Annotated in this window: 64 protein-coding genes, 1 tRNA gene and 1 pseudogene (2 of these 66 running past the window's edge); 17 read left to right on the forward strand and 49 right to left on the reverse strand. The window is 67.5% G+C overall.

What is annotated here, in order from left to right:
* From murJ to rplU, 8 genes are all read right to left on the reverse strand, one after another.
* Window positions 1-519: the 5' end (the start) of a murein biosynthesis integral membrane protein MurJ gene (gene murJ / locus HIR79_RS17890; protein WP_169959652.1), read on the reverse strand. Its footprint begins 1005 nt before the window's first position; the window shows 519 of its 1524 coding nt (coding positions 1-519); it begins with the start codon at window positions 517-519; its stop codon lies beyond the left edge, outside the window.
* A gap of 369 nt (window positions 520-888) precedes the next feature.
* Entirely contained in the window at window positions 889-1155 is a 267-nt protein-coding gene (rpsT, locus tag HIR79_RS17895; RefSeq protein WP_119022583.1) for a 30S ribosomal protein S20, read from the reverse strand.
* A 208-nt stretch (window positions 1156-1363) separates the two neighbouring features.
* Window positions 1364-2503, reverse strand: a complete 1140-nt coding sequence (gene proB, locus HIR79_RS17900) for a glutamate 5-kinase (RefSeq protein WP_169959381.1) — start codon at window positions 2501-2503, stop codon at window positions 1364-1366.
* A gap of 28 nt (window positions 2504-2531) precedes the next feature.
* A complete protein-coding gene (locus tag HIR79_RS17905) occupies window positions 2532-2825 on the reverse strand; it encodes a DUF5615 family PIN-like protein (RefSeq protein WP_249322204.1) in 294 nt (97 codons plus the stop codon).
* Window positions 2826-2869: 44 nt separating this feature from the next.
* Window positions 2870-3094 carry a DUF433 domain-containing protein gene (locus HIR79_RS17910; protein ID WP_169959383.1) on the reverse strand — a complete coding sequence of 75 codons (225 nt, stop codon included), beginning with the start codon at window positions 3092-3094 and terminating at the stop codon, window positions 2870-2872.
* A gap of 44 nt (window positions 3095-3138) precedes the next feature.
* Window positions 3139-4326, reverse strand: coding sequence for an Obg family GTPase CgtA (gene cgtA, locus HIR79_RS17915; RefSeq protein ID WP_169959384.1), 1188 nt, complete (start codon window positions 4324-4326; stop codon window positions 3139-3141).
* 100 nt (window positions 4327-4426) lie between these two features.
* The gene (gene rpmA / locus HIR79_RS17920; protein ID WP_110070533.1) at window positions 4427-4684 is read right to left on the reverse strand and encodes a 50S ribosomal protein L27; all 258 of its coding nucleotides are present in this window, start codon (window positions 4682-4684) and stop codon (window positions 4427-4429) included.
* 31 nt (window positions 4685-4715) lie between these two features.
* Window positions 4716-5027: a 50S ribosomal protein L21 gene (gene rplU, locus HIR79_RS17925; RefSeq protein WP_169959385.1), complete on the reverse strand. Its 312-nt coding sequence runs from the start codon at window positions 5025-5027 to the stop codon at window positions 4716-4718.
* Window positions 5028-5310: 283 nt separating this feature from the next.
* On the opposite strand from rplU, the gene ispB reads away from it, so the two are divergent.
* Together ispB and HIR79_RS17935 are read left to right on the forward strand one after the other, a co-directional pair.
* Window positions 5311-6306 (forward strand): octaprenyl diphosphate synthase, encoded by a 996-nt coding sequence (ispB, locus tag HIR79_RS17930; RefSeq protein WP_169959386.1) that lies wholly within the window; start codon window positions 5311-5313, stop codon window positions 6304-6306.
* 79 nt (window positions 6307-6385) lie between these two features.
* Window positions 6386-6462, forward strand: a tRNA-Pro gene (locus HIR79_RS17935).
* 149 nt (window positions 6463-6611) lie between these two features.
* On the opposite strand, the gene HIR79_RS17940 is transcribed toward HIR79_RS17935, so the two are convergent.
* From HIR79_RS17940 to HIR79_RS17955, 4 genes are all read right to left on the reverse strand, one after another.
* A complete protein-coding gene (locus HIR79_RS17940) occupies window positions 6612-7064 on the reverse strand; it encodes a universal stress protein (protein ID WP_169959387.1) in 453 nt (150 codons plus the stop codon).
* A 93-nt stretch (window positions 7065-7157) separates the two neighbouring features.
* Complete coding sequence (locus HIR79_RS17945; RefSeq protein ID WP_169959388.1) at window positions 7158-8672, reverse strand: SLC13 family permease; 1515 nt, start codon at window positions 8670-8672, stop codon at window positions 7158-7160.
* A gap of 39 nt (window positions 8673-8711) precedes the next feature.
* Entirely contained in the window at window positions 8712-10286 is a 1575-nt protein-coding gene (locus tag HIR79_RS17950; protein ID WP_249322205.1) for a phospholipase D family protein, read from the reverse strand.
* Window positions 10279-10518 carry a hypothetical protein gene (locus HIR79_RS17955; protein WP_110070530.1) on the reverse strand — a complete coding sequence of 80 codons (240 nt, stop codon included), beginning with the start codon at window positions 10516-10518 and terminating at the stop codon, window positions 10279-10281. Before HIR79_RS17955 ends, HIR79_RS17950 begins: the two co-directional genes overlap by 8 nt.
* Window positions 10519-10698: 180 nt before the next feature.
* Here HIR79_RS17955 and HIR79_RS17960 point away from each other — a divergent pair, with 180 nt between their 5' ends.
* The 3 genes and pseudogenes from HIR79_RS17960 to rapA all read left to right on the forward strand — a co-directional run bounded on the left by HIR79_RS17960 (window position 10699) and on the right by rapA (window position 16162).
* Window positions 10699-11499: a TlpA disulfide reductase family protein gene (locus HIR79_RS17960; RefSeq protein WP_169959389.1), complete on the forward strand. Its 801-nt coding sequence runs from the start codon at window positions 10699-10701 to the stop codon at window positions 11497-11499.
* Between the two features lie 208 nt (window positions 11500-11707).
* The gene (locus HIR79_RS17965) at window positions 11708-12748 is read left to right on the forward strand and encodes an IS110 family RNA-guided transposase (protein WP_169957516.1); all 1041 of its coding nucleotides are present in this window, start codon (window positions 11708-11710) and stop codon (window positions 12746-12748) included.
* Between the two features lie 463 nt (window positions 12749-13211).
* A pseudogene (gene rapA, locus HIR79_RS17970) lies at window positions 13212-16162 on the forward strand (RNA polymerase-associated protein RapA).
* Window positions 16163-16187: 25 nt separating this feature from the next.
* On the opposite strand, the gene HIR79_RS17975 reads toward rapA, so the two are convergent.
* The gene (locus HIR79_RS17975; RefSeq protein WP_119022589.1) at window positions 16188-17093 is read right to left on the reverse strand and encodes a TIGR01777 family oxidoreductase; all 906 of its coding nucleotides are present in this window, start codon (window positions 17091-17093) and stop codon (window positions 16188-16190) included.
* A gap of 116 nt (window positions 17094-17209) precedes the next feature.
* Between HIR79_RS17975 and HIR79_RS17980 the strand changes: the two genes are divergently transcribed.
* The 9 genes from HIR79_RS17980 to HIR79_RS18020 all read left to right on the forward strand — a co-directional run bounded on the left by HIR79_RS17980 (window position 17210) and on the right by HIR79_RS18020 (window position 25968).
* The gene (locus tag HIR79_RS17980; protein ID WP_169959390.1) at window positions 17210-18247 is read left to right on the forward strand and encodes an NAD(P)/FAD-dependent oxidoreductase; all 1038 of its coding nucleotides are present in this window, start codon (window positions 17210-17212) and stop codon (window positions 18245-18247) included.
* A gap of 76 nt (window positions 18248-18323) precedes the next feature.
* Window positions 18324-19244, forward strand: a complete 921-nt coding sequence (locus HIR79_RS17985; RefSeq protein ID WP_169959391.1) for a MerR family transcriptional regulator — start codon at window positions 18324-18326, stop codon at window positions 19242-19244.
* A 7-nt stretch (window positions 19245-19251) separates the two neighbouring features.
* Entirely contained in the window at window positions 19252-20667 is a 1416-nt protein-coding gene (gene phrB / locus HIR79_RS17990) for a deoxyribodipyrimidine photo-lyase (RefSeq protein WP_169959392.1), read from the forward strand.
* Window positions 20668-20699: 32 nt separating this feature from the next.
* Window positions 20700-21140, forward strand: a complete 441-nt coding sequence (locus HIR79_RS17995) for a nuclear transport factor 2 family protein (RefSeq protein ID WP_169959393.1) — start codon at window positions 20700-20702, stop codon at window positions 21138-21140.
* A 52-nt stretch (window positions 21141-21192) separates the two neighbouring features.
* Window positions 21193-21984, forward strand: a complete 792-nt coding sequence (locus HIR79_RS18000) for an SDR family NAD(P)-dependent oxidoreductase (RefSeq protein ID WP_169959394.1) — start codon at window positions 21193-21195, stop codon at window positions 21982-21984.
* Complete coding sequence (locus HIR79_RS18005; protein ID WP_169959395.1) at window positions 21981-23342, forward strand: NAD(P)/FAD-dependent oxidoreductase; 1362 nt, start codon at window positions 21981-21983, stop codon at window positions 23340-23342. Before HIR79_RS18000 ends, HIR79_RS18005 begins: the two co-directional genes overlap by 4 nt.
* Window positions 23339-24166, forward strand: coding sequence for a DUF1365 domain-containing protein (locus tag HIR79_RS18010; RefSeq protein ID WP_169959396.1), 828 nt, complete (start codon window positions 23339-23341; stop codon window positions 24164-24166). Before HIR79_RS18005 ends, HIR79_RS18010 begins: the two co-directional genes overlap by 4 nt.
* Window positions 24163-25434: an SAM-dependent methyltransferase gene (locus tag HIR79_RS18015; RefSeq protein WP_169959397.1), complete on the forward strand. Its 1272-nt coding sequence runs from the start codon at window positions 24163-24165 to the stop codon at window positions 25432-25434. Before HIR79_RS18010 ends, HIR79_RS18015 begins: the two co-directional genes overlap by 4 nt.
* A gap of 9 nt (window positions 25435-25443) precedes the next feature.
* The gene (locus HIR79_RS18020) at window positions 25444-25968 is read left to right on the forward strand and encodes a DUF2878 domain-containing protein (RefSeq protein WP_169959398.1); all 525 of its coding nucleotides are present in this window, start codon (window positions 25444-25446) and stop codon (window positions 25966-25968) included.
* On the opposite strand, the gene HIR79_RS18025 is transcribed toward HIR79_RS18020, so the two are convergent.
* Complete coding sequence (locus HIR79_RS18025; protein WP_169959399.1) at window positions 25927-27786, reverse strand: putative bifunctional diguanylate cyclase/phosphodiesterase; 1860 nt, start codon at window positions 27784-27786, stop codon at window positions 25927-25929. The two genes, HIR79_RS18020 and HIR79_RS18025, sit on opposite strands and share 42 nt — an antisense overlap.
* A gap of 221 nt (window positions 27787-28007) precedes the next feature.
* Between HIR79_RS18025 and fabA the strand changes: the two genes are divergently transcribed.
* The gene (gene fabA / locus HIR79_RS18030) at window positions 28008-28523 is read left to right on the forward strand and encodes a 3-hydroxyacyl-[acyl-carrier-protein] dehydratase FabA (RefSeq protein ID WP_169959400.1); all 516 of its coding nucleotides are present in this window, start codon (window positions 28008-28010) and stop codon (window positions 28521-28523) included.
* A gap of 14 nt (window positions 28524-28537) precedes the next feature.
* Window positions 28538-29755: a beta-ketoacyl-ACP synthase I gene (fabB, locus tag HIR79_RS18035; protein WP_169959401.1), complete on the forward strand. Its 1218-nt coding sequence runs from the start codon at window positions 28538-28540 to the stop codon at window positions 29753-29755.
* Window positions 29756-29879: 124 nt separating this feature from the next.
* Here the strand turns inward: fabB and HIR79_RS18040 are convergent, their stop codons facing one another.
* From HIR79_RS18040 to HIR79_RS18055, 4 genes are all read right to left on the reverse strand, one after another.
* Window positions 29880-30650 (reverse strand): lysophospholipid acyltransferase family protein, encoded by a 771-nt coding sequence (locus HIR79_RS18040; RefSeq protein ID WP_169959402.1) that lies wholly within the window; start codon window positions 30648-30650, stop codon window positions 29880-29882.
* Window positions 30647-31540 carry a sugar nucleotide-binding protein gene (locus HIR79_RS18045; RefSeq protein WP_169959403.1) on the reverse strand — a complete coding sequence of 298 codons (894 nt, stop codon included), beginning with the start codon at window positions 31538-31540 and terminating at the stop codon, window positions 30647-30649. The genes HIR79_RS18040 and HIR79_RS18045 overlap by 4 nt, the downstream gene beginning before the upstream one ends.
* 36 nt (window positions 31541-31576) lie before the next feature.
* Entirely contained in the window at window positions 31577-32242 is a 666-nt protein-coding gene (locus HIR79_RS18050) for a single-stranded DNA-binding protein (protein WP_169959404.1), read from the reverse strand.
* Window positions 32243-32327: 85 nt separating this feature from the next.
* Window positions 32328-33716 carry an MFS transporter gene (locus HIR79_RS18055; RefSeq protein ID WP_169959405.1) on the reverse strand — a complete coding sequence of 463 codons (1389 nt, stop codon included), beginning with the start codon at window positions 33714-33716 and terminating at the stop codon, window positions 32328-32330.
* A 161-nt stretch (window positions 33717-33877) separates the two neighbouring features.
* Between HIR79_RS18055 and uvrA the strand changes: the two genes are divergently transcribed.
* Window positions 33878-36739: an excinuclease ABC subunit UvrA gene (gene uvrA, locus HIR79_RS18060; protein WP_169959406.1), complete on the forward strand. Its 2862-nt coding sequence runs from the start codon at window positions 33878-33880 to the stop codon at window positions 36737-36739.
* Between the two features lie 230 nt (window positions 36740-36969).
* Here uvrA and rplQ read toward each other — a convergent pair whose 3' ends face one another.
* The 31 genes from rplQ to rpsG form a co-directional block, all read right to left on the reverse strand.
* Entirely contained in the window at window positions 36970-37362 is a 393-nt protein-coding gene (gene rplQ, locus HIR79_RS18065; protein ID WP_169959407.1) for a 50S ribosomal protein L17, read from the reverse strand.
* A gap of 39 nt (window positions 37363-37401) precedes the next feature.
* Window positions 37402-38400, reverse strand: a complete 999-nt coding sequence (locus HIR79_RS18070) for a DNA-directed RNA polymerase subunit alpha (protein ID WP_110070686.1) — start codon at window positions 38398-38400, stop codon at window positions 37402-37404.
* 79 nt (window positions 38401-38479) lie between these two features.
* Complete coding sequence (gene rpsD / locus HIR79_RS18075) at window positions 38480-39100, reverse strand: 30S ribosomal protein S4 (RefSeq protein WP_110070685.1); 621 nt, start codon at window positions 39098-39100, stop codon at window positions 38480-38482.
* 12 nt (window positions 39101-39112) lie between these two features.
* Window positions 39113-39499 (reverse strand): 30S ribosomal protein S11, encoded by a 387-nt coding sequence (rpsK, locus tag HIR79_RS18080; RefSeq protein ID WP_013331014.1) that lies wholly within the window; start codon window positions 39497-39499, stop codon window positions 39113-39115.
* 39 nt (window positions 39500-39538) lie between these two features.
* Window positions 39539-39895, reverse strand: a complete 357-nt coding sequence (gene rpsM / locus HIR79_RS18085; RefSeq protein WP_110070684.1) for a 30S ribosomal protein S13 — start codon at window positions 39893-39895, stop codon at window positions 39539-39541.
* Window positions 39896-40018: 123 nt separating this feature from the next.
* Window positions 40019-40132 carry a 50S ribosomal protein L36 gene (rpmJ, locus tag HIR79_RS18090; RefSeq protein ID WP_031384759.1) on the reverse strand — a complete coding sequence of 38 codons (114 nt, stop codon included), beginning with the start codon at window positions 40130-40132 and terminating at the stop codon, window positions 40019-40021.
* 77 nt (window positions 40133-40209) lie between these two features.
* Complete coding sequence (secY, locus tag HIR79_RS18095) at window positions 40210-41541, reverse strand: preprotein translocase subunit SecY (RefSeq protein ID WP_110070683.1); 1332 nt, start codon at window positions 41539-41541, stop codon at window positions 40210-40212.
* Window positions 41542-41976 (reverse strand): 50S ribosomal protein L15, encoded by a 435-nt coding sequence (gene rplO / locus HIR79_RS18100; RefSeq protein ID WP_110070682.1) that lies wholly within the window; start codon window positions 41974-41976, stop codon window positions 41542-41544. It lies immediately after the preceding gene.
* 3 nt (window positions 41977-41979) lie between these two features.
* Window positions 41980-42162 (reverse strand): 50S ribosomal protein L30, encoded by a 183-nt coding sequence (gene rpmD, locus HIR79_RS18105; protein ID WP_110070681.1) that lies wholly within the window; start codon window positions 42160-42162, stop codon window positions 41980-41982.
* A 5-nt stretch (window positions 42163-42167) separates the two neighbouring features.
* A complete protein-coding gene (gene rpsE, locus HIR79_RS18110; protein ID WP_110070680.1) occupies window positions 42168-42668 on the reverse strand; it encodes a 30S ribosomal protein S5 in 501 nt (166 codons plus the stop codon).
* 11 nt (window positions 42669-42679) lie between these two features.
* Complete coding sequence (rplR, locus tag HIR79_RS18115; RefSeq protein WP_023007536.1) at window positions 42680-43030, reverse strand: 50S ribosomal protein L18; 351 nt, start codon at window positions 43028-43030, stop codon at window positions 42680-42682.
* Between the two features lie 9 nt (window positions 43031-43039).
* Complete coding sequence (rplF, locus tag HIR79_RS18120) at window positions 43040-43570, reverse strand: 50S ribosomal protein L6 (RefSeq protein ID WP_110070679.1); 531 nt, start codon at window positions 43568-43570, stop codon at window positions 43040-43042.
* A gap of 9 nt (window positions 43571-43579) precedes the next feature.
* On the reverse strand, window positions 43580-43972 hold the full coding sequence (rpsH, locus tag HIR79_RS18125) for a 30S ribosomal protein S8 (RefSeq protein WP_110070678.1): 393 nt from the start codon (window positions 43970-43972) through the stop codon (window positions 43580-43582).
* Between the two features lie 32 nt (window positions 43973-44004).
* Window positions 44005-44310: a 30S ribosomal protein S14 gene (gene rpsN / locus HIR79_RS18130; protein WP_110070677.1), complete on the reverse strand. Its 306-nt coding sequence runs from the start codon at window positions 44308-44310 to the stop codon at window positions 44005-44007.
* Window positions 44311-44321: 11 nt separating this feature from the next.
* Entirely contained in the window at window positions 44322-44861 is a 540-nt protein-coding gene (rplE, locus tag HIR79_RS18135; protein ID WP_023007540.1) for a 50S ribosomal protein L5, read from the reverse strand.
* A gap of 18 nt (window positions 44862-44879) precedes the next feature.
* Complete coding sequence (gene rplX, locus HIR79_RS18140) at window positions 44880-45197, reverse strand: 50S ribosomal protein L24 (RefSeq protein ID WP_023007541.1); 318 nt, start codon at window positions 45195-45197, stop codon at window positions 44880-44882.
* A 14-nt stretch (window positions 45198-45211) separates the two neighbouring features.
* Entirely contained in the window at window positions 45212-45583 is a 372-nt protein-coding gene (rplN, locus tag HIR79_RS18145; protein WP_110070676.1) for a 50S ribosomal protein L14, read from the reverse strand.
* A 52-nt stretch (window positions 45584-45635) separates the two neighbouring features.
* Window positions 45636-45896 (reverse strand): 30S ribosomal protein S17, encoded by a 261-nt coding sequence (gene rpsQ, locus HIR79_RS18150; RefSeq protein WP_110070675.1) that lies wholly within the window; start codon window positions 45894-45896, stop codon window positions 45636-45638.
* A 1-nt stretch (window position 45897) separates the two neighbouring features.
* Window positions 45898-46089 carry a 50S ribosomal protein L29 gene (rpmC, locus tag HIR79_RS18155; protein WP_110070674.1) on the reverse strand — a complete coding sequence of 64 codons (192 nt, stop codon included), beginning with the start codon at window positions 46087-46089 and terminating at the stop codon, window positions 45898-45900.
* Complete coding sequence (rplP, locus tag HIR79_RS18160) at window positions 46089-46502, reverse strand: 50S ribosomal protein L16 (protein WP_110070673.1); 414 nt, start codon at window positions 46500-46502, stop codon at window positions 46089-46091. Before rplP ends, rpmC begins: the two co-directional genes overlap by 1 nt.
* Window positions 46503-46517: 15 nt before the next feature.
* The gene (gene rpsC / locus HIR79_RS18165; protein ID WP_110070672.1) at window positions 46518-47216 is read right to left on the reverse strand and encodes a 30S ribosomal protein S3; all 699 of its coding nucleotides are present in this window, start codon (window positions 47214-47216) and stop codon (window positions 46518-46520) included.
* Window positions 47217-47227: 11 nt separating this feature from the next.
* The gene (rplV, locus tag HIR79_RS18170) at window positions 47228-47560 is read right to left on the reverse strand and encodes a 50S ribosomal protein L22 (protein ID WP_010626471.1); all 333 of its coding nucleotides are present in this window, start codon (window positions 47558-47560) and stop codon (window positions 47228-47230) included.
* Window positions 47561-47578: 18 nt separating this feature from the next.
* Window positions 47579-47854, reverse strand: a complete 276-nt coding sequence (gene rpsS / locus HIR79_RS18175) for a 30S ribosomal protein S19 (RefSeq protein WP_009098993.1) — start codon at window positions 47852-47854, stop codon at window positions 47579-47581.
* Window positions 47855-47876: 22 nt separating this feature from the next.
* Window positions 47877-48704 (reverse strand): 50S ribosomal protein L2, encoded by an 828-nt coding sequence (gene rplB / locus HIR79_RS18180; protein ID WP_119022611.1) that lies wholly within the window; start codon window positions 48702-48704, stop codon window positions 47877-47879.
* 17 nt (window positions 48705-48721) lie between these two features.
* The gene (gene rplW, locus HIR79_RS18185; protein ID WP_110070670.1) at window positions 48722-49018 is read right to left on the reverse strand and encodes a 50S ribosomal protein L23; all 297 of its coding nucleotides are present in this window, start codon (window positions 49016-49018) and stop codon (window positions 48722-48724) included.
* Window positions 49015-49620 carry a 50S ribosomal protein L4 gene (rplD, locus tag HIR79_RS18190; RefSeq protein ID WP_169959408.1) on the reverse strand — a complete coding sequence of 202 codons (606 nt, stop codon included), beginning with the start codon at window positions 49618-49620 and terminating at the stop codon, window positions 49015-49017. The genes rplW and rplD overlap by 4 nt, the downstream gene beginning before the upstream one ends.
* Window positions 49621-49634: 14 nt before the next feature.
* Window positions 49635-50273, reverse strand: a complete 639-nt coding sequence (gene rplC / locus HIR79_RS18195; RefSeq protein WP_119022613.1) for a 50S ribosomal protein L3 — start codon at window positions 50271-50273, stop codon at window positions 49635-49637.
* Window positions 50274-50435: 162 nt separating this feature from the next.
* A complete protein-coding gene (rpsJ, locus tag HIR79_RS18200; protein WP_021819602.1) occupies window positions 50436-50747 on the reverse strand; it encodes a 30S ribosomal protein S10 in 312 nt (103 codons plus the stop codon).
* A gap of 161 nt (window positions 50748-50908) precedes the next feature.
* Window positions 50909-52102, reverse strand: coding sequence for an elongation factor Tu (tuf, locus tag HIR79_RS18205; protein WP_169959409.1), 1194 nt, complete (start codon window positions 52100-52102; stop codon window positions 50909-50911).
* 29 nt (window positions 52103-52131) lie between these two features.
* The gene (gene fusA, locus HIR79_RS18210) at window positions 52132-54252 is read right to left on the reverse strand and encodes an elongation factor G (protein ID WP_169959410.1); all 2121 of its coding nucleotides are present in this window, start codon (window positions 54250-54252) and stop codon (window positions 52132-52134) included.
* Window positions 54253-54350: 98 nt separating this feature from the next.
* Window positions 54351-54581, reverse strand: the end of a protein-coding gene (rpsG, locus tag HIR79_RS18215) for a 30S ribosomal protein S7 (RefSeq protein WP_110070665.1). The gene runs 240 nt beyond the window's last position; the window shows 231 of its 471 coding nt (coding positions 241-471); its start codon lies beyond the right edge, outside the window; it ends in the stop codon at window positions 54351-54353.

A 54581-nucleotide genomic window follows, 5' to 3' on the forward strand; every position in this document is an offset into this window, starting at 1 on the left:
CAGGGCCGCGCCGATCAGCGAGAGGTTGAGCAGCACCGGGGTGAAGGCCGGGATGGCGAAGCGGTTCCAGGTGTTGAGCACGCTGCCGGCAAAGGCCGTCAGCGAGATCAGCAGCAGGTAGGGAAAGGTGAGCCGCAGCATGTCGGCGGTGAGCGCGAGCTTGGCGGGGTCGCGGCCGAAGCCCGGGGCGAAGACCCACACCAGCCAGGGGGCGGCGACCATGAACAGCGCGGTGAGCAGCGCCAGCACCACGGTGAGGCTGCCGGAGACGGCATCGAGCAGTTCCTTCACTTCGCGCTTGCTGCCGCGGGTGGCGTACTCCGAGAGCACCGGCACGAAGGCCTGGTTGAAGGCCCCCTCGGCGAACAGCCGGCGCATGAAGTTGGGGATCTTGAAGGCGACGAAGAAGGCGTCGGCGCCGCTGCCGGCGCCGAACAGGGTGGCCACCACCACGTCGCGCACCAGGCCCATGACCCGGGAGAGCATGGTCATCACGCTGACCACCAGGCCCGAGCGCATCAGCCCGCCGGCCTTGGGGGCCACCACCTTGTCGTTCTCGCCCACCGGGGTGGGGGGCGTCTGCTCGCGATCCGTCACGTCTGCGTCCTCAACCAACCAGGCAGAAAAGGCTACTCGGGGCTGTCCCGTCGACAAGCCTGCGAGCGGGGCCGGCCCTCCGGAGGCGCCATGAACCCCTCCCTGGGGGCTACCTAGACCATCCCTGGTCCACGGACCTCCTCTTCGGCTTGCCCCCGGCGCCCCTCAGAGCCAGCAGCTGCAGCCGCTAACCGCTCTCCGTACGATATCCACAAAAAAACCGGCCGCAGCCGATCTTTCTGCTGGAGGCCCGCCCTCAGGGGCGAGTCACTCCGATGGCATCCGGTCTGCTCAGGCAGCCAGCGCCTTGACGCGAGCGTTCAGGCGGCTCTTCAGACGCGCGGCACGCTTCTTGGAGAGCACATCCTTGTCGGCGATGCGGTCGATGACACGCTGCGCCTGCTGGAACTCGGCCATGGCCACGGCGTGGTCGCCGCCGTTGATCGCCTTGATGACGCGCTTGATGTAGGTGCGCACCATGGAGCGCTGACCGGCTTTCAGTACACGACGGCCTTCGGCCTGACGGGCGCGCTTGCGAGCTTGCTTGCTGTTTGCCACTTGATGTCTCCTTGGAGATTCTTCGCCGCCCGTGTGATGACGGCATCGATAACGTATTGATCCGGCAGAAAAGTACGCGACTTTCCGCCGGCTTGGCCATCTGGCCGACCGCTTGACATCAGCGATCGTTCACGGGCCGTGTCTGAGAGGATGGCGTATCCTATCACAGCCCGCGCCGCGCTTGCCATAGCGCCGGTGACAAGCGCGGCTAGAGCACCACCAGGTTGTCGCGGTGGATCAGCTCCGGGGCCTCCATGAAACCGAGGATCGCCTCGATCTGGTGGCTCGGCTTGCCGAGCAGACGCGCGGCGTCATCGGCGCCGTAGTTGACCAGCCCCTTGGCGACACGCTCGCCGGCCTCGTCGAGGCAGAGCACCATGTCGCCGCGGCGGAACTGCCCCGCCACCGCCTTGACCCCTACCGCCAGCAGGCTGGAGCCGCTCTCGCGCAGCACCTTCACCGCACCGGCGTCCAGGGTCAGGGTGCCGCGCACCTGCAGCTGGCCGGCCAGCCAGCGCTTGCGCGCCGCGATGGGGGCCTGGTCCGGGCGCAGCAGGGTACCCAGGCGCTCGCCTGCCATCAGCCGGGTGAGCACCTCGGGCTGGCGGCCGCTGGCGATGGCGGTGAAGGCGCCGGAGCGCGCCGCCAGGTGCGCCGCGCGGATCTTGGTCACCATGCCGCCGCGGCCAAGCGCCCCGCCGCCGCCGGCCACCGCGGCCAGTGCCGGGTCGTCGGCGCGCCCCTCATGGACCATCCGCGCCTCGGGGTTGCTGCGCGGGTCGGCGTCGAACAGCCCCTCCTGGTCGGTGAGGATGATCAACGCATCGGCCTCCAGCAGGTTGGCCACCAGGGCGCCCAGGGTGTCGTTGTCGCCGAAGCGGATCTCGTCGGTGACCACGGTGTCGTTCTCGTTGATCACCGGCACCACCCGCAGATCGACCAGGGTGCGCAGCGCCGAGCGGGCGTTGAGGTAGCGCTTGCGGTTGGAGAGGTCGTCGTGGGTCAGCAGCACCTGGGCGGTGAGCAGGCCGTGGCGGGCGAAGTGGCCCTCGTAGCACTCGGTGAGGCCGTTCTGGCCTACCGCGGCCGCGGCCTGCAGCTCGTGCACCGCCGAGGGGCGCGCCTGCCAACCGAGGCGCACCATGCCGGCGGCCACCGCGCCGGAGGAGACCAGCACCACCTCGATGCCGCGACGATGCAGCGCGGCGATCTGGTCGACCCAGCCGCCGATGGCGGCCTCGTCGAGGCCGCGGCCGTCGTTGGTCAGCAGCGCGCTGCCGATCTTCACCACCACCCGCCGGGCGCCCGCCAGCGCCTCGCGGCCGGGATTCTGAACCCCTTCCGTCATGTTTGATCCTGAAGTTACGTGGGAAGAACTACTGCCGATCACTCAGCTCCACCAGAGACTCTCCCTTGGCCAGCAGCTCAAGGGCCGTCGGCAGAAGACGCTGCAGCACCTCACGCATACGGGCGTTGGTCGTATTCCCCATGGTCACCCAGATGACTTTAGGGGGCGGACCATAACGCTCCAGAAGGTCAGGAAAGTCCCGGTCCTTGGTCAGCACTATGGCACCGGCATCTCGTGCAGCCGCGAAGATATCCTCATCCGTCGCATCGCGGTAGCCAAGCCAGCGAGCCGAATAGGCCTCCACCCCGAGGGTGTCTGTCATCCAGGGCGCCAGATGAGGCGAAAGCTGAGCGTCGACCCAGAGGATCATGCCGCAAGAACAGGATGGTCGAGACGGCGCGCGGCAAACTGCAGAGACGCCAGGATATCCTCCTGCTCCAGATCCGGCAGCTCCTCAAGCACTTCCTGTGCGGTCAACCCTTGCGCCAGCAGGTCGAGCACGTCGACCACTCGAATACGCATGCCACGAATGCAGGGCCTGCCTCCGCACTGGGCAGGGTCAATCGTGATACGACTCAACAGGGCGTTCATCAGGCACCTCCCGTCTCCGACCCCTCTATCGCAAGTCTACTTCATCAGGGCGCGTATTCGACCTCGACGTCGTAATCGTCGTCATCGAAGTCGTCGTCGTCCTCATCGACCTTCTTGCGCCTGCGGCCCAGGCGCGCCTCGGTGCGGGCGACCGCCTCGTCCTCCATGCGAGCACGCATCTCGCGGGCCCGCTCGGCAGCCTCCTCGTCCTCGTTCTCGAGCTGGCGCTGCTCGGTGAGCCAGCGGTGGGCGGCCTGCACCAGGGCGTCGGTGCCATCGCCGGAGATCGCCGAGATGCGGAATACCGGCCCCTCCCAGCCCAGGCGGCGCACGATCTCGTCGGCCTTGGCCTCGCGCTCCTCCTCGGGAAGCAGGTCGAGCTTGTTGAGCACCAGCCAGCGCGGCAGCTCGGCCAGCGCCGGGGAGAACTCACCCAGCTCGTGGATGATCGCATCGGCGGCCTCCACCGGGTCGGACTCGTCGAAGGGCGCCACGTCCACCACGTGGAACAGCAGCCGGGTGCGGGTCAGGTGCTTGAGGAAGCGCAGACCCAGGCCGGCGCCTTCTGAGGCCCCCTCGATCAGCCCCGGCACATCGGCCATCACGAAGTGCTCGTGCATGCCGAGCTTCACCACACCCAGGTTGGGCACCAGGGTGGTGAAGGGGTAGTTGGCGACCTTGGGCTTGGCGGCGGAGACGGCGCGGATCAGCGTCGACTTGCCGGCGTTGGGCATGCCCAGCAGGCCCACGTCGGCCATCACCTTCATCTCCAGGCGCAGGTTGCGGCGCTCGCCCGAGGTGCCCGGCGTGGTCCGCCGCGGCGCGCGGTTGGTGGAGGACTTGAAGTGGATGTTGCCAAGCCCCCGGCGTCCGCCCTGGGCCACCAGCACCACCTGCCCGATCTCGGTGACGTCGGCGATCACCTCGAGGGTCTCCTCGTCGATCACCGTGGTGCCCACCGGCACCTTGATGTGCAGGTCCTCACCGGCGCGACCGCTCATCTGCCGGCCCATGCCGGGCTGACCGTTCTGGGCCTTGTAGAAGCGCTGGTAGCGGAAGTCGATCAGGGTGTTGAGGGCGTCATCACCGATCAGGTAGACGCTGCCGCCGTGGCCGCCATCGCCGCCGTCCGGGCCGCCCTTGGGCACATACTTCTCACGCCGGAAACTGAGGCAGCCATTGCCCCCATTGCCGGCCTCCACGATGATCGAGGCTTCGTCGACGAACTGCATCTGTCACTCTCCTGACGGCACCTGAGATCCCAACCGCCATAGTATATGTACAAGAAGGCCCCGCCTGGGCGGGGCCTTCCTGCTGCAAGCCTCAGGCGTCTCAGGCAGAGACGACGCTGACGAACTTGCGGTTCTTCGGACCCTTGGTCTCGAACTTGATCACACCGTCGTTCAGGGCGAACAGGGTGTGGTCGCGGCCGAGGCCCACGCCGACGCCGGCGTGGAACTTGGTGCCGCGCTGACGCACGATGATGTTGCCGGCGGTGACGGCCTGGCCACCGAACAGCTTGACGCCAAGGCGCTTGGATTCTGAATCGCGGCCGTTACGCGTGGAGCCGGCTGCCTTCTTATGTGCCATGGAAAAATCCTCCGTTCAGGGGATGGGCCGCTTACGCGGAGATCCCGGTGATCTTGACTTCAGTGAACCACTGGCGGTGGCCCTGACGCTTCATGTGGTGCTTGCGGCGACGGAACTTGATGATGGTGACCTTGTCGCCACGGCCGTGGGAGACGATCTCGGCAGAGACCTTGGCACCCTCGAGGAGCGGAGCGCCAATCTTGACGTCGTCGCCATCGGCAACCAGCAGCACCTCGTCGAAGTCGACGGACTCGCCGGTCGGGACTTCGATCTTCTCCAGCTTGAGGGTCTGGCCTTCCTGAACGCGGTACTGCTTGCCGCCGCTCTTGATAACTGCGTACATGCTTTTCTCTCCAGGACTCATCAGGGTTGGCTCTTGATCGACCTGCGGCGAGTGGCGCCTCTTCTGGCACCATCTGACAGGGAGCGGGATGAGTGGGCCGCGCATTATAACCGCGTGCCGATGGCGACACAACCCGCACCGCGCCTGCCGCTGGCGCCGGCCCGCCCGCCCCGCGGCGGCTCGCCTTGACGCCCATGAGGGGGCCCCATAGCATGGCCGGCAACCCAAGGCCAGAGGGGGCCGCCACGCCCCGGCCCCCATCAATTCCGTCGAAGCCGCCTCCATGACTGCCAATGTCTCCTCCCCCACCGCCGCTCCATCGCCGATCCACGCCGTCGTGGCCGAGGATTTCGCCGCGGTCAACCGCACCATCATGGATCAGCTCAACTCGCGGATTCCGCTGGTGGAGACCATCGGCCAGTACATCATCGAGAGCGGCGGCAAGCGGCTGCGCCCGCTGCTGGTGCTGCTGGCGGCCCGGGCGCTGGGCTACCAGGGCGAGCGCCATGTGACCCTGGCCACCCTGATCGAGTTCATGCACACCTCGACCCTGCTGCATGACGACGTGGTGGACGAGTCCCACATGCGTCGCGGCAAGGCCACCGCCAACGACGCCTGGGGCAACGCCCCCTCGGTGCTGGTCGGCGACTTCCTCTACTCGCGCTCCTTCCAGATGATGGTAGAGGTGGGCTCCATGCGGATCATGGACGTGCTCTCCTCCGCCACCTGCGTCATCGCCGAGGGCGAGGTGCAGCAGCTGACCAACGTGGGCAACCCGGACATCGACGAGGCGGCCTACTTCGAGACCATCCAGGGCAAGACCGCCATGCTCTTCGAGGCGGCCAGCCACAGCGGCGCCATCCTCGCCGAGGCGACCCCGGAGCAGGAGGCCGCCCTGCAGTACTATGGCCGCTACCTGGGCCTGGCCTTCCAGCTGATCGACGACCTGCTCGACTACCAGGGCGACGCCGAGGCGATGGGCAAGAACGTCGGCGACGACCTGGCCGAAGGCAAGCCGACCCTGCCGCTGATCCAGGCCATGGCCGCCGGCACCCCGGAGCAGGCCGCGGTGATCCGCCGCGCGATCCGCAAGGGCGGGCTGGACCATCTCGACGAGGTGCTGGCCATCGTGAACGCCACCGGCGCCCTCGACTACACCCGCACCCGGGCCGAGGAGATGGCCGACCTGGCCCTCGCCCAGCTCGAGAAGCTGCCCGCCTCGCCCTATCGCGACAGCATGGCCGACCTGGCCCGCCTGGCGGTGGAGCGCAAGGCGTGAACCGGCCCGCCGCGCGGGGCTTGCAAAGCGCCCCGCGGCGGGTATAATGCGACCCCGTTGAGGCATCAGCCCAACGCGTCGGAGCGTAGCTCAGCTTGGTAGAGCGCTGCCTTCGGGAGGCAGAGGTCGTAGGTTCGAATCCTGTCGCTCCGACCAACGAATTCAAGGCCTTGCGGTTACCCGCAAGGCCTTTTTCGTGTGCCTGACATGTCACCCTTTCTCTTGCCGCACCTCTCTTGTCACCCCTGCGCTTCTTCGTCCTTTCGCTTCTTCATCCTTTCGCTGGGTGCTGAGACGACGGCGCGTCAGGTCACGGTGATCACGCTGCAGCCGGCGGTGTGGCTGACCCGGTGGGAAACGCTGCCCACCACCATGCCCCTGAGATCGCTCATGCCGCGGCTGCCCATGACGATCGCATCGGCATTGACCTCCTCGGCGGCCTCGATGATGCGCTCGCCGGCCTTGCCCTGGCGCACCAGCGCCTTGACCTCGAGGCCGGCCAGATCCACCGCGGCCCTGGCCTTGTCGATCACCTTCTCACCGGCCTTGCGCACCCCCTCGGCCAGCTTCTCGCGCTCCACCTCGGACATGGGCTCGGTGCTGCCGCCCACCAGGATGCCGATGTTATCGGGAGCCGCCTCGGGAACATTGAGCAGGTGCAGGGTGGCGCCGCCGCTGCGCGCCAGCTCGGCGGCAACCCCCAGCGCCTTCTCCGCGTGCGCGGAACCATCGACGGGAACCACAAGGGTCTTGAACATGGCGTGACTGCCCTTTTCACAGTGTTGAAGAAGGAGGCATGCGCCCCACTTCCTACAGACTAGACCCTGCGGGCGTTTCGGCCATGTCCTGGATCAGGCCGCCCAGCCGAAGCCGAGGATCGGCATGGCCAGGGCAAAGACCACCAGAATGATCACCAGCAGCGCCGCGACGCTGATCAGGGCCCCGGCGCGCACCATCTCGGCCACGCTGAGCTTGCCGCTGGCGAATACCACGGCGTTGGGCGGCGTCGCCACCGGCAGCATGAAGGCGCAGCTGGCCGCCATGGCCACCGGCACCGAGAGCAGCAGCGGGCTGGCCCCCAGGCTGACGGTGAGCGAGGCGGTCAGCGGCAGGATGGCCGCCGCGGTGGCGGTGTTGCTGGTGACGTGGCTCATCAGCATCACCGCCAGTGCCACCATGGCCACCATGGTCCAGGTGGGCCAGCTGCCGAAGACGCCGAGCCCCTCGGCCACCACGGCGGCCAGGCCGCTCCCCTCGATGGCGGTGCCGAGGCTGAGCCCGCCGCCCACCATGATCAGCACGCCCCAGGGCAGGTGCTTGGCGCTCTCCCAGTCCATCAGGAACTGGCGCTGGCGCCAGCGCGCCGGCACCACAAACAGCAGCAGCGCCCCGATGATGGCGATCCCGGCATCGCTGAGCTCCACCCCGAGGGCGCGCTCCAGCAGCGGCCGGGTGATCCAGGCCAGGGCCACCAGAACAAAGATCGCCGCCACCCGCTGCTCGGGCCGGGTCATGCGCCCGAGATCCCGGGCCTGGTCGGCGAGCATCTCGGCCACCCCGGGCACCTCGCGGCGCTCCACCGGGTAGACCCAGCGGGTGAGCAGCCACCAGGCCAGCGCCAGCAGCAGCAGCGAAGGGGGCACGGCCACCGCCATCCACTGGGCGAAGCCGATCTCGATGCCGTAGCTCTCGCCCATGAAGCCGGCCAGCAGGGCGTTGGGCGGGGTGCCGATCAGGGTGCCCATGCCGCCGATGTTGGCGGCCAGGGCGATCCCCAGCAGCAGCGTCAGGGCCATATGGCGGCTGGCACCGGCGCCGCCCTGGCGCTCCAGCATGGCCAGCACGGATAGACCGATGGGCACCATCAGCGCGGCGGTGGCGGTGTTGCTGACCCACATGCTCAGCGCCGCGGTGGCGAGCATGAAGCCCGCCACCAGCCGGTCCGGGCGGCTGCCCGAGACCCGCAGCACCAGCATGGCGATGCGCCGATGCAGCCCCCAGCGTTGGATCGCCTCGGCCAGCAGGAAGCCGCCGAGGAAGAGGAAGATCAGCGGGTTGGCGTAGGGGGCGGCCACCGAGTGGATGGTGCCCACGCCGAGCAGCGGCAGCAGCGCCACCGGCAGCAGGGCGGTGACGGCGATGGGTACCGGCTCCAGCACCCACCACACCGCCATCCAGGCGGTCAGCGCCACCACCTGCCAGGCCGCCGCCGGCATGTCCGCCGGCGCCTCCATCCACAGCAGCAGTGCCGCCGCCAGGGGGCCGAGAAAGAGGCCGAGGGTGACCTGGAGTCGCTCGCGCCGGGCCTGGCGCCGCTCCGCGTCCTGGCTCGCCTCCTCGGCGTCTCGGGTCTGGGGGTCATTCATCGCGTCTCTCCTTGCTCGCGTCTCGACGGGCGGGGCGCGCTACAGCCAGCGCTCCAGCCGCAGCAGGCGGGTCAGCCAGGCGTTGGCGTGTCGCCAGGGGCCGCCGGGCTCCCGGGCGAGGCGGACCATCTCGTCGTCATGGCGTGTCTCCCATCCCAGCCGGCCGTCGTCGAGGGTCACCCGGTAGCTCAGCTCGGGGCTCGCCCCCTCCTCCACCAGTTCGCGAAACTCCCGGGCCAGGCCCTCACTCTCGGCCAGCACGCCCAGCTCGCTGTTCCACCATACCGAACGCGGGTCGGCGTTGGCCGAGCCCACGAAGACGGTCTCCTCGTCTATCGCCAGGGCCTTGATATGCAGCGCCGAGGCGGAGGTGCCCGGCATGCCCATGGTGGCCCCCTCGCCGTCGGCGTGCTCGGCGCGCAGCTCGAAGAGCGCCACGCCGCTCTCCAGCAGCGCGCGGCGATGGGGCATATAGGCCCCGTGGACCACCGGCACATCGGTGGCCTCCAGGGAGTTGGTGACCACCTCCACCGCGACGCCGGCCTCCGCCAGCTCCTGCAGCACCCGGCTGCCCTCGGCGGTGGGCACGAAGTAGGCCGAGACCAGGCTCAGGCGCGCCTCGGGGGCCACCCGCGCCCACAGCTGCCCCGCCATGGTCTCGTCCAGGGCCGGGCGGCCGCGCCAGGCCGGCTTGCCCGGCGGGTCCCACAGCGCCTCGGCCTGCCCCCAGTGCAGGACATCCACCAGGCGCTGGCGATCGCGTTCCTCGTGGCGCTCGCGCAGCGCCTGGAAGTAGTCGGAGTCGCTCTCCTCGGCGAGCCGGGCGGCGAGCTCCTCGCGCAGGGCCCGCCAGGCGTCGGCCTCGACGCGGTGGTAGCGCCCCACGGGCTGGGCCAGGCCATGGTTCCAGTAGAGATCGAAGCTAATCGACAGGGGGGCCACCACCTCGCCCACCGTCAGCAGGTCGAGGTCGGCGAAGTTGCGGGGCTCGCTGGCGTTGTAGTACTCGTCGCCCAGGTTGCGGCCGCCGGCGATGGCCAGGGCGTTGTCGGCGATCCATAGCTTGTTGTGCATGCGCCGGTGGTGGCGCGGCAGCACCGGGATGGTGGCCAGCACCCGGGTGGCCAGGTTGGCGCGCCCCACCGGAAGCGGGTGGTAGACGCGCACCTGCAGGTTGGGGTGGCTGTCCAGGGCGGCCAGGCGCTGGCCCTGCCCCACAGCGCCGATGTCGTCGATCAGCAGGCGCACCTCGACGCCGCGCTCGGCGGCGTCCAGCACCCGGGCCAGCAGCACCCGGGTGGTCAGGCCATCGCCCATCAGGTAGGTCTGGATGTCGAGGCGGCGCTCGGCCCGGGCGGTGAGCAGGCCACGCACCGCGAAGGCATCCTTGCCGTTGGCCAGCAGGGCCAGGCCGCTCTGGCCCGGGTGGGCCTCGGCCTGCTCGGCGGCCCAGCGGCCCAGGGGGGTCTCGGCGACCTCCCAGGGCGGCAGCGCCGTAGTGTGCACGCGCGGCTGCGGGGCGCCGGCGCAGCCCGCCAGCAGCAGCAGGAGCGCCAGCAGCGGGGCGAGCCGGAGCCGTGGCGGCCCGCCGGCGGGCCGCCACGCCTCAGGCATCGCCATCGTCGTCGGCCAGCCGTCGCGCCAGCGCCTTGCGCGCCTTGTTGCGGCGATAGAGCCGCACCAGGGCGATGCCGAGCGCGGTGGCGACCATGGCCGCCAGGGTCCAGCCCTGCCAGTAGCGGGCGGCGTCGCCCATCATCGTCTCCAGGGTGATGATCAGGATGAAGCCCAGCGCCTGGCTGGCGATGGCCAGGGCGCGCAGGGTGTCGAAGGCAGGCTTGGCCATGCAGGCTCCCATGACGAGGGTGGCGGACGGATGACAGCCCTGCCGCCCGGCAGTAGGCTTGGCAGGGTCAGGGTATCGACGCAGGCAGCGCCTTTTCGGGTGACCAAGTGTACCCGCTCGCGCGCCGGCCGCCGACCCTGCATCGCCACGACCCTGCCCCATTGTTCAGGAGCCCGCCCCATGGATGCCATCGCCCTCGGCCCCGTGCTGCTCTCGGTGCCGCGCCTCTACGCGCTGGGCGCCGCCCTGCTGCTGCTGGCGCTGAGCGCCTGGCTGCTGGGGCTGCCGCGGGGCGAACACGCCCGCTGGTTCAATGGCCTGGTGCTGGCCTGGCTGGTGGGGGCGCGTACCGGCCACGTGCTGCTCCACCTGGAGGCCTACGCCGCGGCCCCGCTGGATATCCTCAAGCTGTGGCAGCCGGGCTTCCACGGCCTGTGGGGGCTGGTGGCTGCGCTGCTGTGGACCGGCTGGGCCCTGCGCCACCATCTGCTGCGGCTAATCGGCGCCATGGCCCTGACCGTGGGGGCGGCGAGCCTGTGGCTGGTGATGGTGACGCTGGCCCCCCTGGGCAGCGGCCTGACCATCGACGCGCTGCCCGATATCGCCCTGGAGACCCTCGACGGCGAGACCGTCAATCTGCGCGACTTGCAGGGCGAGACGGTGGTGCTCAACCTGTGGGCCACCTGGTGCCCGCCCTGCCTGCGCGAGATGCCACTGCTGGCCGAGGCCGACGCCCGCGACGGCGTCACCGTGGTGGTGGCCAACCAGGGCGAGGAGCTGCTGCAGGTGATCCGCTACCTGGACGACCAGGGGCTCGAGTTCCGCTACCCGCTGCTCGATCCGCGCCAGGAGCTGATGGTGCTGCTGGAGGCGCCAGGACTGCCGACCACGCTGCTGTTCGACGCCTCCGGGCGCGCCGTGGAGCGCCACGTGGGCGAGCTCTCCCGGGCCCAGCTCGGCGCCTGGCTGGACCGCCACTGAGCCACGCCCCATCGGTATGGCCCGACGCGACAGACTCTGTTGCAGTTGCCTGCAGCGAGAGGCGCCGGGGGCAGGCCGGAGAGGGGGTCCTATGCCAGGGATGGCATCGGTAGCAATGGGATGGAGTCCTCCCCACCCTATATCGGCGTCATTGCGCCACACTGGTGGGCAGGAACACCAACCAGCCTGAGGGTGAGGAGAACTCGTCATGAACATTACCCGTGTCGGCGTCGATATCGCAAAGTCTGTTTTTCATGTCCACGGCGTCGATCGCCATGATCAGGTGCAGTGGCAAGGTAAGTACACCCGCGAAAAATGGCTGGATGAGGTCAGCAAGCGGGTGCCGGCGGGAGCCGAAATCGGCATGGAAGCCTGTGCCTCGTCTCACTACTGGGCGCGGGCCTTGCAGGAGCGAGGCTATCGCGTCAAGTTGATCGCCGCACAGTTCGTGACGCCCTACGTGAAGAGCAACAAGAATGACCGGGTCGACGCCGAAGCGATCTGTGAAGCCATGGGGCGGCCCAGCATGCGCTTCGTGGCCGTCAAGAGCGTCGCTCAGCAGGATACCCAGGCGGCACACCGCATTCGTGAAGAGCTGGTACGGCAGCGCACGGCCAAGGCCAATCAGATACGTGGGCTGGTGGGGGAGTATGGCCTGGTCGCTCCGGTGGGTATCGGTCAGTTGCGTGCCGCCCTGCCTCGCTGGCTGGAAGAGGCAGACAACGGGCTGACGGATGCCTTTCGTGTCCTGCTTGCCGGCCTTGCCGAGGATCTGCGACACCTGGATGAGCGCATCGCGACGGTCACGGCGAGCCTCGAGCGACAGGCCAAGGCAGACCCCGTGGCCAAGCGGCTGATGACGCTGCAGGGTATCGGTCCACTGACCGCCACCGCGCTGGCCGGCGCCCTCGGCGATGGCAAGAGCTTTCGGCGCGGGCGAGATTTTGCCGCCTCGCTCGGCTTGACGCCTCGACAACACAGCACCGGGGGGCGAGACCGCCTGCTGGGCATCAGCAAACGCGGCGACAGTTACCTGCGCAAGCTACTGGTGCATGGTGCGCGATCGGTGCTCCGGCATGTGGGTACCAAGGACGACGGCCTGAGCCAGTGGGTCAGGCACCTGGCCGAGCACAAACATGCCAATGTGGCGGTCGTCGCACTGGCCAACAAGACGGCACGTATCGCCTGGGCGGTAACCCGCCATGAGAGCGCCTATGATGCGTCGCTGGCGTCCCGGCTTTCGGCATGAAAAACCATTGGATTTAGCACGTTAATATAATATTGAGCACCGTCCACCACGATTGCTGAGCATGCTGCAGGATGGCGAACAGGTCGAACCGACGTCAGACAACCCCTTCTGGACGCTGAGCCTTTTGAGCTCGAGGTAGCGATTGGGAGCTGACGTGCGGATAGCCCATCAAGGTCCGATGTTCATGAGAGCATCATTACTGAGACCGGAAATACGTGTGCAGTCGTACCTACCGACCATCGTGCCTCGTGCTTGCAAACGGGGAGGACTCCATATACGTACAGGGATGTATTCACAGCGCCCCCTCGAGGGCCTGTCGCCGGAATAGCCTCGAGCAACGGCCCGAGACGAATCACCACGCTTAAGCCGCGCCGCCCTTTGCTGTAAGATACCGCGCCCTGTTCGGCCCGCCCCGTCACGGCGGCCATGAGCGCACCCACTCTTCAGCATCCTCCGAGGCATCATGAGCGACTTCTCCCCCGGCCAGCGCTGGATCAGCGACGGCGAGGCCGAACTCGGCCTGGGCACCATCCTGAGCTGCGATGCGCGCAGCGTCACCGTGCTGTTCGGCGCCAGCCAGGAAACCCGCACCTACAGCAGCCGCCAGGCTCCGCTGACCCGGGTGGTGTTCGGCAGCGGCGACCGCATCCGCGCCGCCGAGGGCTGGACCCTGACCGTGGACGACACCAAGGAGCTCGGCGGCCTGATCGTCTATATCGGCGAGGACGAGCGGGGCGAGCTCACCGAGCTGCCCGAGGCGCGGCTCGCCGACACCATGCAGTTCGACCAGGCCCGCGACCGCCTGCTCACCGGCCAGGTGGACCGTAACGACTGGTTCGAGCTGCGCTTCCGCACCCTGCACCACCACCACCGCATCGAGCAGAACCCGGCGCTGGGCCTGGCCGGGCCGCGCATCGACCTGATCCCGCACCAGCTCTACATCGCCGACGAGGTCTCCCGGCGCCATGCCCCTCGGGTGCTGCTGGCCGACGAGGTGGGGCTGGGCAAGACCATCGAGGCGGGGCTGATCCTGCACCGCCTGCTGCTCACCGGGCGTGCCGAGCGGGCGCTGATCCTGGTGCCGGCGAGCCTCTGCCACCAGTGGCTGGTGGAGCTGCTGCGCCGCTTCGCCCTCGAGGTGACCCTGCTCGACGAGCAGCAGAGCCAGGCCCACGGCGATGCCAACCCCTTCGAGGCCGGACAGATCATCCTGGCCAGCCAGGACTGGCTGTTCGCCAACCCCCACCGCCAGTCCCAGGCCCTGGCCTGCGCCTGGGACCTGCTGATCGTCGACGAGGCCCACCACCTGGACTGGAGCGAGGAGCAGATGGGCCCCCGGCTACGCCTGCGTGGCGCGCCTGGCCGGCGAGAGCGAGGGGGTGCTGCTGCTCACCGCCACCCCCGAGCAGATGGGCGTGGCGAGCCACTTCGCCCGCCTGCGCCTGCTCGACCCGGACCGCTACCATAGCCTGGAGCGCTTCCGCGAGGAGGAGGCCCACTACGTGGAGGTGGCCGAGGCGATCGATGCCCTGGAGCGCCTGCCCGGCGATGACGCGGACCGCGACCGGGTCGCCGCGGTGATCAACGAGGCCGACAGCCTGGCGCTGCTCGCCACCCTGGCCAACCCCGAGGCCAGCGAGGCCCAGCATGCGGCTGCCCGGGACCAGCTGCGCGACCAGCTGCTCGACCGCCACGGCACCGGCCGGGTGATGTTCCGCAACAGCCGCCGCCACGTGGGCGGCTTCCCGGAGCGGCGCCTGCACGTCACCGAGCTGGCCCCGCCCTCGGCCTACCGCCGAGTGCTGCGCAAGCTGGAGCGCGACGAGGACTACCTCGACGAGCTGCTGATCGAGACCGGCCTCGACCACCCCGAGGTGCTGATCTACCTGGACGCCATGTACCGGGCCCTGGCCGACGACCCGCTCAACGAGGAGCCCTGGTGGCAGATCGACCCGCGGGTCAACTGGCTGCTGGAGCGGCTGGCCGACGACGGCGAGGGGGGGCTCGCCGGCGACAAGGTGCTGGTGATCGCCCACGATCGGGAGACCGCCCAGGGCCTGGCCGAGGCGCTGCGCGTGCTGGGCGGCTACCACGCGCCGGTGTTCCACGAGGGGCTCTCCCTGGTGGAACGCGACCGCGCCGCGGCGGCCTTCGCCGACGAGGAGGAGGGCTGCCAGGTGCTGGTCTGCTCGGAGATCGGCTCCGAGGGGCGCAACTTCCAGTTCTGCCGCCACCTGGTGATGTTCGACCTGCCCATCCATCCGGACCAGCTGGAGCAGCGCATCGGCCGCCTGGACCGCATCGGCCAGCGTCACGCCATCGAGATCCACGTGCCGGTGTTCGAGGCCAGCCCCGGCGAGAAGCTGCTGCGCTGGTACCGCGACGGCATGGACGCCTTCAGCGCCCCCCACGGCATCGGCAGCGAGATCTTCGATGCCTTCGGCGACGCCCTGGCCGAGGCGCTGGTCGACGACGAGGGCATGGCGGAGGTGATCGAGGAGACCCGGGTGCTGTTCGAGAGCCGCCTGGCCGAGCGCGACGCCGGGCGCAACCGCCTGCTGGAGCTCAACGCCTGCCGCCCCGGCCGCGCCGAGGCGGTGGCGGCGGCGATCCGCGAGCTGGACGAGGACCGCGCCCTGCCCCGCTACCTGGACCTGGCCCTGGACATCTTCGGGGTGGACAGCCAGGAGCTGGGCGGCGGCATCCAGCACCTGCTGCCGAGCCCCCAGATGCTCGACGGCCTGCCCGGCCTGGCCAAGGGCGAGGAGGGCTTCTCGGCCACCTTCTCGCGGCTGCGTGCGCTCTCCCGGGACGACGTCCAGCGCCTCTCCTGGGAGCACCCGCTGCTGCGCGAGATGATGGGCCGGATCCTGGACGGCACCATGGGCAACACCGCGCTGGCGCTGCTCCGGCACCCGGCGCTGCCCCCCCGGGCGGATCATGGCCGAGCTGGTGTTCCGCACCCACTGCCCGGCCCCCAGGAAGCTGCACCTCAACCGCTTCCTGCCGCCCACCGCGGTGCGGGTGCTGCTCGACGAGTCGGGCGTCAACCTGACCGACAAGATCTCCTTCACCGGGCTCTCGAAGAACCTGCAGAAGGTCAAGAAGGCCATGGCGCGGGACCTGATCCGCAGCCGCCTGGAGGTGCTGCGCGAACTGCTCGACCGCGGCGAGGCCGAGGCGGAGCGCGAGCTGCCCTCCATCACCGAGGCGGCCCAGGGGCGCATGCGCGAGGCGCTGGATGGGGAGCTGGCCCGCCTGACGGCCCTGGCACGCCACAACCCGGCGGTGCGCGAGGACGAACTCACCGCGCTGCGCGCCGAACGCCAGGCGCTGGACGAGGCCATCGAGGGCACCCGCCTGCGCCTGGACTCGGTGCGGGTGATCGTCACGGTGGGCGAAGAAGCAAGGTAGGCGGGGCTGTTCCGCCGACAGGCCTTCAGCCCAGAATATCCGCCAGGGCGGCTTCCAGGGTCTCGAAGCGGAACTGGAAGCCCGCCTCCTGAAGGCGCTTCGGGCGCATGTCGGCGCCGGTGAGCAGCAGCCGCGACATCTCGCCGAAGGCGGTCTCCAGCACGATGGCCGGCACCGGGAAGATGGCCGGGCGCCTGAGCTGCTTGGCCAGGGTGCGGGTGAACTCGGCGTTGGTCACCGGGTGCGGGGCGCTGCCGTTGAAGGGGCCCTCGAGCTCGTCGTTGTCGAGCAGGAAGAGGATCGCCCGCACCAGGTCCTCGCGATGGATCCAGGGCATGAACTGCTGGCCCGTGCCGAAGCGCCCCCCCAGCCCGAACTTGAAGGGGGGCAGCATCTTCTGCAGGCTGCCGCCGCCGCTGTCGAGCACCAGGCCGATGCGCAGCAGCACCACCCGGGTGCCGAAGTCGGCCGCCTCGCGGGCGGTGTCTTCCCAGCGCTTGCAGAGCCGGTGGGCAAACTCGTCGTGGGGCGGCGTCTCTTCGCTGACCTCGCGCCCCTCCTGGTCGCCGTAGTAGCCCATGGCCGAGCCCGACACCATCACCCGAGGCGCTCCGCTGCCGCTGGCCTTGAGCTGCTCGCAGAGGATCACCAGGTCGCGGGTGATGTTGACCCGCGAGTCGATCAGCCGCTGCTTCTGGTCATCGCTCCAGCGCCTGGCGGCGATGGATTCGCCGGCCAGGTTGACGATGGCGTCCGGCGGGGTGTCCACGAAATCCAGCACCGAGCGGCGAATGTCCGCCCCCGCGGGCAGTCGCCCTTTCACCGCCGCCGGGTCCCGCGACACCACCAGTAGCCGGTGTCCCGCCTCGACCAGGCGCTGGCACAGCCGCTGCCCCACGAATCCGCTGCCGCCGGTGATCAGCACTCGCATCGCGCTCTCCTGTTACCTGTAATGACGTCTAATGGATGACGGGTATCTGCCATAGGTTATACAGCTGTTGTACACTTCTGCTAGTCTAGCTGAAAACCACCAAGAGTGACGCTGCCATGCGCTCTGATCCCCCTCCTGCTACCGCCATCATCGGGGCCGGCATCGCCGGCCTGGCCTGCGCCCGGGCGCTGGATGCCGCCGGCCTGCCGGTGACCCTGTTCGACAAGGCGCGCGGCGCCGGCGGGCGAATGTCCAGCCGTCGCCTGCCCGAGGCGGTGCTCGACCTGGGGGCCCAGTTCTTCAGCGTCCGCGACCCCGCCTTTCGCCGCGCCGTGGCGGCGTGGCGAAAGGCCGGCTGCATCGCCCCCTGGCCCACCTCGCTGTGGTCGGCCCAGGAGGGGCGCTGGGCGCGCCACGAGGATGACCTGGAGCGCCTGTGCGGTGCGCCGCGCATGAGCGCCGTGACCCGCCACCTGGCCGAGGGGCTGACGCTGCTGGCCGGGACCCGCATCGAGCGCCTCGAGGGCAGCGCCGGGGAGTGGCAGCTGGTGGACGAGCATGGCGCGCACCACGGCCCCTTCGCCCGGGTGGTGATCAGCACACCCTCCCCCCAGGCCCACCCCCTGGTGGCACCTCACGACGCCACCCTGGCCGAGGCCTGCGAGGGGGTGATCCAGCGCCCCTGCTGGGCCGCCTGGGCGCTGTTCGATGCCCCCCTGCCGGCGCTGCCCGGGGTCGATGCCGACTGGCAGGCGGTGCGCCTGGCCGACGCGCGGCTGCGCTTCGTCACCCGCAACCAGCTCAAGCCCGGGCGCCAGGCGCAGGGCGAGAGCCTGAGCCTGCTGGCCAACCTCGAGTGGAGCGAGGCGCGCCTGGAGGACAGCCCCGAGACCGTCGTCGAGGCGCTGCTCGAGGCCTTCCAGCAGGCGCTGCCCGAAGGCGTCCGGCTGCCTGCGCCCAGCGCGCTGGGCGCCCATCGCTGGCGCTACGCCCAACCCGACGTCTTCGCCACCGGCGAGGCCGTCAACCGCGACTACCGCCTCTCGGCCAGCGGCCTGGCGCTGTGCGGCGACGGCTGGCGCGGCCCGCGGGTCGAGGACGCCTGGCTCTCCGGCCACCATCTCGGCGAGGCCCTGGTGGCCGACGCCACCTGAACCGACCGTGACAGGAGTTCGCCATGTCATCCGCCCAGACACCCACTACCTCCAGGATCGGGAGGTCCTGCACGCCATGAACGACCACTCACAGCACGCCGGCGATACGCCCCTCTACCCGATCCGCGAGGTCTCCCGCATCACCGGCGTGAACTCGGTGACGCTGCGCGCCTGGGAGCGACGCTACGGGCTGATCAAGCCCCAGCGCACCCCCAAGGGGCACCGCCTCTACGCCCGGGAAGACATCGAGCGGGTGGAGCAGATCCTGCAGTGGCTCAACCGCGGCGTGCCGGTCAGCCAGGTGTGCGAGCTGCTCGACCGCCCCGAGGCCAGCGAGGCCCCGCCGGCCGACGCCAGCGACTGGCCGGGCCAGCGCGCGCAGCTGGTCACCGCGGTGGAGGCCCTGGACCTGGCGCGCCTGGAGACCCTCTACGCCCAGTCGCTCTCGCTCTATCCGGTGGCGGTGTGCCTCGCCGAGCTGTGGGCGCCCGTGGTGCAGGCGCTCGAGGAGCGCTGGGGCGAGCGGCTCGGCGATACCCTGCAGCGCCTCAGCCTGGAGGCCTTCCTGCGCACCCGCATCGGCACCCGCCTCTACCACGCCAACGGCCAGGCGCCGGGCCCGGTGCTGCTGATGGTGCCGCTGCCCGACGATCCCGGCACTTTGTGGCAGCTGCTGGCCGCCCTGGCGGCCAGCGATCGCGGCTATCGGGTGTCGCTGCTGGACACGCCGCTGCCCTTCGGCGAGCTGCCCCTGGCGGTGGAGGCGCTGGGCGCCGCCGGCGTGCTGATGACCGGCAGCCACGCCGGACGCAGCGACCTGGTGCGCCGCCAGCTGCCGCGCCTGGCCGAGCAGCTCGAGGTCCCGCTGACGCTGTGCGGCCCGGTGGCCCGCATCCGCGAGGCCGACCTGACGGAGAGCGGCGTCGCGGTGCTGGGCGACGACCTGGGCCTGGCGATGGCGCGGCTCGGCGACTTGATGCCCCCACTGTCGAGGTAGGTCCGCCATGCCCCTCGCCCTGATGTGGTTTCGCAGCGACCTGCGCGTGCAGGACAACCGCGCCCTGGCCGCGGCCGCCGCCCGCGGCCCGGTGGTCGCCGTCTTCCTGCGCAGCCTGCCCCACTGGCGGCGCCACGGCCACGGCGCCAACCCGCTCGACTTCCGCGCCCGGGGCGTGGCCGCCCTCGGGGAGGCCCTCGCGGGGCTCAACATCCCGCTGCTGCACCGCGACATCGAGGACTTCGCCGAGTCACCGGCGGCGCTGATGGCCATCGCCCGGGAGACCGGCGCCAGCGCCCTGCACTTCAACCACGAATACCCGCTGGACGAGCAGCGCCGCGACGCCGCCGTGCTTGCCGCCTTCCGTGATGCCGGGCTCGAGGCCCATGGCCACCACGACAGCGTGGCCTTCGCCCCGGGGGAGCTGCTCACCGGCAAGGGCGACTACTACGGCGTCTTCACCCCCTTCGCGAAGAGCTGGCATCGCCAGCTGACGGCGGAGCGCCTGGCGCTGGCCGACACCCCCGCCCCCCAGGCGGAGACCGGCATCGCCTGCGACCCGCTCCCCGCGCTGCCCGAGCTCGAGGATGCGCCCATCGACGGCCGCCAGTGGCCCGCCGGCGAAGGCCCCGCCGCCGACCGCCTGGAGCGCTTCCTGCGCTTCCGTGGCCGCTACTACGCGAAGCAGCGCGACTTTCCGGCGATCCGCGGCACCAGCGAGCTCTCCCCCTACCTGGCGCTGGGCATGATCTCCCACCGCCAGTGCCTGCAGGCGGTGCTGGCCGAGAACGACGGCAGCCTCGCCGAGGGCGATGCCGGCCTGGTGGCCTGGGTCAACGAACTGGTGTGGCGCGAGTTCTACCGCCACGTGGCGGTGGGCTTCCCCCAGGTGTGCCGCCACCGCCCCTTCCAGGCTCATACCGAGGCGCTGGCCTGGCGCGACGACGACGAGGGCTTTGCCGCCTGGTGCGAGGGGCGCACCGGCTACCCCATCGTCGATGCCGCCATGCGCCAGCTCGTCGCCACCGGCTGGATGCACAACCGCCTGCGCATGATCACCGCCATGTTCCTCTCGAAGCACCTGCTGATCGACTGGCGCCGCGGCGAGGCCTTCTTCCTGCGCCACCTGGTGGACGGCGAGTTCTGCGCCAACAACGGCGGCTGGCAGTGGGCCGCCTCCACCGGCACCGACGCCGCCCCCTACTTTCGCATCTTCAACCCCACCACCCAGTCCCAGCGGTTCGACCCCGAGGGCACCTTCCTGGCCGAGTGGCTGCCGGCGCTGGCCGGGCTGCCGGCGAAGGCCCGTCACGCACCGCCCCGTGACCTGCTCAGCGGCGTCGACTACCCCGCCCCCATCGTCGACCACAAGGCGGCACGGGCACGGGCCCTCGACGCCTTCAAGGCGCTGAAGGCCGACTGACACCGCGGTAACGACCGATTCAGGAGTCACCCATGGCAGCGACAGCAGACCAGCGGCTGGAGGCCTTCTGCGCCTTCTTCAATAAGCTAGACAAGAGCTGTACAAAAGATCTCTACGAGTTCTATACTCCCGATGTGCTCTTTATCGACCCGCTTCACCGGATAGAGGGCGCAAGGGCTCTGGAACGCTACTTCGCGACCCTGTACGAGAACGTGACAGCGTGCCGCTTCGACTTTCATGAGCGACAGCGTTCGGGCGATCAGGCCTTCGCCACCTGGACCATGCACCTGACCCATCCGCGGCTCGATGGGGGGCGCGAGATACGGGTATCGGGCTGTTCGCACCTGACCTTCGCTGCGGATGGCCGGGTGGCCCGGCACCAGGACTACTTCGACGCCGGCGCCATGCTCTACGAGCGCCTGCCGCTGCTCGGCGGCGCCATCCGCCTGGTGAAACGACGACTCGACGGCTGACGGAACCCCCGGCGGCCACCCCGGCAGCAGGACGCCGATCACTGGAGGTTGCATGTCCCTATCCGGCACCCAACGCATCTGGCTCACCGGCGCCACCTCCGGCATCGGCCGCGCCCTCGCCGAGCGCCTGCTGGCCGATGGCCACCGGGTCGCGCTCAGCGCCCGGGGCGAGGCCGACCTCGAGGCGCTGGCCGCCGGGCGCGACAACGCCCTGCTGCTGCCCCTGGACGTGAGCGACCGCGCCGCGGTGGCCCGCGCCGGCGAGCGGATCGCCGAGGCGTTCGGCGGCCTCGACCTGGCGCTGCTCAATGCCGGCACCTGCGAATACCTGGAGGCCGGCCGTTTCGACGTCGACCTGGTGGAGCGGGTCTTCGCGCCGAACTTCCACGGCGCCGTCTACTGCATCGGTGCGGCCCTGCCGCTCTTGCGCCGGGCCCGCGCCGAGGGAGGCCGGCCGCTGCTCGCTGCCACCTCCAGCGCCGCGGCCTATCTGCCGCTGCCCCGCGCCGAGGCCTACGGCGCCTCCAAGGCGGCGCTCAGCCACTTCCTCGAGGCCCTGCGCCTGGACCTCCACGGCGAGGGCATCGGCGTCAGCCTGATCCACCCCGGCTTCGTGAAGACCCCGCTCACCGATCGCAACGACTTCGCGATGCCGCTGCGCATCGAGGCCGACCAGGCCGCCGAAGCGATCCTCGACGGGCTCGCGCGGCGCCGCCTGGACATCCACTTCCCGCGCCGCTTCACCCTGCTGGTGAAGCTGATGGGCATCCTGCCCCCGGCGCTGCGCCACCGCCTGGGCCTGCGCCTGGTGCGCACGGCCACCACCACGGAGACCGCTCCATGACCGCCTTCCATCGCCACCCCGGGGCGCCGGAGCCCTCCCGCCGCATCGCCGTGATCGGCAGCGGCATCGGCGGCATGGCCGCCGCCTGGTACCTCTCCGGCCGCCACCAGGTGACCCTCTTCGAGGCCGCCGACCGCCTGGGCGGCCACACCGCCTCGGTGGATGTCGAGCTGGACGGCAGGCACTACGCGATCGATACCGGCTTCATCGTCTTCAACGACTGGACCTACCCCCACTTCCGGCGCCTGCTGGCGCAACTCGGGGTGCCCTCCCAGCCCACCGAGATGAGCTTCTCGGTGCACGAGACGGCACGGGACTTCGAGTACAACGGCCACACCCTGGCGAGCCTCTTCGCCCAGCGTCGCAACCTGCTGCGCCCGAGCTTCTACCGACTGCTGCGCGACATCCTGCGCTTCAACCGCGAGGCGACCCGGGCGCTGGAAACCGGCACCCTGGACCCGGCCATGACCCTCGGCGAGTGGCTCGAGGCCAACGGCTACAATGACGCCTTCCAGCGCCGCTACCTGCTGCCCATGGGAGCCGCCATCTGGTCGGCGAGCCTGCAGGACCTGCGCGACTTCCCGCTGCAGTTCTTCGTGCGCTTCTTCCGCCACCACGGCCTGTTGTCGGTCAACGACCGCCCCCAGTGGTACACCCTGGTGGGTGGCTCACGGAGCTATATCCCGGCGCTCACCGCCCCCTACGCCGACCGCATCCGGCTCTCGACCCCGGTGCAGGGCATCCGCCGCCTGGCCGACGGGGTCGAGCTGCGCACCGCTGCCGGCACCGAGCGCTTCGACGAGGTGGTGCTGGCCTGCCACGCCGACCAGGCGCTGGCCCTGCTGGAGGACCCGACCCCCGCCGAGCGCGAGGTCCTCGCTGCGCTGCCCTACCAGGACAACGAGGTGGTGCTGCATACCGATACGCACCTGCTGCCCCGCCGGCGGCGCGCCTGGGCGAGCTGGAACTACCGCCTCGACGGGCGCGGCGTCGACGAGCGCATCTCGGTGACCTACGACATGAACATCCTCCAGCGCCTGACGGCGCCCCACACCTTCTGCGTCACCCTCAACGATGGTGACGCCATCGACCCGGACAAGGTGCTGGGACGCTTCACCTACGCCCACCCCCAGTTCACCCTGGCCGGCGAGGCGGCCAAGGCCCGCCACGCCGAGATCTCGGGCCCCGCCTTCCGCACCCACTACTGCGGCGCCTACTGGCGCAACGGCTTCCACGAGGACGGCGTCTGGAGCGCGCTGCGGGTGGCCCGTGGCCTGGGCTGCGACGAGGAGGGGCCGAGCCTGGTGGCAGGCGTGCCCGCGGCGGCGCCCGCCTCCCTCGAGGGCAGCGCGGCATGAGCCACGCGCCCCGCTCGCGAATCTATCGCGGCAGCCTGCGCCACCGGCGCTTCCTGCCGCGCCACCACGCCTTCACCTACCAGGTGTGGATGGCCTGGCTGGACCTGGACGAGCTTCCCGGGCTCTTCGACGGGGTGCCCGGCTTCAGCGCCCGGCGCCCGGCCCTGGCACGCTTCCGGCGCGAGGACTATCTCAAGGACTATCTCAAGGACGATCTCAAGGACGACCTCAAGGGCGAGCTCACCCCCCATGACCGGCCGCTGAAGCAAGCGGTACGCGAGGAGCTGAAGCGCCAGCTGGGCTTCGCCCCCGATGGCCGCATCTGCCTGCTGACCCAGCTGCGCACCTTCGGCGTCGGCTTCAACCCGATCTCGCTCTACTACGCCTTCGATGCCGAAGGCGAGCTGCGCGCCGTGCTCGGCGAGGTGACCAACGTGCCCTGGGGCGAGCGCATGCGCTACGCCTGCGCGGTGGAGCCGGCTCGCCGCGTCCACCAGGCGACCTTCGACAAGGCGATGCACGTCTCGCCCTTCAACCCCATGGACATGGTCTACCGCTGGCGCTTCAACACTCCGGAAGAGCGCCTGCTGATGCACATGGAGACCTGGCAGGGCGAGGCGTGCCACTTCGACGCCACCCTGACCCTGGAGGCCCGGCCGGCGACCCGGGTCGTGCTGCTCGCCACCCTGGCACGCCAGCCCTGGATCAGTCTCAAGACCCTAGCCGGTATCCACTTCGAGGCCCTGCGCCTGTGGCTCAAGCGCGTGCCGATCCACGACCACCCCGGCCCAGACCCGAGTTCCCGCAAGGAGAGGTCCACGTGAACACCCTGCGCTCTGCAAGCACCACCCGCCCCCTCGTGGAGGAGGCCGACCGCCTGACCCGCTGGCTGCGCCCCCGGCTGCTCGACCAGCTCGACCGCCTGGAGGGCGGCCAGGTGACCCTGATCGAGGGGCACCGCCGCCACCAGCTGGGCCAAGGTGGCCCCCTGAAGGTCACCCTGGTGGTGCGCGACAGCCGCGCCTGGAAGCGCCTGGCGCTGGGCGGCACCGTGGGCGCCGCCGAGGCCTATATGGACGGGGACTGGGATACCGATGACCTGGTGGCCCTGGTGCAGCTGCTCGCCGCCAACCTGGAACGGGTCAACGGCGAGATGGAGAACGGCACCGCCCGCCTGGGCCGCTGGCTGCTCTCCGCGCTCTATCGCCTGCAGCGCAACAGCCTCAAGGGCTCGCGGCGCAATATCGCCGCCCACTACGACATCGGCAACGAACTCTTCGCCACCTTCCTGGACGCACGCCACCTGATGTACTCCAGCGCCGTGTTCCCCTACCCGGAGGCGAGCCTGGAGGAAGCCTCGACCTTCAAGCTGGACCTGATGCTGGACCGCCTCGACGTGCGGCCCGAGCACCACCTGCTGGAGATCGGCACCGGCTGGGGGGGACTGGCCATCCACGCGGCGCGCACCCGCGGCTGCCGGGTCACCACCACCACCATCTCCGAGGAGCAGTACGCCCATACCGCGCGGCGCATCGAGGAGGAGGGACTCGGGGATCGCATCACCCTGCTCAAGCAGGACTATCGGGAGCTCGAGGGGCGTTTCGATCGGCTGATCTCGGTGGAGATGATCGAGGCGGTGGGGCACCAGTACCTGGACACCTACCTGGCCACCCTGGACCGCCTGCTGGCCGACGATGGCCTGGCCATGCTGCAGGCCATCACCATCCGCGACCAGCGCTTCGAGGCGGCCAAGCGCGAGATGGACTTCATCAAGCGCTACATCTTCCCGGGCGGCTTCCTGCCCTCCCACCGCGCCATCCTCGACGGCCTGGCCCGGCGCACCTCGATGAACGTGCTGTCCCTGGACGAGATCGGCACCCACTACGCGCGCACCCTGCGCGAATGGCGCCACCGCTTCGAGGCCAACCTCGAGCGGGTGCGCAAGCTGGGCTATGACGAGCGCTTCATCCGCATGTGGCGCTACTACCTCTGCTACTGCGAGGGCGGTTTCCTGGAGCGCAGCATCGGCACCTGCCACCTGCTGCTGGCCAAGCCTGGCGCACGCCCCGCTCCGCTGACCGGCAGCCACTGAGGCATGGCCATGGTCTCGACCCTGCGCCAGCCCGCCACCCGGCGCAGCCTGCTCAACCTGGCGGCCTTCGAGCTGGGCTGGCTGGCCTGCGTGCTGGGGGGCTCCTGGGTCGCGGTGCCGGCCGCCGCCCTCCTCCTGGGCCTTCACCTGGCCTGGCAGGCGCGGCCCGGCGAGTGGCGCTGGCTGGCCGGCTTCGCGGCGCTGGGGCTGGCGGTGGACGGCGGGCTCACGCTGGCCGGCGGCTTCGAGTTCGGCGACCAGCCGCTCGCCTTCGGGGTGCTGCCGCTCTGGCTGTGGCTGCTGTGGCCGCTCTTCGCCACCCTGCTCCACCACTCCCTGGCCTGGCTGTGGCAGCGCCCCTGGCTCGCCGTGCTGGGCGGCGCCATCAGCGGCCCCTTCTCCTACTACGCCGGCGCCCGCCTCGCCGATGTGACCCTCGCCCCCTGGCTGCTGCCCGCCCAGGCGCTGGTGTGGGGCCTGCTCTGCCTGTGGTTAACCGTTCGCCTCGGCCACGGCGAGCGCTCCCGCGCCTGACCCCTGCGGCTGACGGCGCGCCTCGAGGGCGGCGGCCGGCTCCGGCCGCGCATAGAGGAAGCCCTGAACCAGATCGCAGCCCGCGGCCCGCAGGAAGTCACGCTGCGCCTCGGTCTCGACCCCCTCGGCGATCACCTCCAGGTCAAGCCCCCGGGCCATGGCCAGCACCGCGGTGACGATGGCGGCATCGGCGCGGTCGCCGGGCAGGGCGTGAACGAAGGCGCGGTCGAGCTTGAGCTTGTCCAGCGGCAATTTCTTGAGATAGCCCAGCGACGAGTAGCCGGTGCCGAAGTCGTCGATGGCGACGGGGTGCCCCAGCGCGCGCAGCGCCTCCAGGCGCGGGGCGATGTCCCCGGCGCGCTCGTCGAGCAGCACCGACTCGGTGATCTCCAGCCCCAGCAGCCGCGCCGGCACCCCGTGGCGGGCCAGCCCCGTGCTGAGCGCCGACTCCAGCTCGCCCTGGAACATCTGCAGCGCGGAGACGTTGATCCACACCGGCAGCTCGGGCATCCCCAGCCGTCGCCAGCGCGCCTGGCAGGCCAGCGCCTCGTCGATCACCCAGTTGCCCAGCGAGGCCATCAGGCCGTGGCGCTCGGCCAGGGGGATGAAGTCGGCCGGCGAGATCAGCCCGTCCCGGGGGTGGCGCCAGCGCAGCAGGGCCTCCCAGCCCACCAGGCTGCCGTCGTCCAGGCGGTGCTGCCCCTGGTAGTGCAGCTCCAGCTGGGCGCCGACGGCCAGGGCGTGGCGCAGGTCGTTGACCAGCCCCAGCTGCGGGCTCTCCTGCACGTCCAGGGCGGGGCGGAAGCGCTGGCTGTGATTGCGCCCATGGCGCTTGGCGGAGTAGAGCGCCGACTCCAGGCGCTGGAAGAGGGTATCGGACTCGCGGCCATCCTCGGGGGCGCGGCAGCTGCCGATGGTGAGCCCCAGGCGCAGCGAGTGCCCCTGCAGCTCGAAGGGCTCGCCGAGGTGAGCGTGGAGGCCGGCGACCCACTTGTCGTGGTCGTCGAAGGTGGTGGTGCGGATCACCATGAACTCGTCGCCGCCCAGGCGCCCCACCACGCCGCCGGCCACGTGGTGGGCCAGGCGCTGGCCGAAGCGCGCCAGCAGCCGGTCGCCCTGCTCCACGCCGAGGGCGTCGTTGATCGCCTTGAAGCCGTCGATGTCGACCAGCGCGATGTCGAGGCTCTCCCCGGCGCGCAGGTGGCGCAGCCGCGAGGCCATCAGGTCATGGAGGCGCCGCCGATTCGGCAGGCCGGTGAGGGGATCCTCGAAGCCGATCCGGCGCAGGTCGCGCTCACGCGCCTTGTGCATCGAGATGTCGGTGAACAGGCAGACATGGTGGCTGAGCCGCCCGCTGGCATCGCTGATGGCCCGCACGCGCAGCCACTCGGGGTACTCGTCACCGTGCTTGCGCCGGTTCCACATCTCCCCCTCCCAGCGCCCGGTGGCCTGCAGGGTCTGCCAGTAGCGCTCGAAGAAGGCAGTGTCGTGGCGCGGGGCCGCCAGCGAGGTGGCATTGCGGCCGCGCACCTCCTCGAAGCTGAAGCCGGTGATGCGGGTGAAGGCGGGGTTGACGGCGAGGATCCGGTTGGCGGCGTCGGTGATGATGACGCCATCCTCGGTCAGCGCCAGCGCCTCCTGGCCCAGCCGGGCGTGCTGGTGCTCGCGGCGCACCTGCCGCCAGGCATCCGCCAGGCCGACCGCCACCAGCGTCAGGGCCACGCCGCGCAGGAGCAGATCGGGCAGCCAGAGGGTCGCCGTGAGGCCGACCAGGCCCACCCACAGCAGCGGGCGGTTGAGGGAGAAGGGTGGCCACATGGGTTGGCTCGGCTCGTGCGTGAATGGAGAGGCGCTCGTCAGCCTATCGGCAGAACGGACGTTTACTGTACCCCTTCGGGGCACCCGGCCATTCCACGCTGACGTCGGAGATGGGCACTCGGCGTGCATTCCCCCTGCGCGGACAGTAGACTTAACGCCAGTCGCCTGGCGGCGGCCTGTCGCCTGCCGCGCACAATAACTTCGACCTTCGGAATGACCCAGTGACCAAGCAACACTCCTTTGATCGCGAAGAACTGCTGGCCTGCTCCCGCGGCGAGCTCTTCGGCCCGGGCAATGCCCAGCTGCCGGCCCCCAACATGCTGATGCTCGACCGCATCACCCGCATCTACGAGGATGGCGGCGACTTCGGCAAGGGCGAGCTGATCGCCGAGCTCGATATCCACCCCGACCTGTGGTTCTTCGACTGCCACTTCCCCGGCGACCCGGTGATGCCCGGCTGCCTGGGGCTGGATGCCATGTGGCAGCTGGTCGGCTTCTACCTGGGCTGGCTGGGCCACCCGGGCCGCGGCCGCGCCCTGGGCTGCGGCGAGGTGAAGTTCACCGGCCAGATCCTGCCGGATGCCAGGAAGGTCACCTACAAGATCGACATCAAGCGCATCATCACCCGGCGCCTGATCCTGGGCATCGCCGACGGCACCGTGTCGGTCGATGGCCGCGATATCTACCAGGCCACCGACCTGCGCGTGGGCCTGTTCACCTCCACCGCGAACTTCTGAATCAGGAGGCTTCCATGCGACGAGTGGTAGTCACCGGCCTGGGTATCGTGTCCTGTCTGGGCAATGACCGTCAGGCCGTTCTCGAGGCGCTCAAGGAAGGGCGTTCCGGCATCCGTTTCAAGGAGGAGTACGCCGAGCGCGGCTTCCGCAGCCAGGTGGCGGGGGTGGTCGATATCGACCTGGACGCCCTGATCGACCGCAAGCTGCGCCGCTTCATGGGCGACGCCGCGGCCTACGCCTATGTCTCCATGGCCCAGGCCATCGAGGACTCTGGCCTGACCCCGGAGATGGTCTCCAGCGAGCGCACCGGCCTGATCGCCGGCTCCGGCGGTGCCTCCAGCGCCAACCAGGTCGAGGCCGCCGACATCATGCGCGAGAAGGGCCTGCGCCGGGTGGGGCCCTACCGGGTCACCCGCACCATGGGCAGCACCGTCTCCGCCTGCCTCGCCACGCCGTTCAAGATCAAGGGCATCAACTACTCGATCTCCTCCGCCTGCGCCACCTCCGCCCACTGCATCGGCAACGCCATGGAGCAGATCCAGATGGGCAAGCAGGACGTGGTCTTCGCCGGCGGCGGCGAGGAGGAGCACTGGACCCTCTCCTGCCTGTTCGACGCCATGGGGGCGCTCTCCACCCAGTACAACGAGACCCCCGAGAAGGCCTCCCGCCCCTATGACCAGGCCCGCGACGGCTTCGTCATCGCCGGCGGCGGCGGCATGCTGGTGCTCGAGGAGCTGGAGCACGCCCGCGCCCGCGGCGCGAAGATCTACGCGGAAGTGGTCGGCTACGGCGCCACCTCCGACGGCCACGACATGGTCGCCCCCTCCGGCGACGGCGCCGTGCGCTGCATGCGCCAGGCCATGGCCACGGTGGACGGGCCGATCGACTACATCAACACCCACGGCACCTCCACGCCGGTGGGCGACGTGGCCGAGCTCAAGGCGATCCGCGAGGTGTTCGGCGACACGACGCCGGCCATGAGCTCCACCAAGTCGCTGACCGGCCACTCCTTGGGCGCCACCGGCGTGCAGGAGGCGGTCTACTCGCTGCTGATGATGGAGAACGACTTCATCGCCGCCTCGGCCAACGTCGAGACCCTCGACGAGCAGGCCGACGGCTTCGACATCGTGACCCAGCGCCGCGACGGCGTGAAGATCGAGCGGGTGCTCTCCAACAGCTTCGGCTTCGGCGGCACCAACGCCTGCCTGGTGCTGGAGAAGCTCAAGGACTGAGCTCAAGGACCGAGCGCAAAAGCGTGCTCGACTGAAACGAGAACGGCGCCCCGCGGGGCGCCGTTCTCGTTATGGCCGGCGGGTGGCGGCAGCGGGGCCTGCCGGGCGATCGGGCCGCACAGGATCAGCGCCTGGCGGATGCCTCGAGCGGAGCCGCCTCGCCCCCCGTGGCGACCGGGCGCGGCACTTCGGAGATCTCGGCCAGCCGGGCCTCGATCCACGCCTCCACCTCGACCAGCACCTCCTCCGGCGTGCGGCCATCCGTCTCGATGGGCGGCCCCACCACCAGCGACAGCCGCCCGGGATTCTTCACCCAGTGGCGCCCCGGCCAGCGCTCGCCGGCGTTGTGGGCCACCGGCACCACCGGCACCCCGGCGCGGCAGGCGATCACCGTCCCGCTCTTGTTGTAGCGCTTGCGGTGCCCCGGAGCCACCCGGGTCCCCTCCGGGAAGATCAGCACCGAGAGCCCCTCGTCCAGGCGCTGCTTGCCCTGGGTGAGTACCTGCTTCATGGCCCGGGCGGGACGGGAGCGATCCAGGGCGATGGGGTGCAGCAGGCGCAGCCCCCAGCCGAACAGCGGGATGCGCAGCAGCTCCTGCTTGAGCACGGTGCACACCGGCGGCTTGAGGATCTGCAGGTAGATGGTCTCCCACTCGCACTGGTGGTTGGCCAGGATCACGCAGGGCCCCGCGGGCAGCCGCTCGCGCCCACGGATCTCGTAGCGCACCCCGCACGCCCAGCGAAACCAGGCGGTGATCAGGTGGTTGTAGACGTTGAGCAGGCGGTAGCGGCTGCCGAGCGGCAGCAGCGGCGCCAGCGGCAGGAAGAGCACCCCGCACACCAGCATGATCAGGAAGTAGCCGACGTAGAAGAGCAGGCTGCGCAGGACATTCATGGGGACGACGGTTCCTCCGGCGGCTCGGGGTCGCGACGGTTGGCCTCGCACCAGGCATCGAGCATCCGCCCCACCTCCAGCCGCCAGGGTTTCTGGTGGACGCCGAATACCTCCAGCACCCGCCGGCAGTTGAGCACCCGGCGCAGCGGATGGTCATGGTGGTGGTGCATGGCCTTCACCTCGCCCAGGGCGACCCGCTCGCCGAGCCCCTCGAGACGGGTGGCGAGCTGGGTGCGCACCATGGAGACGAAGGTGTAGACGCTGACCGGCTCGGTGCCGGCCAGGTGGTAGCTGCCCCAAGCCTCGGCGCCGCAGTGCTGCTGCTGGAGCATGCCGATCAGCGACATGGCCACGGCGTCCGCCGAGGTGGGGCAGCAGGTGACGTCGGCCTCGCCGCGCACCTCGCGCCCGTCCACCAGGGTATCGATCAGCTCTCCCAGCCAGGCATGGCCGCCCTCGAGGGCGAACAGGGGCCCCAGCCGCACGATCAGGTGGCGCGGACACTCGGCGCGGATGCGATCGCCGGTGGTCACCAGGCGGCGCAGGCTCTCGTCCCGGGGCCGCGGGATGACGTGCTCGTCGATGGGCTCGGCGAAGCCATCCTCGTAGAGCTGGTCGGAGACGCACCACACCAGCGCCACCCCGGCCTCCCGGCACACCTCCATGCACCGCTCCACCGCCTCGGCGTGGGCGGTGACCTCCGCCGGCGCGGCGCGGATGGGGCGCGACAGCGGGGGGATGACCAGCGCATCCGGCGCCACCTCGGCGAGCCGCTCGGCATCGATCACGCTGCCGGCGTCGATGACCAGCTCGGTATCGGTGCGCCGGTTGGCCTCGCGAGCCAGGGACAGGCTCAGGCAGTGGCCGGCATCCAGTATCAGCAGCTTCACTCGTGCTCCTCCCTGCGCCCGACGGGTCGTTCCACCTTAGAACGGAATCTCGTCATCGAAGTCGTCGAAGCTGCCCGGATCCGGCGCCCCGTAGTTGCCCTGCTGGTTGCCCTGCTGGTTGCCCTGCTGCTGCCCCTGCTGGGGCGGCGCGGGGCGCTGCTGGGGCTGGGCCGGACGCTGGGGAGCACCGCCACCCTGGGGCTGGCCGCCGCCGAAGTTGCCGGCCGGCTGCGGCGCGCCGCCGTAGCCCCCCTGCTGGGGCTGGCCACCGAAGCCGCCGCCCTGCTGGGGCGCACCACCACCGTACTGGCCACCCTGATAGCCGCCCTGCGGGGCCTGGCCACCGCCCTGGAAATCACCGCCGCCACGAGAGTCGAGCATCTGCATGTCGTTGACCACGATCTCGGTGCTGTAGCGATCCTGGCCGTCCTGACCCTGCCACTTGCGGGTCTGCAGGCGGCCCTCGACGTAGACCTTGCTGCCCTTCTTGAGGTACTGCTGGGCGATCTCGGCCAGCTTGTTGAACAGCACCAGGCTGTGCCACTCGGTGCGCTCCTGGCGCTGGCCGCTCTGCTTGTCCATCCAGGTATCGGTGGTGGCCAGCCGCAGGTTGGCCACCGGGGCCCCGGAGGGCATGAAGCGAACCTCGGGATCCTGTCCCAGGTTGCCGATCAGAATGACCTTGTTGACGCCACGGGCCATGTTGGACTCCTTGCTGTCATGAATGCATGTGTCTGCAGGCAGGCCTGCAGGATGGCGCATCGCGCGCCCGCTTGCGAGCCGCGTTTCAGGCGCGCTCCTTGCCAGTATCGATCACCTTCGCCAGGGCCTCCTCGTCGAGGCGCCGGCGATCCACCTTGAGGTAGGCCAGCCGCTCCTCGGGCACCACCAGCACGTCCTCCACGCCGGCCACCTCGGCGAAGCGAGCCGCCAGGGCCTCGAGGGCCGCGCCCTGGTGCTCGTCATCCAGCGCCACCACCTCGCTGGCCAGGTGGGGCGGCGGGGTCATGCCCGCCATCAGCGCCAGCCACACCAGCACCAGCAGCCCGGCGCCGACGAACACCGCGGAGAGCCCCCACTGCTGGGCCAGGAAGCCGCCCAGCACGCCCCCCAGGAAGGCGCCGAGGAACTGGCTGGTGGAGTAGATCCCCATGGCGGTGCCCTTGGCCCCCGCCGGCGCCAGCTTGCTGAGCATCGACGGCAGGGTCGCCTCGAGCAGGTTGAAGGCCACGAAGAAGAGCCACAGCCAGGCCAGCAGCCCCCACAGGCTGCCGCCCAGGCCGGCCAGCCCGCCGAGGCTCAGGGCAATGGCGGCGATGGCGGTCAGGCACATCGCCTTCATCTGGCGACGCTTCTCGGCCAGGATCACCAGCGGCACCATGCCGAGGAAGGCCAGCAGCATCACGCCCAGGTAGGTGAGGCCATGACGCTCCACCGCGATCCCGGCCTCCACCAGCCGGAAGGGCACGGCGACGAAGATCGCCATCAGGATCAGGTGCAGGGCGAAGATCGAGAGATCCAGGCGCAGCAGGTCGGCGCGCCCCAGGGTCCTGCCGAGCTGGGCCCGTTCGATCCCCACGTCGCGATGCTGCAGGCGGCGCGGCGCCGGGGGCACCAGCTTCCACAGCACCACCAGGCCCAGGGTGGCCAGCGCCGCGGTGAACCAGAATACCGCCGAGAGCCCGAAGGCGGCGGCCAGCCAGGGGCCCAGCACCATGGCCACGGCGAAGGCGACGCCGATGGAGAGCCCGATGGTGGCCATGGCCGCGGTGCGCACCTGCTCGCGGGTCTGGTCGGCGAGCAGCGCCATGATGGCGGCGGCCACCGCCCCGCTGCCCTGCAGGCAGCGCCCGAGGATCACCCCGCCGATGGTGTCGGCCTGGGCCGCCACCACGCTGCCGACCATGAACAGCACGAGGCCGAAGGCGATCACCGGCTTGCGGCCGAGGCGGTCCGAGAGGGCGCCGAAGGGGATCTGCAGCAGCGCCTGGGTGAGCCCGTAGACGCCCAGCGCCAGGCCCACCAGCAGCGGCGTGGCGCCGGTGAGCTCGTCGGCGTAGAGGGCCAGCACCGGCAGCACCATGAACAGGCCCAGCATGCGGGTGGCATAGAGGCCGGCCAGGCCGGTGATGGCGCGCCGCTCGCTGGCAAGCAGCAGCCCGGAAACCTTTCGCATAGGGAGGATGACGTTCCATGCTCGGGCGCGAGGCGCCCTTGAGTGAATCGCATATTCTAGCGGCTCGCCACCACTCAGGGAAAGCCGCGGTCCGGCGCCGCTTTGCCGACGGCGCGGGCGGGCCCGTATAATCGTCCTTTTGCCGTGCGCCCGAGGTGGGAATGGACAGGATTCTGGTCAGGGGTGCCCGCACCCACAACCTGAAGGATATCGACGTCGAGCTGCCCCGCGACAGGCTGATCGTGGTCACCGGGCTCTCCGGCTCGGGCAAGTCGTCGCTGGCCTTCGACACCCTCTACGCCGAGGGCCAGCGCCGCTACGTGGAGTCGCTCTCCACCTATGCGCGCCAGTTCCTGTCGATGATGGAGAAGCCCGACGTCGACCATATCGAGGGGCTCTCGCCGGCGATCTCCATCGAGCAGAAGTCCACCTCCCACAACCCGCGCTCCACCGTGGGCACCATCACCGAGATCTACGACTACCTGCGCCTGCTGTTCGCCCGGGCCGGCACCCCGCGCTGCCCGGAGCACGGCGAGGACCTGGAGGCCCAGACGGTCTCGCAGATGGTCGACCAGGTCCTGGCGCTGCCCGAGGGCAGCAAGCTGATGCTGCTGGCGCCGGTGGTCAAGGGGCGCAAGGGGGAGCACCTGCAGCTGCTGGCCGAGCTGCGCGCCCAGGGCTTCGTGCGCGCCATGGTGGATGGCCAGGTGCTGGAACTCGACGACATCGCGCCGCTGGACAAGAACAAGAAGCACGACATCAGCGTGGTGGTGGACCGCATCAAGGTCCGCGAGGGGCTCCAGCAGCGTCTGGCGGAATCCTTCGAGACGGCGCTGGGCCTCTCCGACGGCATCGCCATGGTCCATTTCATGGACGGCGAGCATGACGACATCGCCTTCTCGGCGCGCTTCGCCTGCCCCGTCTGCGGCTACTCCATCGCCGAGCTCGAGCCGCGCATGTTCTCCTTCAACAACCCCGCCGGCGCCTGCTCGAGCTGCGACGGCCTCGGCGTGCAGCAGGTCTTCGATCCCGAGAAGCTGATCAGCCACCCGGAACTCTCCCTGGCGGAGGGGGTGATCAAGGGCTGGGATCGCCGCAGCGTCTTCTACTTCAACCAGCTGCAGTCGGTGGCAGAGCACTACCGCTTCACCCTCGAGACCCCCTGGCAGGAGCTCGCCCGCCACGAACGCGAGGTGATCCTGCACGGCAGCGGCCACGACGAGATCGCCTTTCACTACGTCAATGACCGCGGCCGCAAGGTCACCCGCCAGCACCCCTTCGAGGGCATCCTCCCCAACCTGCAGCGCCGCTACCGCGAGACCGAGTCCAACATGGTCCGCGAGGAGCTGGCCCGCTACATCACCGTGCAGCCCTGCCCCGCCTGCCACGGCTCGCGGCTGCGCAAGGAGTCGCGGCACGTCTTCATCGACGAGCGCAGCCTGCCGGAGATGGTGCACCTGCCTATCGGCGAAGCCTGGGCCTACTTCAAGACCCTGGCGCTGCCGGGCCGGCGCGGCGAGATCGCCGAGAAGATCATCAACGAGATCCACGCCCGGCTGGAGTTCCTGGTCAACGTGGGGCTGGACTACCTGACCCTGGAGCGCAGCGCCGACACCCTCTCCGGCGGCGAGGCCCAGCGCATTCGCCTGGCCAGCCAGATCGGCGCCGGCCTGGTAGGCGTCATGTACATCCTCGACGAGCCCTCCATCGGCCTGCACCAGCGCGACAACGACCGCCTGCTCAAGACCCTGGAGCACCTGCGCGACCTGGGCAACACCGTGATCGTGGTGGAGCACGACGAGGACGCCATCCGCGCCGCCGACCATGTGCTGGACATCGGCCCCGGCGCCGGCGTCCACGGCGGGCGCATCGTCGCCCAGGGCACGCCGGCGGCGGTGATGGCCAATCCCGACTCCCTCACCGGGCAGTATCTGGCCGGCACCCGCCGCATCGAGGTCCCGCCGTGGCGGATTCCCGGCAACCCGGAAAAGGTGCTGCGCCTGGTGGGCGCCACCGGCAACAACCTCCAGGACGTGACCCTGGAGCTGCCCCTGGGGCTCTTCATCTGCGTCACCGGCGTTTCCGGCTCCGGCAAGTCGACGCTGATCAACTCGACGCTGATGCCGATCGCCGCCCGGGAGCTCAACCACGCCACCAGCCTCACCCCGGCCGCCCATGAGCGCATCGAGGGCCTCGACCAGCTCGACAAGGTGATCGACATCGACCAGAGCCCCATCGGGCGGACCCCGCGCTCCAACCCGGCCACCTACACGGGGATCTTCACGCCGATCCGCGAGCTCTTCGCCGGGACCCAGGAGGCGCGCTCGCGCGGCTACAAGCCCGGCCGCTTCTCCTTCAACGTCAAGGGCGGGCGCTGCGAGGCGTGCCAGGGCGAGGGCATGATCAAGGTGGAGATGCACTTTTTGCCCGACATCTACGTGCCCTGCGACGTCTGCAAGGGCAAGCGCTACAACCGCGAGACCCTGGAGATCCAGTACAAGGGCAAGTGCATCGACGAGGTGCTGGCGATGACCGTGGAGGAGGCGCTGGCCTTCTTCAGTCCGGTCCCCGCCATCGCCCGGCGCCTGCAGACCCTGCTCGACGTGGGGCTCTCCTACGTGCGCCTGGGGCAGAGCGCCACCACCCTCTCCGGCGGCGAGGCCCAGCGGGTCAAGCTGGCCAGGGAGCTGGCCAAGCGTGACACCGGCAAGACCCTCTACATCCTCGACGAACCCACCACCGGGCTGCACTTCGAGGACATCCGCCAGCTGCTCACCGTACTGCACCGCCTGCGCGACCACGGCAACACCATCGTGGTGATCGAGCACAACCTGGACGTGATCAAGACCGCCGACTGGCTCGTCGACCTGGGCCCCGAGGGGGGCTCCGGCGGCGGGCGCATCATCGCCGAGGGCACCCCGGAGCAGGTGGCGAAGATGGAGGCCTCCCATACCGGGCGCTTCCTCAGGCCGCTGCTGGAGCGAGCCGAGCACAGCAAGAAAAAGGCTGAAAGCGTCACCTGATGCCCCAGAGGGCAGCGGCGCTGGGGGCAGGCCTGGAGGGGGTCCTACGCCAGGGATGGCGTCGGTAGCACCCAGGGAGGGGTTCACAGCGCCCCCGCTCAGGCCTGTCGCCGGAAAAGCCGCGGATTCAGCCCACTCACCGGAACTCCTCTCAGCATGCCCAAGATGAAAAAAACCGGCCCCTCGAGAGGGGCCGGTTTGGCGTGCCTTGGCGGAAGGCCGGTCGAGGATCACTCCTCGGTGGCAGCTTCCTCGGCCTCGACGACCGGACGGTCGACGAGCTCGACGTAGGCCATGGGCGCGTTGTCGCCGGTACGGAAACCGCACTTGAGGATACGGACGTAACCGCCCGGACGCTCGACGTAACGCGGGCCCAGCTCGTTGAACAGCTTGCCCACCGCTTCCTTCGAGCGGGTGCGGGCGAAAGCCAGACGACGATTGGCGACGCTGTCCTGCTTGGCCAGGGTGATGAGCGGCTCGATGACGCGACGCAGCTCCTTGGCCTTGGGCAGGGTTGTCTTGATGACCTCATGCTCGATCAGCGACACGCTCATGTTCTTGAACATGGCCTGGCGATGCGAGCTGGTCCGATTCAGATGACGACCACTCTTACGATGACGCATGGTTGTGATTCCTTACCAAACTGGGACTCGGGTCGGCGCTCACGCGGAGGCCTTGTCGTCCTTCAGGCTAGCCGGCGGCCAGTTTTCCAGCCGCATGCCCAGGGAAAGACCGCGCGCTGCCAGAACGTCCTTGATCTCGTTCAGGGACTTCTTGCCGAGGTTCGGCGTCTTCAGCAGCTCCACCTCGGTGCGCTGGATCAGATCGCCGATGTAATAGATGTTCTCGGCCTTCAGGCAGTTGGCGCTGCGAACGGTCAACTCGAGATCGTCTACGGGGCGCAGCAGGATCGGATCGATGTGATCCTCCTCCTCCTCCACTTCCTGTTCCTTGTCGGCTTCCAGATCGACGAACGCGGCCAGCTGATCCTGCAGGATGGTCGCGCTGCGACGGATCGCCTCTTCGGGATCCAGGGTGCCGTCGGTCTCCAGGCTGATGATCAGCTTGTCGAGGTCGGTGCGCTGTTCGACACGCGCGGCCTCGACGCTGTAGGAGACCCGACGCACGGGGCTGAAGGTCGCATCCAGCTGCAGGCGGCCGATGGCACGAGACTCGTCGTCTGCCCCGATGCGAGCGTCCGCCGGCTCATAGCCGCGGCCGCGTGCCACCTTGAGCTGCATCTTCAGCTCGGCGCCCTCGTTGACGTGGGCGATGACGTGCTCGGGGTTGACGATCTCGACGTCGTGGTCGAGGGCAATGTCACCCGCGGTAACGACGGCCGGGCCCTGCTTGTTCAGCGAGAGCACCGCCTCATCGCGGCTGTGCATCTTGATCGCCACGTCCTTGAGGTTCAGGAGGATCTCGATGACATCTTCCTGGACCCCTTCGATCGCGCTGTACTCGTGATCGACACCGCCGATCTCGACTTCCACCACGGCGCAGCCGGGCATGGACGAGAGCAGGATACGACGCAGTGCGTTGCCCAGGGTGTGGCCGAAGCCACGCTCGAAGGGCTCGAGCACGATCTTCGCGTGATGTGCGCTGATCTCTTCGACCTTGATGTCGCGCGGGCGAAGAAACTCGGTCACTGAACGCTGCATATGTACACCTTTCAGGCTGCCAAACGGATACTCGGTACTCTGAGCCGGCCCCCGCGAGGGGGCCGGGCGCTAGCAGCGCTTACTTGGAGTACAGCTCGACGATCAGGGCCTCGTTGATGTCGGCCGTCAGGTCGCCACGCTCGGGCAGCGCCTTGAACGTGCCTTCCATCTTCTTGGCATCGACCTCGATCCAGGTCACATCACCGCGGTTGGCGGCCAGTGACAGGGCACTCTGGATGCGCGCCTGGTTCTTCGCCTTCTCGCGAACGGAGACCACGTCACCCGGCTTGACCTGGTAGGAAGCCACGTTGACGGTGCGGCCGTTCACGGCGATGGCCTTGTGGCTGACCAGCTGCCGAGCTTCGGAGCGGGTAGAGCCATAGCCCATGCGGTAGACGACGTTGTCCAGTCGGGATTCGAGGAGCTGCAGCAACACTTCGCCGGTCGCGCCCTTGAGACGGGCCGCTTCCTTGTAGTAGTTGCGGAACTGCTTCTCGAGTACGCCATACATTCGGCGCACTTTCTGCTTCTCGCGAAGCTGCAAGCCGTATTCGGAAATACGCTGACGACGCTGGCCGTGCACACCCGGAATCTGCTCGGATTTGCACTTCTTCTCGAAGGGAGTCACACCGCTCTTCAGGAAGAGGTCGGTGCCTTCACGACGAGACAGTTTGCACTTCGGTCCAATATAACGAGCCATGAATCTGTCTCCTTAAACGCGGCGTTTCTTCGGCGGACGGCAGCCATTGTGGGGAATGGGCGTCGCGTCGGTGATGCTCTGCACGCGGAAGCCGGCGGCATTGAGTGCGCGCACGGCGGATTCACGGCCAGGACCGGGGCCCTTGACCAGCACGTCGACGTTTTTCACACCATACTCGGCTGCAGCGGTCGCTGCACGCTCGCTTGCTACTTGAGCAGCGAACGGGGTGCTCTTGCGAGAACCACGAAAACCCGAACCACCGGCAGTTGCCCAGGAAAGAGCATTGCCCTGGCGGTCTGTGATCGTAATGATCGTGTTGTTAAAAGAGGCGTGGATATGCGCAACGGCATCCACTACCTGCTTTTTAACCTTCTTGCGATTGCTACGCGGGTTAGCCATGTTGATGTATCTTCCTGTCTTTACGCCAGAACGTGCGTGTTATTTGCGGATCGGCTTGCGCGGGCCCTTACGGGTACGCGCATTGGTCTTGGTACGCTGACCACGCAGCGGAAGACCACGACGATGACGCAGACCACGGTAGCAACCCAGGTCCATGAGACGCTTGATATTCAGCGTCACATCACGACGAAGGTCACCTTCTACGGTGTACTTGCCGACCTCGGAGCGCAGGGTATCCAGCTCTTCGCTGGACAGATCCTGGATCTTGGTGGTCGGCGCGATGCCGGACGCGGCACAGATGTCCTGTGCACGAGTGCGGCCAATCCCGAAGATATAGGTCAGCGAGATCGCCGCATGCTTGTTGTCCGGGATATTGACGCCTGCAATACGGGCCATCAGCTTACTCCGAAATTTGAGCGGCTTGCTCGTTGGGTCTACTACAAAAGGCGCAACAGCATACCCCTTTCCCCGCGAGAGGGCAAGAGGCATGCCGGCACCCGGTTCAGTACAGCGTCAGGTTCAGCCCTGGCGCTGCTTGTGCCGCGGCTCGGTGCAGATGACGCGCACGGCGCCATTGCGACGAATGATCTTGCAGTTGCGGCACATTTTCTTTACGGAAGCACGAACTTTCATCGTTCCATCTCCAAGGTTGGCTCGCACCGCGAGCCGATCGCTCGCCCCGCGGTGCGCCAATTCACGTGCGGCGCGCCTCAGCGCATGATGCCGCCGCTACCGTAGCCTTTCAGGTTGGACTTCTTCATCACCGACTCGTACTGGTGCGACATGAGGTGCGACTGCACCTGGGCCATGAAGTCCATGATGACCACCACGATGATCAGCAGCGCGGTACCGCCGAAGAAGAACGGCACGTTCCACGCCACGATCAGGAACTGGGGCATCAGGGAAACCGCAGTGATGTACAAGGCGCCGAACAGGGTCAGACGGGTCATGACCTTGTCGACGTAGCGAGCGGTCTGCTCGCCCGGACGAATCCCCGGCAGGAAGGCACCCGACTTCTTGAGGTTGTCGGCGACGTCCTTGGGATTGAAGACCAGCGCTGTGTAAAAGAAGCAGAAGAATACCACCGCCGCGGCGAAAAGCAAGATGTGCAGGGGCTGCCCCGGCCCGAGGGCCTGGGAAGCACGCTGCAGCCACTCGAGGCCGTCGCCGGCACCCACCCACTGACCCAGCGAGGCCGGGAACAGCAGGATGCTGGAGGCGAAGATCGGCGGAATGACGCCCGCCATGTTCACCTTCAGCGGCAGGTAGCTGCTCTGGCCGGCGTACATCTTGTTGCCGACCTGACGACGCGGGTAGTTCACGGTGATGCGACGCTGGCCGCGCTCGATGAACACCACGAAGGCCACGGTGGCGACACCCAGCACGGAGAGTGCCAGCAGCGGCAGCACGTTCCAGGCGCCCTCGTTGCGAGCCAGCTCGAAGGCCTGGCCCACGGCACCCGGAAGGCCCGCGACGATGCCGGCGAAGATCAGCAGCGAGATGCCGTTGCCGATCCCCTTCTCGGTGATCTGCTCGCCGAGCCACATCAGGAACACCGCACCACACACGAAGGTGACGATGGCGGTGAAATAGAAGCTGAAGTCGGCCGTGTAGGCGATACCCTGGCTGGCCAGGCCCACCGACATGCCGGTGCCCTGGACCAGGGCGAGCAGCACGGTACCGTAGCGGGTGTACTGGCTTATCTTGCGACGACCGGCCTCGCCTTCCTTCTTGAGCTGCTCAAGATGGGGCGAGACCGCGGTCAGCAGCTGCATGATGATCGACGCCGAGATGTAGGGCATGATGCCCAGCGCCATGATGCTCATGCGCTCCAGGGCGCCACCCGAGAACATGTTGAACATGCCCAGGATGGTGCCCTGCTGCTCCCTGAACAAGGCAGCAAGCTGGTCAGGATTCATACCGGGCACGGGGATGTGGGCACCGATCCGGTACACCACGATGGCGAGGAGCACGAAGCGCAGACGCGCCCACAGTTCACCCAGACCGCTGCCCATCGCCGGCACTTTTCCTGACTTGGCCATTTAGTCCTCTACCTTGCCACCGGCGGCTTCGATCGCAGCACGGGCACCCTTGGTGACCTTGATGCCGCGGACGGTAACCGCCTTGTTCAGTTCGCCGGAGAGGATCACCTTCGCGTGCAGCGTGGCGTCCTTCAGCACGTTGGCCTGCTTCAGGGTCTCCAGGGTGACCTCGTCACCGGCGACCTTGGCGAGCTCGCCCAGGCGCACTTCTTCGGAGACCAGCGACTTCATGGAGGTGAAGCCGAACTTCGGCAGACGACGCTGCAGCGGCATCTGACCGCCCTCGAAGCCGGGCTTGACGCTGCCGCCGCTGCGCGACTTCTGGCCCTTGTGGCCGCGGCCGCCGGTCTTGCCCAGACCGGAGCCGATACCACGGCCGACGCGCTTCTCGGCGTGCTTGGAGCCCGGTGCCGGGCTCAGGCTATTGAGTTTCATGGATTACTCTCCCTCAACGCGCACAAGGTAGTTAACCTTGTGGATCATGCCGCGTACGGCAGGGGTGTCTTCCAGTTCAACCGTGTGACCGATGCGGCGCAGCCCCAGGCCCTTCATGGTGGCCTTGTGCTTGGGCAGGATGCCGATGGTACTGCGGGTCTGGGTAACCTTGAGTGTTGCTGCCATGGTATTTACCCCGTGATCGCTTCGACAGACAGACCGCGCTTGGCGGCGATGTCTTCCGGCGCTTGCATGGCAGTCAGGCCCTTGACGGTAGCCCGCACCACGTTCACCGGATTGGTGGAACCGTAGCACTTGGCCAGGACGTCGTGGACGCCTGCCAGCTCGAGCACGGAGCGCATGGCGCCGCCGGCGATGATGCCGGTACCCTCGGAAGCCGGCTGCATGTACACCTTGGAGGCGCCGTGACGGGCCTTGACCGGGTACTGCAGGGTAGTGCCTGCGAGGTTGACCTTGACCATGTTGCGGCGAGCCTGGTCCATCGCCTTCTGGATCGCGACCGGCACTTCACGCGCCTTGCCGCGACCGAAGCCGACACGGCCCTTGCCGTCGCCCACGACGGTCAGGGCGGTGAAACCGAAGATACGGCCACCCTTGACCACCTTGGCGACACGGTTGACCTGGACCAGTTTCTCCTGGAGGTCGCCGCTTTGCTGTTCGTTCTTCGCCATCGTAAAACCCTTTAGAATTCCAGGCCGCCTTCACGAGCGGCGTCGGCCAGAGCCTTCACGCGGCCATGGTACTTGAAGCCGGCACGATCGAAGGCCACCTGGGTGATGCCTGCTTCCTTAGCGCGCTCGGCAATCAGGGCGCCCACCTTGGCGGCGGCGTCAGCATTGCCGGTTGCACCCTCACGCAGGGCCTTGTCCAGCGTGGAAGCGCTGGCCAGGACCTTGCCACCATCCGGCGAGATAATCTGCGCGTAGATGTGACGGGGGGTACGGTTGACGCACAGGCGATACACGCCCAGCTCGCGGATCTTGGCGCGAGCGCGGCGGGCACGACGGAGACGAGATTCTTTCTTCGCGTTCATAACCCTGCCTTACTTCTTCTTGGCTTCTTTGCGACGCACCTGCTCGTCGGCGTACCGGACACCCTTGCCCTTGTAGGGCTCAGGCGGACGGAAGGCGCGGATTTCCGCTGCAGCGTGGCCGAGCTTCTGCTTGTCCGCGCTCTTCAGCACGATCTGGGTGTTCTTGGGCGTTTCCGCCGTGACACCCTCAGGCAGCGTGTAATCGACCGGGTGCGAGAAGCCCAGTGACAGATTGAGCGTCTGGCCCTTGGCCTGGGCACGATAACCGACGCCGATGATTTCGAGGGTCTTGGTGAAGCCTTCGCTCACGCCGGTGACCAGGTTCTGAACCAGGGCACGGGTGGTGCCGGCCATGGCCCAGCTCTTGGCGGACTCGCTCGGCGTGAAGGTCAGCTGACCCTCTTCCTGACCGATCACCACATCGGGGTGAATGGTCAGTGACAGTGTGCCCTGGCCGCCCTTGGCGGTCAGCTGGTTACCGTCGAGCTTGATCTCGACGCCAGCGGGCACTTTTACCGGATATTTGGCTACGCGGGACATTCCAAACTCCTAGAATACGGTGCAGATGACTTCGCCACCGACACCGGCCTTGCGAGCCGCGCGATCGGTCATCACACCCTGAGAGGTAGTGACAATCGCGATTCCCAGGCCATCGGCGACCTTCGGCAGCTCGCCCTTGCCCTTGTACTGACGCAGGGACGGCTTGGACACGCGCTGCAGATGCTCGATGACCGGCTTGCCCTCGAAGTACTTGAGGGTAACGGTCAGTTCGGGCTTGGCGCTCTCGGTCACCGCGAAGTCGGTGATGTAACCCTCGTCCTTCAGCACGCGGGCCACCTCGATCTTCAGCTTGGAGGACGGCATGGTGACCGTCTCCTTGGTGGCCATCTGCGCATTGCGGATACGGGTAAACATATCCGCCAGAGTGTCTTGCATGCTCATTTACATTGCGCTCCTGATATCTCTACGTGGCGTTACCAGCTGGACTTCTTCAGTCCGGGTACGTCGCCACGCATGGCGGCTTCACGCAGCTTGTTGCGGCCGAGGCCGAACTTGTTGTAGTAGCCGTGCGGACGGCCAGTGATGCGGCAGCGGTTGCGCTGACGCACCGGGCTGGAGTCACGCGGCAGCTGCTGCAGCTTCAGCGTTGCCTCGAAGCGCTCTTCATCGGAAGCGTTGACATCCTGGATGATCGCCTTCAGCGCGGCGCGCTTGGCGGCGAATTTCGCCACCAGCTGGGTGCGCTTGAGCTCACGCTCAATCATGCTCTTCTTTGCCATGGTCCCACCCCTTATTTCTTGAACGGGAAGTTCAGCGCGCTCAGCAGCGCACGACCTTCTTCATCGGTGTTGGCGGTGGTGGTGATGGTGACATCCAGACCACGGATCCGATCGATCTTATCATACTCGATCTCCGGGAAGATGATCTGCTCACGCACCCCCATGGAGTAGTTGCCACGACCGTCGAAGGACTTCGGGTTGAGACCACGGAAGTCACGAACGCGGGGGATCGCGATATTCACCAGGCGATCGAGGAAGTCCCACATGCGCTCGGAGCGCAGGGTTACCTTGATCCCGATCGGCCAGCCTTCACGCACCTTGAAGCCCGCGATGGACTTGCGCGCCTTGGTCACCATCGGCTTCTGACCGGAGAGCTTCTCCAGGTCACCGATGGCATTCTCGATCAGCTTCTTGTCGCTGGTCGCTTCGCCGATGCCCATGTTCAGAGTCACCTTGGTGATCCGTGGCACCTGCATCACGTTGGCGTAGCTGAACTGCTCTTTGAGTTGAGCCACCACCTCGTTCTGATAACGTTCTTTCAAGTTCGCCATTTTGCTACCCGACTCGCGTTAGGCGTCGATCTGCGTCTGCGTCGACTTGTAGATACGTACCTTGGTACCGTCTTCCTGAACCTGGAAGCCGACGCGATCCGCCTTACCGGTCTCCTGGTTGAAGATGGCTACGTTGGACGCGTGAATCGGAGCCTCGCGCTCGACGATACCGCCCTGATTGCCCGCCATGGGGTTGGGCTTGGTGTGACGCTTGATCATGTTCACACCGGACACGACAAAGCGGTCGTCCTTGAGGACGCGCTTGACGGTGCCACGCTTGCCCTTGTCCTTGCCGGCGATGACGATCACTTCATCGTCACGTTTGATTTTTTGCATATCCGCCTCGCTCCTTACAGCACTTCAGGCGCCAAGGAAATGATCTTCATGAACTTCTCAGTACGAAGTTCACGGGTCACCGGCCCGAAGATACGGGTACCGATCGGCTGTTCGTTGGTGTTGTTCAACAGAACTGCCGCATTTCCGTCGAAGCGGATCAGCGAACCGTCGGGACGACGGACGCCGCTACGGGTGCGAACCACCACCGCCTTGAGGACCTGGCCTTTCTTGACCTTGCCACGCGGAATGGCTTCCTTCACCGTGACCTTGATGATATCGCCAACGTGGGCGTAGCGACGGTGTGAACCGCCCAGCACCTTGATGCACTGCACCCGGCGCGCCCCGCTGTTGTCGGCGACATCCAGCATTGTCTGAGTCTGAATCATCGGTTTTCTCCAAACCTAATCTGACTGCACTGGTTTGACAGGCGTGAGCCGATCAGCCCTTGGCCTGCTCGACCACCTCGACCAGCTTCCAGGACTTGGTCTTGGACAGCGGACGGCACTCCTGGATGGAGACCGTGTCGCCTGCCTTCGCCTGGTTCGCCTCGTCATGGGCGTGCAGCTTGGTGGAGCGCTTGACGTACTTGCCGTAGATCGGGTGACGCACGCGGCGCTCGATCATCACGACGATGGACTTGTCCATCTTGTCGCTCACCACCTTGCCGGTGAGCGTACGAGCTTTCTTCTCTTCGGCCATCTCAGTCACCTGCCTTCTCGTTGAGCACAGTCTTCACCCGGGCGATGTCCCGACGAACCTGCTTGAGCAGATGAGTCTGGCTGAGCTGACCGGTGGCCTTCTGCATGCGCAGGTTGAACTGCTCGCGGAGGAGTTCGAGGAGCTGACCTTTCAGCTCGTCGACTGACTTTTCACGGATTTCCTGGGCTTTCATCACATCACCGTCCGTTTCACAAAGGTGGTGGATACGGGCATCTTTTGCGCGGCGAGAGTGAAGGCCTCGCGGGCCAGCTCTTCGGACACGCCTTCGATTTCATACAGGACCCGGCCCGGCTGGATCTGTGCGACCCAGTACTCGACGGAACCCTTACCCTTACCCATACGGACTTCGAGTGGCTTCTTGGAAATCGGCTTGTCCGGGAACACGCGGATCCAGATCTTGCCGCCACGCTTGACGTGACGGGTGATCGCGCGACGGCCGGCTTCGATCTGGCGCGCAGTAATGCGGCCGCGACCGGTAGCCTTCAGGCCGTATTCCCCGAAGCTGATCTTGCTTCCGCGATGCGCCAGGCCACGGTTACGGCCTTTCTGCATCTTGCGGAATTTCATACGCTTGGGTTGTAACATCGACTCGCTCTCCCCTTACCTGGAACCTTTCTTCTTGGAGGGCGCGGCCTGAGGCTGCTTCGCCTTGGCGCGGACCTCTTCGATGCCCCCGAGGATCTCACCCTTGAAGACCCACACCTTGACACCGATGATGCCGTAGGTGGTCTTGGCCTCGAAGGTGGCGTAGTCGATGTCCGCACGCAGGGTGTGCAGCGGAACACGACCTTCCCGGTACCACTCGGTGCGCGCGATCTCGGCGCCACCCAGGCGACCGGAGAGCTGCACCTTGATGCCGCCGGCGCCCAGGCGCATGGCGTTCTGAACCGCGCGCTTCATGGCGCGACGGAACATGACGCGACGCTCGAGCTGGCCAGCGATGTTCTGGGCCACGAGCATGGCGTCCAGCTCGGGCTTGCGAACTTCTTCGATGTTGACGTGAACGGGCACGCCCATCATCTGGGTGACCTCACGACGCAGGCGATCGACATCCTCGCCCTTCTTGCCAATCACGATGCCCGGACGAGCGGTGTGAATGGTGATGCGTGCGTTGTTGGCCGGACGCTCGATGGTGATGCGGCTCACGGAGGCGTTCTTGAGACGCTCTTCCAGGAAGCGGCGCACTTCGAGGTCGTTGTTCAGCTTGTCGGCATAGGCGCCGCGCTCGGCATACCAGACCGACGTATGGTCCTTGACGATGCCCAGGCGAATGCCTGTCGGATTGACTTTCTGACCCATCTGGTCGACTCCTACTTCTCGGCTACCTTGACGGTGATGTGGCAGGTGCGCTTCAAGATACGATCCGCGCGGCCCTTGGCACGCGGCTTGATACGCTTGAGCGTCATGCCCTCATCGACGCAGATGGTCGAGACACGCAGCTCGTCGATATCCATGCCGTTGTTTTCTTCCGCATTCGCGATGGCGGACTGCAGCACCTTCTTGACCAGCTTGGCAGCCTTCTTCGGTGAGAAGGTCAGCAGGTCGAGCGCCTCGGCGACCGGCTTACCGCGCACCTGGTCAGCCACCAAACGGGCCTTCTGGGCGGATAAACGAGCGCCACGCAGCTTAGCTGTGACTTCCATCTCTCAATCCTCTCTGGCTTACCGTTTGGCTTTCTTGTCCGCCGCATGACCGCGATAGGTGCGGGTAGCAGCGAATTCGCCCAGCTTGTGGCCAACCATTTCCTCGGAGACATGCACCGGGACGTGCTGGCGACCGTTATGGACTGCAATGGTGAGCCCGACCATGTTGGGCAGGATCATGGAACGACGCGACCAGGTCTTGATCGGTTTACGGTCGTTCTTCTCCACTGCAGCCTCAACCTTCTTCAGCAGATGAAGGTCAATAAAGGGACCTTTCTTCAGTGAACGTGGCACAGCCGTTACCTCTTAAAGTGTGTTACTTGGCCTTGCGGCGACGAACGATCAGCTTGTCGGTGCGCTTGTTCTTGCGGGTCTTGTGGCCCTTGGTGGGGATACCCCACGGAGTCACCGGGTGACGACCACCGCTGGTGCGGCCTTCGCCGCCGCCATGCGGGTGATCCACCGGGTTCATGGCCACACCGCGAACGGTCGGACGCACACCTCTCCAGCGCTTCGCACCGGCCTTGCCAAGCTGACGCAGGCTGTGCTCGGAGTTGCTCACTTCGCCCAGGGTCGCGCGGCACTCGCTCAGCACCTTGCGCATCTCGCCGGAGCGCAGACGCAGGGTGGCGTAGTTGCCGTCACGGGCGACCAGCTGGGCGCTGGTGCCGGCGCTGCGAGCGATCTGAGCGCCCTTGCCAGGCTTCAGTTCGACGCAATGCACGGTGGAACCCAGCGGGACGTTACGCAGCGGCAGAGCATTGCCCTGCTTGATGGCCGCGTTCACGCCGGACTCGAGACGGTCACCCGCCTTCACGCCCTTGGGCGCGATGATGTAGCGACGCTCGCCGTCCAGGTACTTCAGCAGCGCGATGTGAGCGCTACGGTTCGGATCGTACTCGAGGCGCTCGACGATGGCCGGAACGCCATCCTTGGTGCGCTTGAAGTCGATGATCCGGTAGTGCTGACGGTGCCCACCGCCCACGTGACGGGTGGTGATGCGACCGTTGTTGTTACGACCGCCACTGCGCGACTGCTTCTCGAGCAGGGGCGCGTAGGGCTTGCCCTTGTGCAGGTCTTCACCAACGATCTTGACGACGTGGCGACGGCCGGCGGATGTGGGTTTGGTCTTGACGATTGCCATTGTCCGTACTCCTGCCCTTATTCGGCGCCAGAGAAGTCTTCAAGGGTCTCGCCGGCGGCCAGCGTAACGTAGGCCTTGCGATACCCCTTGCGGTGACCCAGACCGTGCGCGGTGCGCTTGGTCTTGCCCTTGACGTTCAGCGTCTGAACGCGGTCGACCTTCTTGCCGAACAGAGCCTCGACGGCCTTCTTGATCTCGGGCTTGGTCGCGTCGCTGGCCACCTTGAACACGTACTGGTTGCGTTCGGCAGCCATGGCGGCCTTCTCGGTCACGTGCGGACCCAGCAGGACCTTGAATACACGCTCCTGGTTCATGCCAGCTTCTCCTCGAATTTGCGCAGGGCGGAGACGGTGACCAGCACCTTGTCGAAGGCGACCAGGCTCACCGGGTCGGCGGCAGCCACGTCCACCACATCCACGTTGGGAATGTTGCGGGCAGCCAGGTAGAGCTTCTCGTCGACTTCCTCGGTGACGATCAGCACCTTCTCCAGACCCAGCTCTTCGAGCTTGGCGACCAGCTGCTTGGTCTTGGGCGCTTCGACGGAGATCTCCTCCACGGCCACCAGACGCTCCTGGCGAACCAGCTCGGAGAGGATGGAGCGCATCGCCGCGCGGTACATCTTGCGGTTGACCTTCTGGCTGTGGTCCTGAGGACGCGCCGCGAAGGTCACGCCGCCGCTGCGCCACAGCGGAGAGCGGATGGTGCCGGCGCGAGCGCGACCGGTGCCCTTCTGACGCCACGGCTTCTTACCGCCACCACGCACGTCGGAACGGTTCTTCTGAGCGCGAGTGCCCTGACGACCACCGGCCAGATAGGCGGTGACGACCTGGTGCACGAGCGCTTCATTGAATTCTTTGCCAAAGGTGGCGTCGGACACTTCGACGGTGCCGGCGCCGGCAGCAAGATTCAGATTCATCGGTGATTTCCCCTTCAGCCAGCTTTCACGGCGCTGCGCACGACGACGTCACTACCGGTGGCACCGGGCACGGCGCCCTTGACCAGCAGCAGGTTACGTTCGGCATCGACACGCACGACTTCGAGGCTCTGGACGGTACAACGGACGTTGCCCATCTGGCCGGCCATCTTCTTGCCCTTGAACACGCGGCCCGGCGTCTGACACATGCCGATGGAGCCCGGTGCGCGGTGGGACAGGGAGTTGCCGTGGCTGTTGTCCTGGGTGCGGAAGTTCCAGCGCTTGATGGCGCCCTGGAAGCCCTTGCCCTTGGAGGTGCCGGTCACGTCGATCTTCTGACCAGCTTCGAAGAGGGATACGGTGAGTTCGCCGCCCACTTCCGGAGCTTCTTCGCCTGCAGCCAGGCGGAACTCCATCAGCGAACGACCGGCCTCCACACCTGCCTTGGCGTACTGACCCGCCTGGGCTTTGGTGAGGTGCTTGGCCTTGCGAGAACCGGCTGTCACCTGAATCGCCGCGTAGCCGTCGGACTCGACGGTCTTGACGCGAGTGATGCGGTTGGGTGCAACCTCGATCACGGTTACGGGCACAGAAGCGCCATCCTCGGTAAAGACGCGGGTCATCCCGGCCTTCTTACCGACTAAACCGATAGTCATACTCAGTCTCCTTTAGTGTACGGGGCTATCACCCGCTATGGCTGCCCTTTCCAGAGCATTCCACTAGCACGTTGTATGGCGCCTCACGGCGCGGCGGCTGCTGCTCATGCCCGCTTTTGTGCAGAGGCGATGAGCGCTGGGCCGCGAGTGTCTAGTGTGGAATCAGTCGAGCTTGATCTGCACGTCCACGCCGGCGGCGAGGTCGAGCTTCATCAGGGCATCAACGGTCTTTTCCGTGGGCTCGACGATGTCGAGCACACGCTTGTGAGTACGAATCTCGTACTGGTCGCGCGCGTCCTTGTTGACGTGCGGCGAGATCAGCACGGTGTACCGCTCGCGGTTGGTCGGCAGGGGGATCGGACCACGAACCTGGGCGCCGGTACGCTTGGCGGTCTCAACGATCTCCGCGGCGGACTGGTCGATCAGGCGATGGTCGAAGGCCTTCAACCGAATGCGAATCTTCTGGTTCTGCATTAGCCCTTAACTCCAATGGATCTCGACGGCGCGAGCCGTCTACCCACGCATTCAAAGGATGCGCATTATAGGTGCGCCGCGGATGAGTGTCAAACACTCTCCGCGGTGCGCAGAAAGGGGGCCCCGCGAGGAGCCCCCTTCGATCATCGAGAAGCCGAGGCTTACTGGACGATCTTGGCCACGACGCCGGCGCCGACGGTGCGGCCGCCTTCACGGATGGCGAAGCGCAGACCTTCGTCCATGGCGATCGGGGCGATCAGGGTGATGACCATCTTGACGTTGTCGCCCGGCATCACCATCTCGACGCCTTCCGGCAGCTCACAGGTACCGGTGACATCGGTGGTACGGAAGTAGAACTGCGGACGGTAGCCCTTGAAGAAGGGAGTGTGACGACCACCCTCTTCCTTGGACAGCACGTAGACTTCGGCTTCGAAGACAGTGTGCGGCTTGATGGAGCCCGGCTTGGCCAGCACCTGGCCACGCTCGACCTCGTCACGCTTGGTGCCGCGCAGCAGGGCGCCGACGTTCTCACCGGCACGACCTTCGTCGAGCAGCTTGCGGAACATCTCGACACCGGTAACGGTGGTCTTGGTGGTGTCCTTGATACCGACGATCTCGATCTCTTCGCCGGCCTTGACGATGCCGCGCTCGATACGACCGGTCACCACGGTGCCGCGGCCGGAGATGGAGAAGACGTCCTCGATCGGCATCAGGAACGGCTGGTCGATGGCACGCTCCGGCTCCGGGATGTACTCGTCCAGGGCCTTGATCAGGTTGGCAACGGCGGTGGTGCCCATGCCGTTCTCGTCTTCACCGTTCAGCGCCATCAGGGCGGAGCCGGTGATGATCGGGGTGTCGTCGCCCGGGAAGTCGTACTCGTTCAGCAGCTCGCGAACTTCCATCTCGACCAGCTCGAGCAGCTCTTCGTCGTCGACCATGTCGGCCTTGTTCAGGAACACGACGATGTACGGAACGCCAACCTGACGGGACAGCAGGATGTGCTCGCGGGTCTGCGGCATGGGGCCGTCAGCGGCGGAACAGACCAGGATAGCGCCGTCCATCTGGGCAGCACCGGTGATCATGTTCTTGACGTAGTCGGCGTGACCCGGGCAGTCGACGTGCGCGTAGTGACGCACTTCGGACTGGTACTCCACGTGAGAGGTGGCGATGGTGATGCCGCGCTCACGCTCTTCCGGGGCGTTGTCGATGGAGTCGAATGCACGCCATTCGCCACCGAACACCTCGGCGGAGACGCGAGTCAGGGCCGCAGTCAGAGTGGTCTTGCCGTGGTCGACGTGACCGATGGTGCCGACGTTGACGTGCGGTTTGGAACGCTCAAATTTTTCCTTAGCCACTGCTATAACCTCTTTACGTTAGCTAACGGTTACCCGTTTTGGTTGATGACGGCTTCAACGACGCTGGACGGCGCCTCTTCGTAATCCGCAAACTCCATGACGTAGCTTGCGCGGCCCTGGGTCTGAGAACGCAGATCGGTCGCGTAACCGAACATCTCAGCCAACGGAACCCGAGCGCGGATGATCTTGCCCATGGACGAGTCATCCATACCCTGCACCAGACCGCGACGGCGGTTCAGGTCGCCCATGACGTCACCCATGTAATCCTCGGGGGTCACGACCTCGACCTTCATCACCGGCTCCAGCAGCACGGCCTTGGCCTTCTTGGCGCCTTCCTTGACGGCCATGGACGAAGCGACCTTGAACGCGGTCTCGTTGGAGTCCACGTCGTGGTAGGAACCATCGTACAGCGTAACCTTGACGTCGATCATCGGATAGCCCGCGATGACACCGTTCTGCAGCTGCTCGTAGGCCCCTTTCTCGACGGCCGGCACGTATTCCTTGGGAACCACGCCGCCGACGATCTCGGAGGCGAATTTGAAGTGCAGGTCTTCATCTTCGCCCTTGTCTTCCTTGGTGAGCGGCTCGATGCGCAGCCAGACGTGGCCGTACTGGCCGCGACCGCCGGACTGACGCACGAACTTGCCTTCCTGCTCCACCGTGCCGCGAATGGTCTCGCGGTAGGCGACCTGCGGTTTGCCGATGTTGGCCTCGACCTTGAACTCGCGACGCATGCGGTCGACGATGATGTCGAGGTGCAGCTCGCCCATGCCGGAGATGATGGTCTGACCGGTCTCTTCGTCGGTCTTGACGCGGAAGGAGGGGTCTTCCTGGGCCAGCTTGCCCAGCGCCACGCCCATCTTCTCCTGGTCGGCCTTGGACTTCGGCTCCACGGCGACCGAGATCACCGGATCCGGGAACTCCATGCGCTCCAGGATAATCTTGTGCTCCTGGTCGCACAGGGTGTCACCGGTGGTGACGTCCTTGAGGCCGATACAGGCGGCGATGTCGCCGGCGCGCACTTCCTTGATCTCCTCGCGGGAGTTGGCGTGCATCTGGACGATACGGCCGACGCGCTCCTTCTTCGACTTCACGGAGTTGAAGACGCTGTCGCCCGAGTTCAGCACGCCTGAATAGACGCGGATGAAGGTCAGGGTACCGACGAAGGGGTCGGTGGCGATCTTGAACGCCAGGGCGGCGAAGGGCGCGGCGTCGTCGGCCTCGCGGGTCGCGACGGTGCCGTGCTTGTCGTCCAGCTCACCCTCGATGGCCTTGACCTCGGTGGGAGACGGCAGGTACTCGACCACCGCGTCCAGCACCGCCTGCACGCCCTTGTTCTTGAACGCCGAGCCGCAGGTGACCAGCACGATCTCGTTGCTCAGGGTGCGACGACGCAGGCCGGCCTTGATCTCTTCCTTGGTCAGCTCACCGCCTTCCAGGTACTTGTCCATCAGCTCGTCGGACGCCTCGGCGGCGGCCTCGACCATCTGCTCACGGAACTCTTCGGCCTTGGCCTGAAGCTCGGCGGGGATGTCGACCAGCTCGTAGGAGGTACCGAGGTCTTCCTCGTTCCACTTGATGGCCTTCATCTCGATCAGGTCGATGACGCCCTGGAACTCTTCCTCGGTGCCCCAGTTGATCTGGATCGGCACGGCGTTGGCGCCCAGGCGATCCTTGAGCTGGTCGACCACCATGAAGAAGTCGGCACCGGTGCGGTCCATCTTGTTGACGAACACCATGCGCGGCACTTCGTACTTGTTGGCCTGACGCCACACGGTCTCGGTCTGCGGCTGAACGCCGGAAGAGCCGCACAGCACCACGACGGCACCGTCGAGTACCCGCAGGGAACGCTCCACCTCGATGGTGAAGTCCACGTGCCCAGGGGTGTCGATGATGTTGATGCGGTGCTCATCGAACTGGTGGTTCATGCCCTTCCAGAAGGTGGTCACGGCAGCGGAGGTGATGGTGATGCCCCGCTCCTGCTCCTGCTCCATCCAGTCGGTGGTGGAGGCGCCTTCGTGAGTCTCGCCCAGCTTGTGGTTGACACCGGTGTAGAACAGCACGCGCTCGGTCGTGGTGGTCTTGCCGGCATCGACGTGAGCGACGATACCCAGGTTGCGGTAGCGGTTAAGTGGAGTCTTGCGAGCCACGGTGGAACTCCCCGTTGGTTGGCGATGCGTTTAAAGGCACTGCGCTGGCGAGCGCAGCACGTCCCCGACGGGGAGGCGCTGCGCCCACCACGCCGCACTCAGAAGCGGTAGTGCGAGAAAGCCTTGTTGGCTTCCGCCATGCGGTGCACGTCTTCACGCTTCTTGACCGCGGAGCCCTTGCCTTCGGCGGCGTCCAGCATCTCGCCGGCGAGGCGCTGCACCATGGTCTTCTCGCCACGGCGGCGAGCGGCGTCCACCAGCCAGCGCATGGCCAGCGCCTGGCGACGGGACGGACGGACCTCCACGGGCACCTGATAGGTCGCGCCGCC

The sequence above is a fragment of the Halomonas sp. PGE1 genome, assembly GCF_013000985.1.
Lineage (GTDB): Bacteria > Pseudomonadota > Gammaproteobacteria > Pseudomonadales > Halomonadaceae > Halomonas > Halomonas alkalicola.

Coding starts and splice junctions, on each gene's coding strand:
- proB (WP_169959381.1), bottom strand. CDS start 2,503: ATGACGGAAGGGGTTCAGAATCCCGGCCGCGAGGCGCTGGCGGGCGCC.
- HIR79_RS17905 (WP_249322204.1), bottom strand. CDS start 2,825: ATGACAGACACCCTCGGGGTGGAGGCCTATTCGGCTCGCTGGCTTGGC.
- HIR79_RS17910 (WP_169959383.1), bottom strand. CDS start 3,094: ATGAACGCCCTGTTGAGTCGTATCACGATTGACCCTGCCCAGTGCGGA.
- cgtA (WP_169959384.1), bottom strand. CDS start 4,326: ATGCAGTTCGTCGACGAAGCCTCGATCATCGTGGAGGCCGGCAATGGG.
- rpmA (WP_110070533.1), bottom strand. CDS start 4,684: ATGGCACATAAGAAGGCAGCCGGCTCCACGCGTAACGGCCGCGATTCA.
- rplU (WP_169959385.1), bottom strand. CDS start 5,027: ATGTACGCAGTTATCAAGAGCGGCGGCAAGCAGTACCGCGTTCAGGAA.
- ispB (WP_169959386.1), top strand. CDS start 5,311: ATGACTGCCAATGTCTCCTCCCCCACCGCCGCTCCATCGCCGATCCAC.
- HIR79_RS17940 (WP_169959387.1), bottom strand. CDS start 7,064: ATGTTCAAGACCCTTGTGGTTCCCGTCGATGGTTCCGCGCACGCGGAG.
- HIR79_RS17945 (WP_169959388.1), bottom strand. CDS start 8,672: ATGAATGACCCCCAGACCCGAGACGCCGAGGAGGCGAGCCAGGACGCG.
- HIR79_RS17950 (WP_249322205.1), bottom strand. CDS start 10,286: ATGCCTGAGGCGTGGCGGCCCGCCGGCGGGCCGCCACGGCTCCGGCTC.
- HIR79_RS17955 (WP_110070530.1), bottom strand. CDS start 10,518: ATGGCCAAGCCTGCCTTCGACACCCTGCGCGCCCTGGCCATCGCCAGC.
- HIR79_RS17960 (WP_169959389.1), top strand. CDS start 10,699: ATGGATGCCATCGCCCTCGGCCCCGTGCTGCTCTCGGTGCCGCGCCTC.
- HIR79_RS17965 (WP_169957516.1), top strand. CDS start 11,708: ATGAACATTACCCGTGTCGGCGTCGATATCGCAAAGTCTGTTTTTCAT.
- HIR79_RS17975 (WP_119022589.1), bottom strand. CDS start 17,093: ATGCGAGTGCTGATCACCGGCGGCAGCGGATTCGTGGGGCAGCGGCTG.
- HIR79_RS17980 (WP_169959390.1), top strand. CDS start 17,210: ATGCGCTCTGATCCCCCTCCTGCTACCGCCATCATCGGGGCCGGCATC.
- HIR79_RS17985 (WP_169959391.1), top strand. CDS start 18,324: ATGAACGACCACTCACAGCACGCCGGCGATACGCCCCTCTACCCGATC.
- phrB (WP_169959392.1), top strand. CDS start 19,252: ATGCCCCTCGCCCTGATGTGGTTTCGCAGCGACCTGCGCGTGCAGGAC.
- HIR79_RS17995 (WP_169959393.1), top strand. CDS start 20,700: ATGGCAGCGACAGCAGACCAGCGGCTGGAGGCCTTCTGCGCCTTCTTC.
- HIR79_RS18000 (WP_169959394.1), top strand. CDS start 21,193: ATGTCCCTATCCGGCACCCAACGCATCTGGCTCACCGGCGCCACCTCC.
- HIR79_RS18005 (WP_169959395.1), top strand. CDS start 21,981: ATGACCGCCTTCCATCGCCACCCCGGGGCGCCGGAGCCCTCCCGCCGC.
- HIR79_RS18010 (WP_169959396.1), top strand. CDS start 23,339: ATGAGCCACGCGCCCCGCTCGCGAATCTATCGCGGCAGCCTGCGCCAC.
- HIR79_RS18020 (WP_169959398.1), top strand. CDS start 25,444: ATGGTCTCGACCCTGCGCCAGCCCGCCACCCGGCGCAGCCTGCTCAAC.
- HIR79_RS18025 (WP_169959399.1), bottom strand. CDS start 27,786: ATGTGGCCACCCTTCTCCCTCAACCGCCCGCTGCTGTGGGTGGGCCTG.
- fabB (WP_169959401.1), top strand. CDS start 28,538: ATGCGACGAGTGGTAGTCACCGGCCTGGGTATCGTGTCCTGTCTGGGC.
- HIR79_RS18040 (WP_169959402.1), bottom strand. CDS start 30,650: ATGAATGTCCTGCGCAGCCTGCTCTTCTACGTCGGCTACTTCCTGATC.
- HIR79_RS18050 (WP_169959404.1), bottom strand. CDS start 32,242: ATGGCCCGTGGCGTCAACAAGGTCATTCTGATCGGCAACCTGGGACAG.
- HIR79_RS18055 (WP_169959405.1), bottom strand. CDS start 33,716: ATGCGAAAGGTTTCCGGGCTGCTGCTTGCCAGCGAGCGGCGCGCCATC.
- uvrA (WP_169959406.1), top strand. CDS start 33,878: ATGGACAGGATTCTGGTCAGGGGTGCCCGCACCCACAACCTGAAGGAT.
- rplQ (WP_169959407.1), bottom strand. CDS start 37,362: ATGCGTCATCGTAAGAGTGGTCGTCATCTGAATCGGACCAGCTCGCAT.
- HIR79_RS18070 (WP_110070686.1), bottom strand. CDS start 38,400: ATGCAGCGTTCAGTGACCGAGTTTCTTCGCCCGCGCGACATCAAGGTC.
- rpsD (WP_110070685.1), bottom strand. CDS start 39,100: ATGGCTCGTTATATTGGACCGAAGTGCAAACTGTCTCGTCGTGAAGGC.
- rpsK (WP_013331014.1), bottom strand. CDS start 39,499: ATGGCTAACCCGCGTAGCAATCGCAAGAAGGTTAAAAAGCAGGTAGTG.
- rpsM (WP_110070684.1), bottom strand. CDS start 39,895: ATGGCCCGTATTGCAGGCGTCAATATCCCGGACAACAAGCATGCGGCG.
- rpmJ (WP_031384759.1), bottom strand. CDS start 40,132: ATGAAAGTTCGTGCTTCCGTAAAGAAAATGTGCCGCAACTGCAAGATC.
- secY (WP_110070683.1), bottom strand. CDS start 41,541: ATGGCCAAGTCAGGAAAAGTGCCGGCGATGGGCAGCGGTCTGGGTGAA.
- rplO (WP_110070682.1), bottom strand. CDS start 41,976: ATGAAACTCAATAGCCTGAGCCCGGCACCGGGCTCCAAGCACGCCGAG.
- rpmD (WP_110070681.1), bottom strand. CDS start 42,162: ATGGCAGCAACACTCAAGGTTACCCAGACCCGCAGTACCATCGGCATC.
- rpsE (WP_110070680.1), bottom strand. CDS start 42,668: ATGGCGAAGAACGAACAGCAAAGCGGCGACCTCCAGGAGAAACTGGTC.
- rplR (WP_023007536.1), bottom strand. CDS start 43,030: ATGAACGCGAAGAAAGAATCTCGTCTCCGTCGTGCCCGCCGCGCTCGC.
- rplF (WP_110070679.1), bottom strand. CDS start 43,570: ATGTCCCGCGTAGCCAAATATCCGGTAAAAGTGCCCGCTGGCGTCGAG.
- rpsH (WP_110070678.1), bottom strand. CDS start 43,972: ATGAGCATGCAAGACACTCTGGCGGATATGTTTACCCGTATCCGCAAT.
- rpsN (WP_110070677.1), bottom strand. CDS start 44,310: ATGGCAAAGAAGAGCATGATTGAGCGTGAGCTCAAGCGCACCCAGCTG.
- rplE (WP_023007540.1), bottom strand. CDS start 44,861: ATGGCGAACTTGAAAGAACGTTATCAGAACGAGGTGGTGGCTCAACTC.
- rplX (WP_023007541.1), bottom strand. CDS start 45,197: ATGCAAAAAATCAAACGTGACGATGAAGTGATCGTCATCGCCGGCAAG.
- rplN (WP_110070676.1), bottom strand. CDS start 45,583: ATGATTCAGACTCAGACAATGCTGGATGTCGCCGACAACAGCGGGGCG.
- rpsQ (WP_110070675.1), bottom strand. CDS start 45,896: ATGGCCGAAGAGAAGAAAGCTCGTACGCTCACCGGCAAGGTGGTGAGC.
- rpmC (WP_110070674.1), bottom strand. CDS start 46,089: ATGAAAGCCCAGGAAATCCGTGAAAAGTCAGTCGACGAGCTGAAAGGT.
- rplP (WP_110070673.1), bottom strand. CDS start 46,502: ATGTTACAACCCAAGCGTATGAAATTCCGCAAGATGCAGAAAGGCCGT.
- rpsC (WP_110070672.1), bottom strand. CDS start 47,216: ATGGGTCAGAAAGTCAATCCGACAGGCATTCGCCTGGGCATCGTCAAG.
- rplV (WP_010626471.1), bottom strand. CDS start 47,560: ATGGAAGTCACAGCTAAGCTGCGTGGCGCTCGTTTATCCGCCCAGAAG.
- rplB (WP_119022611.1), bottom strand. CDS start 48,704: ATGGCAATCGTCAAGACCAAACCCACATCCGCCGGCCGTCGCCACGTC.
- rplW (WP_110070670.1), bottom strand. CDS start 49,018: ATGAACCAGGAGCGTGTATTCAAGGTCCTGCTGGGTCCGCACGTGACC.
- rplD (WP_169959408.1), bottom strand. CDS start 49,620: ATGAATCTGAATCTTGCTGCCGGCGCCGGCACCGTCGAAGTGTCCGAC.
- rplC (WP_119022613.1), bottom strand. CDS start 50,273: ATGACTATCGGTTTAGTCGGTAAGAAGGCCGGGATGACCCGCGTCTTT.
- rpsJ (WP_021819602.1), bottom strand. CDS start 50,747: ATGCAGAACCAGAAGATTCGCATTCGGTTGAAGGCCTTCGACCATCGC.